41 protein-coding genes, 1 rRNA gene and 2 riboswitches are annotated in these 51,920 nt (G+C 47.6%); of the genes, 8 read left to right on the top strand and 34 right to left on the bottom strand.

Annotated features, from left to right (window positions below):
* From C558_RS0129420 to C558_RS32195, 17 genes are all read right to left on the bottom strand, one after another.
* Positions 1-84, bottom strand: a 16S ribosomal RNA gene (locus tag C558_RS0129420); the annotation flags it as partial.
* Between the two features lie 558 nt (positions 85-642).
* On the bottom strand, positions 643-834 hold the full coding sequence (locus tag C558_RS34510; RefSeq protein WP_018759881.1) for a hypothetical protein: 192 nt from the start codon (positions 832-834) through the stop codon (positions 643-645).
* Positions 835-881: 47 nt separating this feature from the next.
* Positions 882-1,562, bottom strand: a complete 681-nt coding sequence (locus tag C558_RS0129410; RefSeq protein WP_018759880.1) for a DUF4166 domain-containing protein — start codon at positions 1,560-1,562, stop codon at positions 882-884.
* A gap of 14 nt (positions 1,563-1,576) precedes the next feature.
* Complete coding sequence (locus tag C558_RS0129405) at positions 1,577-2,503, bottom strand: DoxX-like family protein (RefSeq protein ID WP_018759879.1); 927 nt, start codon at positions 2,501-2,503, stop codon at positions 1,577-1,579.
* A 139-nt stretch (positions 2,504-2,642) separates the two neighbouring features.
* Positions 2,643-2,873 carry a DUF896 domain-containing protein gene (locus tag C558_RS0129400; protein WP_018759878.1) on the bottom strand — a complete coding sequence of 77 codons (231 nt, stop codon included), beginning with the start codon at positions 2,871-2,873 and terminating at the stop codon, positions 2,643-2,645.
* A gap of 108 nt (positions 2,874-2,981) precedes the next feature.
* The gene (locus tag C558_RS32200) at positions 2,982-3,953 is read right to left on the bottom strand and encodes a DMT family transporter (protein WP_018759877.1); all 972 of its coding nucleotides are present in this window, start codon (positions 3,951-3,953) and stop codon (positions 2,982-2,984) included.
* A 196-nt stretch (positions 3,954-4,149) separates the two neighbouring features.
* Positions 4,150-4,298: riboswitch (FMN riboswitch) on the bottom strand.
* 62 nt (positions 4,299-4,360) lie between these two features.
* Positions 4,361-5,251 (bottom strand): DMT family transporter, encoded by an 891-nt coding sequence (locus C558_RS0129390; RefSeq protein ID WP_018759876.1) that lies wholly within the window; start codon positions 5,249-5,251, stop codon positions 4,361-4,363.
* Between the two features lie 75 nt (positions 5,252-5,326).
* Complete coding sequence (locus C558_RS0129385; protein ID WP_018759875.1) at positions 5,327-5,542, bottom strand: hypothetical protein; 216 nt, start codon at positions 5,540-5,542, stop codon at positions 5,327-5,329.
* A 26-nt stretch (positions 5,543-5,568) separates the two neighbouring features.
* Complete coding sequence (fsa, locus tag C558_RS0129380; protein WP_018759874.1) at positions 5,569-6,237, bottom strand: fructose-6-phosphate aldolase; 669 nt, start codon at positions 6,235-6,237, stop codon at positions 5,569-5,571.
* Positions 6,238-6,299: 62 nt separating this feature from the next.
* A complete protein-coding gene (gene gnd, locus C558_RS0129375; RefSeq protein ID WP_018759873.1) occupies positions 6,300-7,193 on the bottom strand; it encodes a phosphogluconate dehydrogenase (NAD(+)-dependent, decarboxylating) in 894 nt (297 codons plus the stop codon).
* A gap of 57 nt (positions 7,194-7,250) precedes the next feature.
* Positions 7,251-8,741, bottom strand: coding sequence for a glucose-6-phosphate dehydrogenase (zwf, locus tag C558_RS0129370; RefSeq protein ID WP_018759872.1), 1,491 nt, complete (start codon positions 8,739-8,741; stop codon positions 7,251-7,253).
* A 135-nt stretch (positions 8,742-8,876) separates the two neighbouring features.
* Positions 8,877-9,347 (bottom strand): MarR family winged helix-turn-helix transcriptional regulator, encoded by a 471-nt coding sequence (locus C558_RS0129365; RefSeq protein ID WP_018759871.1) that lies wholly within the window; start codon positions 9,345-9,347, stop codon positions 8,877-8,879.
* 156 nt (positions 9,348-9,503) lie between these two features.
* A complete protein-coding gene (locus C558_RS0129360; RefSeq protein WP_018759870.1) occupies positions 9,504-10,595 on the bottom strand; it encodes a hypothetical protein in 1,092 nt (363 codons plus the stop codon).
* A 130-nt stretch (positions 10,596-10,725) separates the two neighbouring features.
* Positions 10,726-10,968 (bottom strand): glutaredoxin family protein, encoded by a 243-nt coding sequence (locus C558_RS0129355; RefSeq protein ID WP_018759869.1) that lies wholly within the window; start codon positions 10,966-10,968, stop codon positions 10,726-10,728.
* Positions 10,969-10,992: 24 nt separating this feature from the next.
* On the bottom strand, positions 10,993-11,613 hold the full coding sequence (locus C558_RS0129350; RefSeq protein ID WP_018759868.1) for an NAD(P)/FAD-dependent oxidoreductase: 621 nt from the start codon (positions 11,611-11,613) through the stop codon (positions 10,993-10,995).
* An 11-nt stretch (positions 11,614-11,624) separates the two neighbouring features.
* Positions 11,625-14,054, bottom strand: a complete 2,430-nt coding sequence (locus C558_RS0129345; protein ID WP_018759867.1) for a heavy metal translocating P-type ATPase — start codon at positions 14,052-14,054, stop codon at positions 11,625-11,627.
* A gap of 152 nt (positions 14,055-14,206) precedes the next feature.
* Entirely contained in the window at positions 14,207-14,446 is a 240-nt protein-coding gene (locus C558_RS32195; RefSeq protein ID WP_051106943.1) for a metal-sensitive transcriptional regulator, read from the bottom strand.
* Between the two features lie 127 nt (positions 14,447-14,573).
* Between C558_RS32195 and C558_RS0129335 the strand changes: the two genes are divergently transcribed.
* The 8 genes from C558_RS0129335 to C558_RS0129300 all read left to right on the top strand — a co-directional run bounded on the left by C558_RS0129335 (position 14,574) and on the right by C558_RS0129300 (position 25,555).
* Entirely contained in the window at positions 14,574-16,874 is a 2,301-nt protein-coding gene (locus tag C558_RS0129335; protein WP_018759865.1) for a helix-turn-helix domain-containing protein, read from the top strand.
* Positions 16,875-17,087: 213 nt separating this feature from the next.
* Entirely contained in the window at positions 17,088-17,942 is an 855-nt protein-coding gene (locus tag C558_RS0129330; protein ID WP_018759864.1) for an ABC transporter permease, read from the top strand.
* Positions 17,943-17,957: 15 nt separating this feature from the next.
* Complete coding sequence (locus tag C558_RS0129325) at positions 17,958-18,857, top strand: carbohydrate ABC transporter permease (protein WP_018759863.1); 900 nt, start codon at positions 17,958-17,960, stop codon at positions 18,855-18,857.
* A 34-nt stretch (positions 18,858-18,891) separates the two neighbouring features.
* A complete protein-coding gene (locus tag C558_RS0129320; RefSeq protein ID WP_018759862.1) occupies positions 18,892-20,571 on the top strand; it encodes an ABC transporter substrate-binding protein in 1,680 nt (559 codons plus the stop codon).
* Positions 20,572-20,651: 80 nt separating this feature from the next.
* On the top strand, positions 20,652-21,737 hold the full coding sequence (locus C558_RS0129315; RefSeq protein WP_018759861.1) for an asparaginase: 1,086 nt from the start codon (positions 20,652-20,654) through the stop codon (positions 21,735-21,737).
* Between the two features lie 4 nt (positions 21,738-21,741).
* A complete protein-coding gene (gene pepV / locus C558_RS0129310) occupies positions 21,742-23,265 on the top strand; it encodes a dipeptidase PepV (RefSeq protein WP_018759860.1) in 1,524 nt (507 codons plus the stop codon).
* The gene (locus tag C558_RS0129305; protein WP_018759859.1) at positions 23,262-24,719 is read left to right on the top strand and encodes a leucyl aminopeptidase family protein; all 1,458 of its coding nucleotides are present in this window, start codon (positions 23,262-23,264) and stop codon (positions 24,717-24,719) included. Before pepV ends, C558_RS0129305 begins: the two co-directional genes overlap by 4 nt.
* Before the next feature lie 26 nt (positions 24,720-24,745).
* Positions 24,746-25,555 carry a 4'-phosphopantetheinyl transferase family protein gene (locus C558_RS0129300; protein WP_083927313.1) on the top strand — a complete coding sequence of 270 codons (810 nt, stop codon included), beginning with the start codon at positions 24,746-24,748 and terminating at the stop codon, positions 25,553-25,555.
* A 247-nt stretch (positions 25,556-25,802) separates the two neighbouring features.
* On the opposite strand, the gene C558_RS0129295 is transcribed toward C558_RS0129300, so the two are convergent.
* The 17 genes from C558_RS0129295 to C558_RS32185 all read right to left on the bottom strand — a co-directional run.
* Complete coding sequence (locus tag C558_RS0129295) at positions 25,803-27,077, bottom strand: methyl-accepting chemotaxis protein (protein ID WP_083927312.1); 1,275 nt, start codon at positions 27,075-27,077, stop codon at positions 25,803-25,805.
* 96 nt (positions 27,078-27,173) lie between these two features.
* Positions 27,174-27,518: a hypothetical protein gene (locus tag C558_RS0129290; RefSeq protein WP_018759856.1), complete on the bottom strand. Its 345-nt coding sequence runs from the start codon at positions 27,516-27,518 to the stop codon at positions 27,174-27,176.
* Positions 27,519-27,665: 147 nt separating this feature from the next.
* Positions 27,666-34,460, bottom strand: a complete 6,795-nt coding sequence (locus C558_RS0129285) for a non-ribosomal peptide synthetase (protein WP_245583904.1) — start codon at positions 34,458-34,460, stop codon at positions 27,666-27,668.
* 114 nt (positions 34,461-34,574) lie between these two features.
* A riboswitch (cyclic di-GMP riboswitch) is annotated at positions 34,575-34,667 on the bottom strand.
* A gap of 91 nt (positions 34,668-34,758) precedes the next feature.
* Entirely contained in the window at positions 34,759-35,040 is a 282-nt protein-coding gene (locus tag C558_RS32190; protein WP_211220816.1) for a hypothetical protein, read from the bottom strand.
* A gap of 76 nt (positions 35,041-35,116) precedes the next feature.
* Positions 35,117-35,590: a GNAT family N-acetyltransferase gene (locus C558_RS0129275; protein WP_018759853.1), complete on the bottom strand. Its 474-nt coding sequence runs from the start codon at positions 35,588-35,590 to the stop codon at positions 35,117-35,119.
* Between the two features lie 21 nt (positions 35,591-35,611).
* Positions 35,612-36,604: a sensor histidine kinase gene (locus C558_RS0129270; protein WP_018759852.1), complete on the bottom strand. Its 993-nt coding sequence runs from the start codon at positions 36,602-36,604 to the stop codon at positions 35,612-35,614.
* Positions 36,601-37,272 carry a response regulator transcription factor gene (locus tag C558_RS0129265; RefSeq protein WP_026264196.1) on the bottom strand — a complete coding sequence of 224 codons (672 nt, stop codon included), beginning with the start codon at positions 37,270-37,272 and terminating at the stop codon, positions 36,601-36,603. The genes C558_RS0129270 and C558_RS0129265 overlap by 4 nt, the downstream gene beginning before the upstream one ends.
* Positions 37,269-38,264, bottom strand: a complete 996-nt coding sequence (locus C558_RS0129260; protein WP_018759850.1) for an alpha/beta fold hydrolase — start codon at positions 38,262-38,264, stop codon at positions 37,269-37,271. The genes C558_RS0129265 and C558_RS0129260 overlap by 4 nt, the downstream gene beginning before the upstream one ends.
* Positions 38,265-38,575: 311 nt before the next feature.
* Positions 38,576-39,928: a glycoside-pentoside-hexuronide (GPH):cation symporter gene (locus C558_RS0129255; protein WP_018759849.1), complete on the bottom strand. Its 1,353-nt coding sequence runs from the start codon at positions 39,926-39,928 to the stop codon at positions 38,576-38,578.
* 520 nt (positions 39,929-40,448) lie between these two features.
* Positions 40,449-42,278 carry a glutamine--fructose-6-phosphate transaminase (isomerizing) gene (gene glmS / locus C558_RS0129250; RefSeq protein ID WP_018759848.1) on the bottom strand — a complete coding sequence of 610 codons (1,830 nt, stop codon included), beginning with the start codon at positions 42,276-42,278 and terminating at the stop codon, positions 40,449-40,451.
* A 589-nt stretch (positions 42,279-42,867) separates the two neighbouring features.
* Positions 42,868-44,208 (bottom strand): phosphoglucosamine mutase, encoded by a 1,341-nt coding sequence (glmM, locus tag C558_RS0129245; protein WP_018759847.1) that lies wholly within the window; start codon positions 44,206-44,208, stop codon positions 42,868-42,870.
* Between the two features lie 49 nt (positions 44,209-44,257).
* Complete coding sequence (locus C558_RS0129240; RefSeq protein WP_018759846.1) at positions 44,258-45,625, bottom strand: CdaR family protein; 1,368 nt, start codon at positions 45,623-45,625, stop codon at positions 44,258-44,260.
* The gene (cdaA, locus tag C558_RS0129235; RefSeq protein ID WP_018759845.1) at positions 45,618-46,442 is read right to left on the bottom strand and encodes a diadenylate cyclase CdaA; all 825 of its coding nucleotides are present in this window, start codon (positions 46,440-46,442) and stop codon (positions 45,618-45,620) included. Before cdaA ends, C558_RS0129240 begins: the two co-directional genes overlap by 8 nt.
* Before the next feature lie 141 nt (positions 46,443-46,583).
* Complete coding sequence (locus tag C558_RS0129230; RefSeq protein WP_018759844.1) at positions 46,584-47,201, bottom strand: zf-HC2 domain-containing protein; 618 nt, start codon at positions 47,199-47,201, stop codon at positions 46,584-46,586.
* A gap of 169 nt (positions 47,202-47,370) precedes the next feature.
* A complete protein-coding gene (sigW, locus tag C558_RS0129225; RefSeq protein ID WP_018759843.1) occupies positions 47,371-47,964 on the bottom strand; it encodes an RNA polymerase sigma factor SigW in 594 nt (197 codons plus the stop codon).
* A 118-nt stretch (positions 47,965-48,082) separates the two neighbouring features.
* Entirely contained in the window at positions 48,083-50,875 is a 2,793-nt protein-coding gene (gene ppc / locus C558_RS0129220) for a phosphoenolpyruvate carboxylase (RefSeq protein WP_018759842.1), read from the bottom strand.
* Between the two features lie 809 nt (positions 50,876-51,684).
* On the bottom strand, positions 51,685-51,920 hold a 236-nt coding region (locus C558_RS32185; RefSeq protein ID WP_018759841.1), incomplete at its 5' end, for an IS3 family transposase.

Genomic DNA, 51,920 nt, shown 5'->3' with positions numbered 1-51,920 from the left:
CCCGAAGGAATAACTCCGCTCGACTTGCATGTATTAGGCACGCCGCCAGCGTTCGTCCTGAGCCAGGATCAAACTCTCCAATAAAGTGTTTGACTTGCTCATTTTGAAACTGACTTGCTTGCGAGAACCGAAGTTCTCTTTATTCTTTCAATCATTCGTTGTTCAGTTTTCAAAGATCAATGTCTTTCTCGTGATCACCGCGTCGTTCTCTCGGCGACAACTTTTATAATATATCACATTCGATTTCATAATGCAAGATATTTTTTTATGTTTTTTTCGAGAAGTTCTTTTCTCTTGCGTCCCGTCTGCTACTCTCGTAGCGGCCGGAATAAGAATATACCATGCATTTCACGTTTATAGCAAGAGGTAAAATATTACATCAAAGTCCGCGCTATTCTAGTAGAATCTATTGGACATATAATAGAGCTAACTCTACGCAAGGAGACGATTCATGAGTCAACTCACATTCATCGCATCCCGTCATCCGATACCCGAATAAGGAACAAACCTAACTTTCCAGCTTCACTCGCCCATTTGAGTGATGATATAGAAATATTGTATGGCGTAGATGGGCATACTCTAAGTGGGCTTCGTATTTCCCCGTGCACCAATCCACCCTATGATCTAGAACATTACATACGGTTAGACTTCATCTATTGGCTTGAAGGGGCATTTGACTCCTCCACGAGTGTCCCGCAGCTCATCGATTATTTGCAGACATTCAAGACTCCCGTTGAGATCTGGTCCATTGCCTTCGGACAAGGGCGACTCCCTGTACATGATCGAGCCATTCGACGCGTCGACCTTCACAGCAATGACTTGAACATACTCCATCAACGACAGTCGACTTATTGCCTGACTCTTCTATAGAAGAGTCATTGTTAATCACGTCGCTCCTCGCGACGAGGCTTCACATCTTGCGGAATCTCTGAAGGGCTGACTTGAATATAGTCTACATCAAACACACCCTCATACCCGAACAACCGCCCGAACACCGGATTCGTTACGTGTACCCGAATACGAAAACGTTCAATTTCATCATCGAACCATTCGCACACATCAGCATAACCAGAGAACAGCATCGGGAACTTAAAACCAATCCACTTCTCATAGAAGAACTGGTTACCCGATCGCAAGTGCATTCCACCATTCTTCGCTGCGGACATTTCAAGCTCGACCGCAAGATGCTGGTGTGTACCGAGATAATCGACAATTTTATGTTTGGACTGGCTATAGATCATCGTCGCATCGAACCGTCTTAACCGGTTCGTGAAATGATATTTGCGTGCCCACGTCACGGTCTCTCGACCAAACTGATCCACATAAGCATAATTTTCAATGGTAAAAGAGATCTGCTCCCCTTGCTGCGGAAACATAATATTGCGAACAGTGCCTAGATAAAGAAAAGGTACTGTAAAAGCTCGCCCATACCATACTTTCTCCATTACACCGCGTCCTATTGAGGCACGATGATCTCTACTACTAAACCCGAACCGTTCTTGAATCCGGGGATGTAGGTTCTCAAAATCACGCCCTAGTGCACGCTGATAGATTGAAGTCATTTATGCTTCCTCCTCTATTCTGCTTCTATTCTGCTTCTATTCGGCCGCCTCAAACAATTCGAAGCACGAGGTAAATCTGGAAGACTAAACAAACCCACAACAGACAACGCAATCATTCCGAGGTTTAACGTTACCGGGTTAAATGGCGCAACGTAGAGCTGTGGTTGAAGGACACTGCTCATACCAAGTAATATCAAGAGCCCTATATTCCAAATGTACATGATTCTCCGGCGATTCAGTCCCATAATCAAAATTAACAACCCGAATATCACCTCAAGAATACCCACGGTCATTAACGCAAGGCTCTCATATCCCTGAAATAATAACGTCCCTTGAAGAATCGCAAGCTCACCGGTCTCAGGGTACAAAATCTTGGGAAATACCCCTTGGTAGATCCATATCACGCATAACACCAGGATACAGACCAAATCCGTCAGACTTCTCAGCAACGATATTCGTGGGTGTATTCCTTTCTCGATCCATAGCCGTAGCGCATCAAAGCTCCAGGCAGTAGCCCAGCCCATCAATGGCCGGAACAATAAATGATCCAGTAACTTGCCTATCACGCCGAATCGTGTTCGATAATCATAACGCGTGAAGAATCGCACTCCATCCGTCGTCGGGACATATTTCCAGAACCCCGCTCCTTCCCGAATGAGAGAAATCCATTGATCCGATGCAAAACGTAGGATAGATGTCCTCGATCCGTCCTTCTCTTGCACACCCGATGTCTCTCCTTCGCCAGCGATCGAAACACCGAACCCAATATTCGTTCGATAAAGGAACCGTTGAAGGTCTGATTCTTTGTGCTTAGGGAGGTATTCGATTTCTGTAAACCGTAGATCCCATTGTTGGTGAACATCAGGTGTCTGCGTATAATACCACAGCGTATCCATGTCAGTACGAATTATTCGTTCCACATAGATTGGTTTGTTCGTCATATCCATCGCCTCCCATATATTAGAAGTGTATATGATAAAGAGCGCAACAGAAAGAAAATTATTCAACGATCTCTATACTTTCTAAAAATCAAAAAAGCCCGTGCACTGCACGGGCTTCCATTCTTGTATCTTGAATGAGCTATGAAATATGATAGCGATCTTGTAGCGCTTTGACTTTATTCGGCGTGACATCATTCCCCAACGGGTCCATCACCGTCGTGCTAACGACGATCTTCTCCATGGAGCCGCGAATCTCGCTCAAGTAGGATTGACGAAGACGTTGTTGTTCTTCCTTCTCCTCTGGTGTCAACGCGAATTGTTTCTCTTTTCTAGCGAGTTCATTGATTCTGGATAGGCTCTGAATAACCATGGGTACTTCCCTCACTTCCATATACACAATTAAAGTTATTTACTAACTTAATTGAAGTATAGTGGTAATGCTCTCCATTGTCAACATCCCAGAATGCCCCTTAATAAATTAGGCCTGCGCGGATTGCAACGTCTGACCTGGAGTCGCTACTTCTTGCTTCTGGCGAGAAATATAGAACAGCGTGAACCAAATGAACACAAATCCAAGCAGCTGCGTCCAAGTCACGACTTGTTTGAACACGATCCAGTTGATCAATACCCCTACCATCGGGAAGCTAAGCTCCGCGAGTGTTGCATAGGAAGCTTTCGTCGTACCCAATCCTTTATAATAGAGCAGCAAACTTAGCAAACCAGGCAATAAGGCCTGCAATAATAGATTAATGAAGACGAGTGATGCATCAAGCGTTCCGATCGACAGGTTCCAGCTCTGTCCCTCAGATAGCGTAACGATAATGAGCAGCGGTAGTGCTAATGCGAAACGAAGCGAGGTAACCGTCTCATATTTCATTGTTCGTAGCAGATAGCTCCCCATCACCGTGGAACCTCCCCATAACGCAGCAGCCCCAAGCGACAATAGACTTCCAACCTGAACGAAATCATTCACATGTCCGAAAGGCAAGGTCCATCCGAACGTCAATAAATACGTACCTAACAAAGCAAGAATGAATAGGAATCCAAAGTATTTCGGCAATACTTCCTTCAGAATCACTCTAGCCAAAACAATCGCGAACAATGGCTGCAGCTTCTGCAGTAATAGCACGGCATTCAGGTCTCCATGCATAAGCCCCTGGGTGAACAGGATCGTCGCAATCGCGGACCCGCCCCAAGACACGAATAAGAGAGCGAAGACACGACGCCATCCAATCCCCTGCAGTTCCGTCCGATGCCGCCATAAGACTGGCGCAGCAACGAAGAACAGAATAATATGCTCGAGCAGTACGATTTGTGTGGATGTCAGCCACTTGAGCAGAATAACGCGGAAGAGTGGATCAACACCCCATAACGCAGCGCCGAGCACAACGAGCCAGAAGCCCGCATTGAATCTTGAAGCACGTGGAACAGTTAATTCTGTAGCATTCATAGTGAACTCCTCTTCTGAATACAGGAACGAAGCGGTAAGGAAACCCCACAAAGTGTTGACTTGACTTGAAGCTGATTCAGGTACTTTGCGGAGACCCCGAAAATCATTAAAGCCCCGCAAGCGCACAACTATGTACGCAAACGGGGCTGATCAAATAAACATGCAGGAATATAGCGCTACCCCAGCACGCTTCTTTGATGATCTTCTACCATCCGGACTTTACCGTCGGCCTTGGATTCTCACCAAGTCAGTCCCCACGCCAAGTTCAGCATGAGGAGTCGCGGGCTGCGTTCTACGAAGAACATCACCGCCGGTTGGGAATTGCACCCTACCCCGAAGATCCTTATTCATTTAAATTTTAGTATTTGAAAACTTATAATTAAGATTATACACGTTCACGAAATATTTCAAGTGATTTTCATCACGCTCTGCCGCGGTCTATTCACGAAATAAATACTGACGAGAATGAGCACAAGCCCAACAAGCAGTGATAGGGTAAAGGGTTCATTCAAGAATACCGTTCCAATCAGAATCGCCACTAGCGGGATTAGAAAAGTAAACGACGCCACTTTCCCTGCCTCACCCGTATCGATCAGATAATAGAATACGATCCACCCTACCGCAATGACGAAGATCGCTATAAATAACAAACATAAAACAAAGGTCCAGTTCCAGTCGATATCCGCCCAGCTCTCGAACTGTGATCCGCCCACTGTCATCACGAAACCGCCAATGATGAGCTGCAGTGTGACAAGCCATATCGAATCGACGATCGGCGCTACTTTCTTCACGAAGATCGTACCTAGCGCCCAACTCAATGCCGAGCCAAGGGCTAACAAGATCCCCGTAACAGAAAGATCACCGCTGAACCCGCCCATACTAATCACGCCGACCCCTGCGAATCCAAGAATAAGACCTATGAGCTTCAACCCATACATCGATTCACCTAACCATAACCAGGAGAATACGCCGACAAGAACGGGTTGGAGGAACACGATCGCCGAGAACAGCCCTGCCGGCAGATAATTCAGTCCAATCGTCTGTAGTCCGTAGTACAGAATGACATTCACCAACGCGGCGAACAAATAAATCTTCCACGTCTCGCGGAATTTGAGCTTGCGGTATCTTGGCAATGCGACAATCAGCAAGAAAATCCCGCCGAGCAATGTTCGCAGTCCGGAGAATAACACAGGCGGTGTATGCTCAAGGGCGATCTTCGTAAGGGGCCAATTAATCCCCCATACCGTAATTAAAAATATTAGCAATAATGCCGACTGTAGCCTTGTTGACTTCCCCATGGTGCCATTTCCCCCTCTCGCTACCATGCCAAAACGAACGGAATCCGCCATAAGCAGCGGATCCCTCGTCTTTGTCTATAGTACAGTGATGTCAGCGATGCGGAAGGAAATCTTAGTCATTTGAACCGGATGTCCGGTAAGACGTAGCGCTCTAGCTTGCGCCTCCATGAGATCGAAATATTTGAAATAGATCTCTGCCTCGTCCAGATTCGGCGTGACATAAGGCTCCACTTCGATATAATATTGACCATCCTCGAACTTCAGAACATGGCCGGTCTTCTTATTCGACATAGTTTCCCCTCTCTTACCTCAAACCCTTAATTCTTCGGTGCTTTTGCCCAGTCTGCTGCGAATTTCTCCATCCCTTGATCCGTTAATGGATGCTTCGTCAACTGCTCAATTACCCCATAAGGAATTGTTGCAATGTGCGCCCCTGCCATCGCTACGCGAGTTACGTGATCCGGATGACGTACCGAAGCAGCAATGATTTGCGCATCCAGGTTATGAATACGGAACAACTCCGCAATTTTCGAGACAAGCAGCACGCCATCTTCCGAGATATCATCCAGACGGCCTAAGAACGGCGACACATACGTCGCACCTGCACGAGCTGCAAGAAGCGCTTGGTTGACTGTGAAAATCAACGTAACGTTCGTCTTCACGCCTTTTTTTGTTAGGTAACGGCAAGCTTCTAGACCTGCAAGGGTCATTGGAAGCTTAATCGTAATGTTTTTATCGCCACCATTGATCTTAATCAGTTCATTCGCTTCAGCGATCATCTCTTCCGCAGTTACAGCATCAGGCGATACTTCTGCTGATACAGATTCAACTTCAGGTACGAGCTTAAGAATTTCTTCAATACGATCTTCGAATTTAACGCCTTCTTTGGCAACCAGAGATGGATTCGTTGTAACACCAGAGAGAACACCGAGTTTGTACGCCTTCTGAATATCCACTACATTCGCTGTATCGATAAAAAATTTCATGCCACTTACCTCCGTTTATGATTTGATAAGATTGGTGCATTGCCCTTACTATTATAAACCAATTACTTCTTCTCGACAGCATGTCCTCCGAATTCGTTGCGAAGCGCTGCGACAACCTTGCCTGTGAACGTATCCTGATCTAACGAGCGATAACGCATAAGCAGGGACATGGCAATGACAGGCGTAGCCGTCTGTAGTTCGAATGCTGTCTCGACCGTCCACTTGCCTTCCCCGGAAGAGTGCATAATGCCCTTGATCTCATCCAGATTCGCATCCTTCGAGAAAGCACGCTCCATCAGTTCGATCAACCACGAACGAATAACGGATCCGTTATTCCATACGCGGGCAACCTGCTCATAATCAAAATCAAAATCAGACTTCTCAAGCACTTCGAACCCTTCGCCAATGGCAGCCATCATCCCGTATTCGATGCCGTTATGCACCATTTTCAGAAAATGTCCGCTGCCTGACTTACCTGCATACAGATATCCTTTATCCACGGCAGTATCACGGAAAATCGGTTCAACAACGGCCCATGCCTCTGCGTCGCCGCCAACCATATAACATGCCCCGTGACGAGCGCCTTCCATTCCGCCTGAGGTACCTACATCCATAAAGCTCACGCCAAATGGCTGCAACTGATTGTAACGGCGAATCGATTCTTTGTAATGCGAATTCCCCGCTTCAATGACAATATCCCCTTGCGATAACAACGGCGTGATCTCCTCAATGACGGAATCAACAACCTGATGCGGAACCATAATCCATACAATGCGCGGTGTATCAAGCGACTGAACCATCTCTTGCAGCGACGAGACACCCGATGCTCCGTAGGATTTCATCTCTTCTACCGCTTGTGTATTCAAATCAAATGCAACGACCTCGTGCTGGTGATCCAATAAATTTTGCCCTAGGTTCAACCCCATTTTCCCAAGACCTACTAATCCGACTTTCATATGCTACCCCTCCAATGGTGTGTATATTAATTCTAGATGTCCGGCGAGTTATGAAAATTATACCTCAGTAAGCACTCGTTCTCTGAGCGGCTTATCGAGCCACCACTGGTCTTCACCCAGCAGTTGATGTGCTGCTTCTGGCCCATTCGAACCCGCTTCATACGTATGAAGTGGAACCTCATTCGCTGCGAATGCATTGAGGATTGGCTGCACCCAAGCCCAAGATAATTCAACCTCATCCCAATGGGCGAAGAATGTTCCGTCCCCGCGCATCGTGTCATGGATCAAGTTCTCATAAGCCTCCGGCATATCTTGCGCATTCGAGAAGCAGTTCACATGGACAGGCTCGAACTTGCTCGCATGCACAGGATCTTTACTATTCAACTGCAGCGTAAGCCCCTCATGCGGACCGATATCGATCACGAGCAGGTTCGGACCAGCTGTCTCATCTTGCGGTTTGTTGAATGGTTGTAGTGGATCTTTGAATTCGATGACGATCCGTGTAGACTTCTCTTGCATTCTTTTACCTGTACGGATATAGAATGGTACGCCTTCCCACAAGCTGTTATCGATCCACAATTTAGCTGCGAAGAACGTATCATTCTTCGAGCTGGACATAATGCCCGGTTCATCCAAGTAACCAGGTACCGATTTCCCAGCCATTTCCCCTGCTGCATATTGTCCGCGAACGATGTTGCGCGTCAAATCTTCCTTGGCGAGTGGCCGAAGCGCCTCCATTACCATTTTCTTCTTACGGCGAACTTCGTCCGGCGTACTCTGCTGCGGCAGCTGCATCGCGGTCATCATGAGCAATTGCAGCATATGATTCTGGAACATATCCCGAATCGCACCCGCTTTGTCGTAATAGCCTGCACGCTCTTCAACACCAACGGTCTCTGCCGCTGTGATCTGAACGTTCTTAATGAAACGGTTCGACCATAGCGCATGAATGACCGGGTTCGCGAATTCGAGGACTTCTAAGTTCTGAACCATCGGCTTGCCAAGATAGTGGTCAATACGATAAATTTCATTCTCGTCGAACGAACGAGATAGCTGTTCGTTCAGCGCGCGAGCAGATTCCAGATCATGACCGAATGGCTTCTCAATGACGAGTCGTTTCCAGCCCTTCGTGGAACCTAGGCCGCTTGCTTTGATATTCGATGCGATCACATCGAAGAACTCTGGAGCTACCGACAAGTAGAATAGACGGTTGCTTGGAATATGCAATTCTTCCTCACGCGCTTCAACCAGCTTCAGAAGTTTCTCATAATCTTCGATTCGGCCCACATCAAGCACGCTGTAGCGAAGTGAGCTAAGGAAAGCTTGAAGCTGCTCAGGCGTACCTACATCACGTCTAGAGAAGGTATGAAGGGAATCTTCCACTTGCGAGCGGAATTTCTCATCAGACCATTCTCTTCTTCCAAGCCCGATAATGGAGAATGAAGCAGGCATTTTCTGGTCCAAGAACAGATTATACAAAGCCGGATATATTTTTCTTTTGGCTAAATCGCCTGTTGCACCAAATAATACGAGTGTTGTTGATTCCATATATGTGTTCCTCCTGTTGAAAAAACAATGGTTGAATCGAGGAAAGCATGCTGCCTTTATTCCTGTGAATTCAGTCCGTCATTTATTAATTATAGTATATTACAAAAAGTAAGATAAGTAAATAAATAAATCGATTCAATCGGATGAATCTGATGTACTTTGGCATAAAGCTTGAAGTACACCTTCATTGATCCGAAGCAGCTGGTCAATTTCTTCTGCGGTCAAACGATTCAGCACATTTAATATTGCTTGGCTCGACGTCGATTTCACGATCGATTGCTTTGAGATTTCCTTGCCCTGCTCGGTTAACCGCAGCTTCACTTCTCTTCGGTTATGCATCGGAATTTCTCTTACAACCAGCCCCGCCTTTACGAGTCCATCAATATTGACGCTTAACGTGCTTTTGGAAGACACCAGACGTTCGGTCAAATCCTTCAATTTCATTTCGGGCGTTGCATGCAATGTATTTAGAATCGCCATTTGCTGTAATGATAAGCCTAATGAGGCGGCATTCTGCTGCTCCATCTTGACAGTCACCCGACTAATATTCCAATATGAGTCCAATACACGCGCTGCAAGTTTGCTCTGCTCATCCAGAGAATGCAATCGAGATATACCTCCAATCCTGATGAAAACGCTTCATTAGTGAATTGTTCATAATTGAACTATCCAACTGTGATTTAGATCATATTCCTATTCATTTTCCTTGTCAATACAAAGACCACCCCTTCGTAAGAGGTGGTCTTTGCCATAAATTCAATATTATTTCAATCGTGAGAGAACATTGGTGCACAATCTGGAACCAATCCCCTCCACGGCCGCATAGTCCGTCGCTTCCACATAGATGGCACGCAGCCGATCGTGCAGCTGCTTCACTTCCGCCAAAATCGCTAGAGAGGCCTTCATCGATGCAGCGTATTGGTCCTTCACTTGGGCAATCCCATCCGCATACCGTTCATCGGTTCCTTCATCAATCGTACGCACGTACATATCTAGAATTTCGTCCCCTTCACGGCTTGGAAAATGCTCATGCGGTGCCGTGGAATCGAATATCGCCAGGCTCAGCGCCGGGAAGATGACCATATCCAAGCTGTTCGGATCGAATCCACAATGATAGACCTCGACGCTCTGCCCGCGTTCCTCCCCTGCGGTCACCAGCTTCTTCAGCATCGTTGATTTTCCGGATCCCGGGCGGCCTTTGACGAAAATACGACGGTCAAGCTGCTCCGTCAAGTTCATCACGTAATCGACGGCACCTACGCTCGTCGCCGCCCCTAGATACAAATGACGCGTCGATTGCACAGGCCGTTCCGACGATGCATCGGGAATGAGTGACTTCAGTTCTTCCGTCACCTGATCCGCCGCATCGAAACGAATATGGTCGATATAATATTTCTCCCAATCATCGTGAATACGTAGCGTATGCAGGAATGAATCCGTCGCGCTCGCATAGCGCTCCTCGATCTGCTCCTGGATCTGCTGCAATTCCTGTCGATGCGGGTTGAGGATATCACGGCTAACGGCACCATGCAGAGATACCGTAATGATCTTGGTATCGGTAAAGCCTGCGAAAGCATCCAGGCATGCCGCCGCGTCAACAACGCCAATCGCTGCGCTTGGAATCCACAGACCATCGAGCGTCTCATGATTCAACGGATTATGGAACCACCACGCATGAGCCCCTTGGTCACGCACGCCATCCGCGATCTTCTGAATCATCGTTGATTTTCCCGTTCCAGGACCGCCTTCTAATAGAAACAACGCATAAGCTCCTTGAAATGCCGATGCAAATGAATTCGTTCTTCCTAACGCCGTATTCCCGCTCGCAAAAGCATGTTTAACCGTACCTGCCATCGCTATCCCACTCCCTGTCATCCATCGCTTATAAGATACGATATGCAAATACCTGGCACTGTGTGTTCGCCCATAGCAAAAGAGAACCCTGCCTTCATATGGAAGGAGGGTTCTTCGAACATCGTCCGTCTTATTTACCAAGCAAATCCTTAATGGCGCTCATATTCTCTGCAAAGCCGACGAACACCTTGTCATGAATGACAAGCGTCGGAACGACTTGCTTGCTCGTAAGCTCCCAGACTTCCTTCGGATATTTCTCATCCACTTCACAGTTGAATTCTTGATAAGGAATGCCATTCTCCTTGAAATACCGTTTGGCATGATTGCAATCGCTGCAGGTTGGAATCGTATAAATTTTGAGAGGTTCTGTCATCTTCATCCACTCCTTCAAATTCATTTATGCAACAATTTCTTGTAGCTTCATCAGCGTCATTAGGTTCACGAACTTGCTGAATTTCTCCTTGCCCTTCGCCTCTGCTCTATAGAAATCGATAATTCGCGTAATGGCCGGCACGAGTTGCTGTTCCTGCAATCCCGATAACAATAATTGTGCTGCGGCAACTTTGATCCCTTTCGGCTCGCCACCGACATAGATATCGAACGTATCGCGCATCTTCACGACGCCAATATCTTTGAATAACGGCTCACTCGTTCCGAGAGCACAACCTGCGTATCCGATTTTGAGCGGTGTCGGTGTATCGATCCCTGCAATGGCACGATTTAACTTACGTGCTGTTTCGAGTCCCGCATCTTCTGCACCTTTGCAGAAGTTACAGGCAATTAGACTTTTGCTAACAAAACCTGCGGGGTAGACCTCGAGCCCTGCCTGCTCTAATGCCGCTTGGATCGCATCACGCCGCTCCACTGGAATCTGCACATACATTTGCTTGAACGGCGTCATCTCAATCTTCGCATCCGGACCTACAATCGTGCCAATAGCGCTCAGCTGCTCTGGGGTAAACAAGGTGCCTCCCACCTGAAGAGGTGGGGCCACCGCAATATTCATCTTCTCTCCCATGATCATTCTCCTTAGTGACGAATTTTCACACGTTGTAGACGAAGCGCATTCAGCACAACCGACACGGAGCTGAGTGCCATCGCTGCTCCCGCTACCCATGGTGCAAGCAAACCGATTGCTGCAATTGGAATCCCCAAGGTATTGTATCCAAGCGCCCAGAACAAGTTCTGTTTAATGTTACTCATCGTCTTCCGGCTCATGTAGATCGCATCCGGGATGCTCGAGAGATCGCCGCGCATTAGGGTGACATCAGCTGCTTCCATCGCAACGTCCGTGCCTGTGCCGATCGCCATTCCGATATCCGCCGTTGCAAGTGCAGGCGCATCATTAATGCCGTCCCCAACCATTGCCACGGTCTTACCTTGCGATTGTAATTTCTTCACTTCTTCCGCCTTGCCCTCTGGAAGGACTTCAGCGAGCACATGTTCAATACCTACCTCCGCTGCAATCGCCTTCGCTGTCCGCTCATTATCGCCAGTGATCATAATCACTTGAATGCCCATATCTTTGAGACGGGCTACTGCTTCCTTAGAGGTTTCTTTGATGGTATCGGCTACTGCGACAAGACCTGCATAGTCGCCGTTCATCGCAACGATCATCGCTGTCTTACCCGCTTCTTCAAGTCGATTCATCACATCATAAGCATGCTGTGCATTCACATCGAATTTCTCCATCAATCGACGAGTACCGATCAAGAGCTCATTCCCTTCCACAACAGCCTTAATTCCATACCCCGGAATCGCTTCGAAGGACTCGGTTGCTGGCATTTCAATATTTTTCGCTTTGATCCCTTCAACGATCGCTTCTGCAAGCGGATGCTCTGAGTTCTTCTCCGCCGCACCAACCAAGCGAAGGAATTCGGTCTCATTATTTTCCGTCAATACGTCGGTTAATTCCGGTTTACCTTTGGTTACGGTACCTGTTTTATCCAGGATGATCGCGTCAATCTTATGGGTCTGCTCCAGGTGTTCGCCACCTTTGAACAAGATTCCGAACTCTGCTGCACGACCCGACCCTGCCATAATGGATGTTGGTGTCGCTAGACCAAGGGCACAAGGGCATGCAATGACGAGGATGGCAATGGCTTTCTCAAGCGCCTCAGCGAAGTTACCTGGGGTGACAAAGAAATACCATACGAGAAAGGCAACAATGGCAATCCCAATGACAATCGGTACGAAAATACCGGAGATGACGTCTGCCACCCGTTGAATCGGCGCCTTAGAGCCTTGCGCTTCTTCAACGACCTTAATAATTTGCGCAAGTGCTGTTTCTTTCCCTACCTTTGTTGCTTGAATACGTAACATGCCGTTTTTATTCATCGTTGCCCCGATGACTTCATCGCCGGCTTTCTTCTCTACCGGAAGGCTCTCACCGGTTAACATCGACTCATCCACGGACGATACCCCTTCGAGTACAAGTCCATCGACAGGAATTTTCTCACCTGGTTTGACGAGGACAACATCTCCCGTCAACACTTCTTCGACTGGAATGGATTGCTCAACGCCGTCACGAATGACAAGCGCCGCCTTTGCTTGCAGCCCCATCAACGATTTGATCGCTTCGGATGTCCGTCCTTTCGCCAAAGACTCGAATAATTTGCCCATAAGAACGAGCGTAATCAACACGGCACTTGTCTCGTAGTACATTGCGGGCCCGTGGTGGGCGTTCGCACCTGCTAAGAACCAATCGATGGTGAGATACAGACTGTAGAAGTAAGCAGCGGATGTACCGAGCGATACCAATACGTCCATGTTCGCACTGCCGTTACGAAGCGCTTTGTAAGCCCCGACATAGAACTGTCTTCCGATATAGAATTGAACCGGCGTGGAGAGAAGCAACTGTATCCACGGATTCATGAATAGATCCGGCACGTAAATCCACGACGTAAATGAAAAGTGTCCCACCATGCTCCACAGGAGTGGAAGCGAGAGAATCGCCGAGATCAGCAGGTTCCGTTTCTGGTGCCGAATTTCCTTAGCACGATGATCGCCCGTGGATTCACTTTCTTGCTTCGTGATCGCTTGGTAACCAAGCTGCTTCACCTTGTTCTGCATATCTGTAACCGATATATCGCCTGGCGAATATTCGACGCGGGCTGTCTCCATTGCGAAGTTAACCGTTGCGCTTGTCACCCCAGCCATCTTGCTGAGCCCTTTCTCGATTCGGTTCGCACATGCTGCGCAAGTCATGCCCTCCAGCTTGAAATCAACCGTTTCTTTGGCTACTCCATAACCTAATTTCTTAATGGTCTCTTCCATACGATCAACGTCCAGCTTGGATGAATCATAAGATAGGCTCGCTTTCTCCAGTGCAAAGTTCACATTGACGTTCGATACGCCTTCTAATTTATTGAGACCCTTCTCGATCCGGTTTGCGCAAGCTGCACAAGTCATGCCCGTAATGGAAAGGGTGGTCTGTTTCTCATTCGTCGCCGTAGACATCCTTATTCACTCCTCTTGTTCAACCTCTTCTTGATCTTAGTATACCCCTCTACCCTATATTAAGTCAACATTTTTTTACAATACCCCTCTACCCTACATAAAAGATCATAATAAATTCCGGAAATCCCCTATAATTGATGTTGGTTTTCCCGTTATTTTATAAGCTTATTCATCGTCACCAGGAGCTCTGATAACACATTTGTGCCGCCTTCCTTCATGCGATCCATGACACAGCTCTTCATATGACATTCGAGCAGCAGCTTACCTACTCCATTCAAGGCCGACTGTACAGTTGCAATCTGATTCAGCACATCATCACAGTAGGTATCCTTCTCGATCATGCCTTTCAAGCCACGAATTTGATTCAGTCTGCTGATAACATACCCCTCTATAGTATATAAATAGGTTCATAACACTTCAATTTTTAAGCTTTACGCATTTCATTCTTATTGTTATCTTGGTAAAAAGTAATCTATCGTCTATGGTACCTACCAATCAATGGACAAGGAGAGGTTGTTCATGTTCAAACAAGACCGCGGGAACCTGAAAGTATGGATTCATTTCTTCGTTCCTTATGCCCTTCTACTTACCGGGTTCCTCGGCGTCGGCTTATACGCATATGACCGGACCACATCATTAATTGAGAGCAATACCAAAGAAACGGCCTATGCCGTCCTCGAACAGACGAAGGAAATTTTAGATCGTCGCTTCAATGAACTTGAGACGATGGCCGAGCAGGCTGCGAGCAGCACGAAGGTGCAGTCTTTTCAATATGTCGATCGACCCTTCGCCGGTACGAATCCCATTCGAATCCTCGAGCTCAAAAAAGATTTATTTGATTATTCCCTATTCAATCATTTCCTGTTGAATTATTACATGGTCTACCCGCACAGCGAAGTCGTGGTGTCGCCTCGATCTTCTTATTCCCTGCGCCAATTCTACGACCTAGAGTTCCGATACGAGAACCAATCCTACGAGGCCTGGCTGAAAGAATTAAAGTCTCGCACCAGTGCCAAGACCTTCATCCCGGGACGTACGGCAACATATCAGAACAAAAAGGCCTCTGTCGTCACGTACATGCAATCCTTTGGCTCCCAAGAACGATCCGGCGTCGTCCTCATGCTCATCGACAATACGCAAATCCAGAGCATGCTGCACAAGCTGGATTCCAGTAATGGCGGTTTCGTCCTCATTACAGACGCAAAAGGCGAGATCATCAGTCGTACTGGTTCGAAAACAGACAGCAGCTGGGCCTCAGAGCTGAAGGATGGATTCAACCCGATCGATATCGACGGGCAACGGATGCTCGTTACGAAGACCACCTCTCGTTACAATGGCTGGACATATCTGACGGCGCAGCCTGAGTCCTATGTTCTCGAGAAGGTACATTCCATTAAACAATTGATCTTATCCATTATGCTGATCGGCCTCATCTTCGGTCTGATCGCAGCGCTGCTCTTCTCCTATCGCAACAGTCGTCCGCTCTGGTTACTGCTTCGCGTACTCCCATCGGGTCGCATGGCGGGAGGACATTCGCCGAATCGCAATGTCTGGGATTTCGTAAGGACCTCGGTGACGAATCTGATGCTAAGCAATGACTACTTGTCCGAAAAAATGGATCAGCAGGTCCCACTTATCCGCAGTGGATTCTATGATCGTCTGCTGCGTGGCCACTATCTGTCCAACAAAGACATTGCCGCAGCGATGGAGCATTCCCGCCAAACCTGGGATGGTGAATACTTCGCCGTCAGTATTTTGATGATCGCAGGTTATGAAGGGACCTATAATGAAGCGATGCTCACCGAGCTGGATTTCCGCAAAATCGCAATCCGCGACATTATCGTCACTGGCTATGGGCGTATCATCGCAACACATGACCTGGGGGAGAATCAGATCGGCTTACTGCTGAATGACGACGCTGTCTCGCCAGCTGCATTCATGGAGGATGTTCGGAACCATCTCAAAGCACTGCATCATCGCATTGCTGCCGCACTGCATGTTCAGGTCTATATGACCGTCGGTGGATGTTATATGCAAATGACGGAGATCAGCCGATCTTATGAAGAAGCTCGTCTACTTCGAGAACGGGAGCATTTATCCGAACAACGTCCTATCGTGTTCCATGACGAGGAGAGCCCTGCATTGCCAACGTATTATTATCCGCCCGATGTTGAGCTCAGGCTCATTAACCTTGTGAAATCAGGCAACTTGCCCGAGACAGAGGCACTACTCGAGCAGATCCGTCAGAACAACCTGGAGCAACAGCATCTCCCTGCCGCCGTCACAAGGGTTCTCATTCATGAGTTAACAGGTACACTCCTGAAATGCTGTGAGCAAGAGGCTGGAGACACTGATCGCCAGCAGGAAGAAGTGAAGTCCGCGCTAGCCGCTTCCGAAGCGAGTCGTTCGCCGAAGGCTGCATTCGAGCCGTTGGTTATCGCGTTCCTCTATCTATGCCGCCAGCAGCATGACCGGAAGAAAAGCCATAACAATCAATTGAAACAAGATTTGATCCAACATCTCGAAGAGCATTATATGCGAACGGAGCTGAGTTTGTCGGAGCTTGCAGAGCGCTTCAATTACGCTGAAGCGTATATATCGTATTTTTTCAAAGAACAGACGGGTGTCAATTTCTCCGATTATCTGGAATCGATTCGCATGAACCATGCCAGACGGCTCCTCAAGGAGAGCGACATGTCCGTGAACGAGATCGCAGCTTGGGTCGGCTACTATTCCCTCAACTCCTTCAGCCGCGCCTTCAAAAGAGCCAACGGCGTAAGCGCCACGGAGTTCCGCAAGCACGCACGGAGCGGAATCTAAAGGATTGCACAGCACTTGATTAGGGAATAAACGAGCATTTATTCCTTTTCTAAAAACCTGCATAGCCCTTGAATTTAACGCATTTACGAAAGCGCTTACTCACTCTATACTTCAAATCACCGGCCGGTTAACCAATGGACATTCAAGGGGGAATCACAGCTGAAATCTTGGATATCGTTAAAAAAGGGGTGGCAGCTGTACGCGTTATTTGCCTTGCCGCTTCTCTACATCATCGTGTTCAAATATGCCCCGATGCTCGGCAACATTATCGCATTCAAACAGTATTCGATCACCAAAGGCATGTTCGGCAGCCCATGGGCAGGATTCACGCATTTCGAACGGTTCTTCAACTCTCACGAATTTTGGCGCTTGCTGACCAACACGCTATCCATCAGCTTCTACACGCTTCTCGCGAGTTTCCCGTTCCCGATCCTGCTCGCTTTAGGACTTAATTATGTGAAAAATGAACGCTTCAAGAAAACAGTCCAAATGGTTACGTATGCGCCCTACTTCATCTCACTCGTCGTCGTTGTCGGCTTGCTGTTCCAATTCCTTGACCCCCGCACGGGGATCGTCAATCACATCTTGGGATGGTTCGGTGTGGATCCGATCAACTTCATGGGTGAAGCATCGATGTATCAGACCATCTATGTCGGTTCCTATGTCTGGCAGAACGTCGGGTTTGCTTGCATCATTTATTTGGCAGCGCTCGCGGGGATTGATCCCTCTCTGCACGAAGCGGCTGTCATGGATGGCGCCAACAAAGTCCAGCGGATGCGTCACATCGATATCCCTGGTATTATGCCGATTGCCGTCATTCTGTTAATCCTGAATACAGGGCAGATGATGGAGACGGGCTTCGAGAAGATCCTGCTCATGCAAAATTCACTGAACTTGCGAACTTCGGAGGTCATTGATACGTACGTGTACAAAGTTGGGCTCGTCTCGCAAGCAATGAATTTCTCATACGCGACCGCAATTGGCCTATTCAAAGCCGCGATTGGTTTTGTCCTGCTGATCGTCGTTAACCAGACGGCGAAAAAGGTCGGGCAAGAAAGTCTATGGTAGGAGGGGGAGACAACGATGCAACAACATTCCACCATTCGCGAGTCGGGCAGCGACAAGGCATTCACCATCGTTAACTATGTGATTCTCTCGATCGTGCTCCTCATCATCTTGTATCCGCTCATCTATGTTGTAAGCGCTTCATTTAGTTCGAGCTATGCCGTTCTATCCGGCAAAGTATGGCTATGGCCCGTCGAACCGTCGCTGGATGGCTATAAGGCCGTTTTCAAGAACAAAAATATACTCACGGGATTCCAAAATACGGTGTTCTATACGATCGCGGGAACTTTGATCAATGTCATCATGACGATCTTAGCTGCCTATCCGCTATCCAGACGGGATTTCAACGGTCGAAATGTCTTCATGCTAATCTTCGTGTTCACCATGATGTTCAGCGGCGGACTGATTCCAACGTATTTCGTCGTCAAAGAGCTGCATATGATCGACACGGTCTGGGCCATGCTCATTCCGACTGCGCTATCCGTATGGAATGTGATCATTATGCGAACGTATTTTCAGACGACGATTCCACATGAACTGCTCGAAGCATCACAAATGGACGGATGCAATGATTTTCGCTTCCTGCGGAGCATCGTGCTTCCGTTGTCCGGACCGATTCTGGCCGTCATCGCTTTGTTCTACGCCGTCGGGCATTGGAATCAATATTTTAACGCGATGATCTATTTGAAAGACCCTGAGTTGTATCCATTACAGCTCATTCTTCGGGACATCTTGGTTCAGAACGAAGTGAAGATCGATATGCTGGGGGATGTCAAAACGGCGGCGGCCCGCCAAGGCTTGCGCGAACTATTGAAGTATTCGCTCATTGTCGTATCCTCTGTCCCGTTGCTTATCGTCTATCCGTTCGTGCAGAAGTTTTTCGTGAAAGGCGTCATGATTGGCTCTATTAAGGGCTAAGGTTGGTTACTAGAACCATTATGGGAGGGTCTCTATGAGAAAAACATGGGTTACGCTTATCGCAATCTTGCTTCTACTTACTACTGTTCTATCCGCTTGCTCCGGTTCGAATGAAGGGAAAGGCACGACAACGGATACGCCAAAAGAAGGTACAGCGACGACAGACAGCTTGTTGACGCCGCCAGGCACTTACCCGATTACCAAAGAGAAAGTTACGCTGAAGGTTATGGTGCGCGGCAATCCGCTCGTCGAGAATTTCTCGACGAATGAATTCACCAAATGGTATGAAGAGAAAACCAATGTCCACATTGAATGGGAAGTCGTTCCCGAGCAGAGCATGCAGGAGAAACTGAACCTCGTGCTTGCCAGTGAAGACTATCCGGATGTCATCTTCGGAATGAACGTGTCGCCTGCACAAGAAATGATCTATGGCACGCAGGGCGTATTCCTGCCATTGAATGATCTGATTGAGAAGCAAGGCACGCAGACGAAGAAGATGTTCGCCGATCGCCCTGATATTAAAGCAGCGATTACCGCACCAGGCGGCAACATCTACTCTCTGCCTGAAGTGAATGAATGCTACCACTGCTCGATGAGTCAGAAGATGTGGATCTACAAGCCGTGGCTCGATAAATTAGGTCTCAGTATGCCGACGACGACCGAGGAGCTGTACAACGTGCTCAAAGCGTTCAAGACGAAGGACCCGAATGGCAACGGCAAAGCCGATGAGATTCCACTATCCATCTCACCAAAATCGTGGAGATCTTCCATTGATGGGTTCCTGATGAACTCCTTCGTCTACAACCCGATGTATGGATCGACGAAGCATCTATTCGTGCAGGACGGCAAGCTCGATGTCTCCTACACGAAGCCGGAATGGAAAGAAGGCTTGAAGTATCTGCACAAGCTCTATGCGGAAGGTTTGATTGCTCCTGAATCATTCACCCAAGACGATAATCAGCTTATTCAGATCGGGGAAAATCCGAAGGAAGTCCTGCTCGGCGCTTCAACCGGCGGACACCAAGGGGTATTCACGCAGCTGCTCGGCGAGAGCGGTCGCTGGAGCGAGTATACTACCGTTCCGGTCTTGAAAGGCCCTGGTGGCGTGCAATATGCGCCAAACGATGCAACAAGCTTAACGACAGGGGCTTTCCTCATTACGAATAAAGCGAAAAATCCTGAAATCGCGCTCCGTTGGGCCGATGGATTATACGAATACGAGCATACGCTGCGCAGCAATTATGGTCGTCCAGACATAGAATGGCGTGATGCCAAAGAAGGCGAGATCGGTATCGACGGCAAGCCAGCGAAATGGTCCGAATTGAAATCGTTCGGGGAAGTACAGAACGTGAACTGGGCACAGACGGGTCCTGCTCTTCGCTCCAATGAATTCCGCCTTAGCGCGGTGAGCAAAGGTGAGAAAGATCTCGAGGTGATTCTCTACAACGAGACGAAGAATAATTATGAGCCTTACAAACCAACGAATATTGCAACGGTTCCTCCGCTCTTCATGACGAATGAGCAAGCAACAGAGATTGCTGATCTCTCGAAGACCGTCAATGATTATGTGGATGAAATGTTAGCCCGCTTCGTCATCGGAGATGCCGACGTTGATAAGGAATGGAATACCTATATCAGCACGCTCGATGGCATGAATCTGAAACGCCTCATCGAGATCTATCAGGAAGCTTATGATGCGCAGACGAAAAAATAATTGATGTGATAAGGATCCGTTCTGTTCTATGGACGGGTCCTTTCGATTGTTGCATAATGTAGACATGGGAGGGACTATACATGACAACTGAGCTAAATCATAATCACGAATCATTACCAAGTAAACCAGCGGTTGAAACCGCTGCCATGGAAATGACGCGCAATGCCGAGCCACTCGTGCTCGAATTCCGCGGCGGGCACCTTGAGAATGTCCATTATGGACATGTCTGCGGCGTCGATGAAACCGGACACACGACGTATCGTTCAGGGGATCCGGAATGGGTTACCTTCATGCGTTCCGCAGCAAAACCGATTCAAGCGATTCCATTTTTCCTCGAAGGATTTGACGAGAAATTCGGGTTCACCCCGGAAGAACAAGCCATTATGATGGCTTCACATCGTGCGCTTCCTTATCATGTTGAGGCGTTGGAAGGCATGATGACCAAGCTGGGGCTAGACGAGAATGTCCTCGTCTGCAAGCCGACCTATCCGTTAGATGCAGACGCACGGGACACGCTTGTAGGGGATCATAAACCGCAGCGCCGCATCTATCATAACTGCTCTGGTAAACACCTCGGCGTTCTCGCATACTGCAAAGGTATGGGCTATTCGCTTGATGAATATTATGCTGCTGACCATCCCGCACAAGTGCGTATTCTACAGATTGCATCGGAGTTATCCGAATGCCCTGTTCAAGATATTCAGATCGGAACCGACGGCTGCGGCTTCCCTGTATTCGGCATGCCGCTTCGGAATATGGCAATCGCCTTCCTCAAGCTCGCTTGCCCGGATTTGATCGAAGATGCGAAGCTGCGTGAAGCGGTCGTGAAAGTCACAACACTTATGAATGCCTATCCACGCATGATCTCGGCGGAGTATCTGATCTGTCCGAATCTGCTCATGGACGATAATATCGTAGCGAAAGGTGGAGCAAAAGGCATCTATTGCTTCGCTCTGAAGAAAGAGCGTCTTGCGTTTGCACTCAAAGTAACCGATGGCTCCGAAGATGAATGGCCGATCGCGGTCGCTTCGATCCTGGAGCAAATCGGATATAAGAATCAAGCAACGATTGATCGGATGTACCACATTGGTCCACCGGCGATTCGCAACGACAACGGACTCGTTATCGGCGAGAACCGCAGCGTCTTCACGCTGCATCAGGAGTAGTATCATGCCGAACATCGACTGGAATTACGAAGTTCAGCGGCGGCAAGAAGCGCTTATGCGCGACTTGTCGTCGCTCCTTGCCATTCCTAGCGTGAAGAACTTAAGCACCGCAGGTCCTGGCGCACCGCTCGGAGTCGAATCCGCACGGGCGCTGCGCTATGTACTGGACCTCGCTGCACAGCATGGGCTTCAGGTCGTGAATCACGAAGGCATCGTTGGCTATGCAGCTTACGGCGGCGAGGTAGATCATGAGGTTGTTGAGGTGCATACTGAGGGGGCGCCAAATTATATCGCGGTACTCAGTCACGTCGACGTCGTTCCGGCGACAGGTGAATGGACCTCTCCTCCCTTCGCGCCCGAAATTCGCGATGGCCGCTTGTACGCGCGGGGCGCGATTGATGATAAAGGACCTACGATAGCCGCTCTCTATGGATTGCTCATCGTCAAGGAGCTTGGACTACCGCTTCTTCATCAAGTTCGCCTCATTATCGGCACGGATGAAGAGACGGGGATGAACTGCATGGAGGTATACAACCGTTATGAACGGCCACCACTTGCCGGCTTTACGCCGGATGCGGATTTCCCGATCGTACACGCGGAGAAAGGGCAAGTGAATACCCGAATGACGCTGCGATTTGATGGGGAATCCAGGGAGCATTCGGTTCCCGCTTCCGTAGGTGCGCCTCCGTTGCAGCTGTGTGCGTTCCGTTCGGGAACGGCAGCCAATATGGTGCCGGACGCTGCTGAAGCGGTGGTGAGCGGATCGGCGGCGGATCTCGATTCGTTAGCGCTCGCGTTGCAGGCCTTTTGTGCTGAAAGAGGCCTGGAAGGCGGGCTTGTTGGCGGATCTGGAGAAATCAAGCTACATATGAAAGGGAAGTCTGCCCACGGCATGGTTCCTGAACTGGGTAACAATGCGGGACTTCGGCTTCTCGACTTCCTAAATTCTCAATCATTCGTAGGCCACGACGCCCGCTTCATTCGCGGCGCGGCTGACCTGCTCGCAGGCGATACGGCAGGCGAAGCGCTGGGAATTGCCAGCCGTGACGATGCGATGGGCGCTCTTACGGTCAATGTTGGATTGCTTCAGTACCACCCGGCCGCATCTGAAGGCTATTTCCACCTGAATATTCGCTTCCCATCCTGTATCCGAGGCGAACAGATCATCGATACATTACGTGCGCGCATCGCGCCATATGGCTTCGAGCTGTCTCCGCCGATCATCAAGCCGTCGCATCTCGTGCCGGCCGACCATCCGATGATTCGGACGCTACAGACCGTCTATACGGAGCAGACGGGTGAAGAGGCAACGCTCTTATCGACCGGAGGCGGAACGTATGCTTGCAAGCTTCCAAACTGCGTAGCATTCGGACCGCTCTTCCCAGGCGAGCTCGATACGGCGCATCAGCCCGATGAGTCGATCAGCATCGACAGCTTGATGAATGCGGTGGCGATCTATGCGAGAGCGATCTATGAATTAGCGAATTTGGATTATTCCGCACCTGGCGAAGGGAGAGCACAACGATGAACATTCGCGTATTAGAATCGTCTGCAATCTGCAGCGAAGCAGACATCAAGGTCTATCTGGCAGCCGAAGGCGCCGAACGGCAGGAGCTCGATTATGACGTGAAGCCTGCAATGACGGCGCACGGCAAAGTGACGATATTCTACGGCACGCGCGGCAGCCAGCATACGGCAGTCATCGGGCTGGGGCATGCAAAACGCCTAAGCACGGAGATGGTTCGCCGCGCGGCAGGCTGCGCTATACGTGCATTCGAGCAGGAGGGCTTCCGTTCAGCCGCCGTCCTGCTGGATGCCGTACAGGCGGAGACGTTAGCATTCGATGCGGTCTTGGGGGCATGGGTGGAAGGCTGGATTTTAGGCCGTTATACCTTTGACGCCTATAAGAAAGACCCTCATCAAGGCACCCTCGAGGAGCTGATCTTGCTGCATGCGGGCGGCGATAGCGGTGCTGCGCAGCGCGCGATTGAGAAGTCGCGCCGACGTGCGGAGAGCACGATGCTGGCACGCTATTGGTGCAACGAGCCTGCGAATGTAATGACGCCGGAGCAGCTGACGGAGCGGATCGTTCAACGGTTCGACGGACGAGCGCATACCCGCGTGAAGGTGTATCAGGGCGAAGCATTGGCGGAGCACGGCATGAACGGATTATTGGCCGTAGCGCAAGGAAGCCGTCAGCTGCCGGCCCTCGTCGAAGTGGCCTATGCTTCGGATCCTTCCCAGCCCCTACTCGCCTTGGTCGGTAAAGGCATGACGTTCGATATGGGCGGCATGAACGTGAAGACGGGACGCGACCTCAGCGAAGCCCGCTTCGACATGGGTGGCGCTTGCGCCGTCATCGGTGCACTGGATCTCTTGATCGCGAGTGGTGCGGCAGCGAACGTCGTCGCCCTGATCGCGATCGCGGATAATGTCCCGGGAGCCGGAGCGCTGCTTCCTTCCTCCATCGTCCGTTACCCCAATGGATTGACGGTGCAGGTCGGCAATACGGATGCGGAAGGTCGGCTTATTCTCGCCGATGGTCTGCTTCACGCAGGACGGCTCGGCGCAGCGGAGATCATCGATATCGCGACATTGACGGGCGCGATCGGACACGCGCTCGGCCTGCGCGTCGCAGGTGTCTGGGGCGACCCGAACAGCACGAAGTCGCTTCATGAGCTCGGCGCCGTCAGCGGCGACCGGGTATGGCCGATGCCGCTCATCGACGATGACGATGCGCTGCTTGGCAGCGACTATGCGGACCTGAACAATATCAGCTCCAGCGCGTACGGCGGCGCGAACGCCGCGGCGCTGTTCCTGCGCCGATTCGTCGAGCCGGATACCCGCTGGGTCCATATCGACATGGCCAACACTGTGCAGTCGCCGTCCGATCGAGGCTATGAACGTACAGGGGCAACAGGCTTCGGCGTACGTCTGTTAGCAGACTACGTCATGCAGCGAGCGGAGCAAAGCGAACAATAATAGATACAGTAAAGGGTCAACGTGACATGACGTTGACCCTTTGCTTCACGCTATCCGACTTCTCCCGAGGGATAGGTCACTTCTATATTATGATTCAAATTACGCCATATCGAGGTGTTTATCGGATGGAGATTACCTCTCCCTGTCTAATCGCTATTAATAGAGCCGAAAACATAGACGAGGAAATGTTTAACCATGCCCTTCAATGGATTCCTGAGGATCATCGGCATCCAATTATGCGGCTTAGAAGAAAAGAAGACCGCGACCTAGCTTTGCTAGGCGCACTATTAATTCGATACGCGATAAGTAAAACATGTTCCATCCCCTTCAAGGATATTGTGATTCTCAAAAATGAATACGGCAAACCCTACTTATCAGGTTCTCATCACATTCATTTTAATATATCCCATTCCGGTCAATGGGTTGTCCTCATACTGAGTGAATACCCTGTCGGTGTAGATATCGAGCAAATAAAAAGCATCGACTTGACTGCATTTGACTTATTCTTCGCAAGAAATGAAATAAATCGATTGTCCTCCTATACGGGACGGCAGAAGTTATCATGTTTCTACGATTTGTGGACGCTCAAAGAAAGCTATATGAAGGCGATCGGGGTAGGCCTGTCGATGCCGCCGGATTCTTTCTGGATCGAATTTGAGCCGCGCATTGCTGTTTATCCTCATCAAGCTGAGAAGGACTGGCATTTTAGACAATATGCATTTTCCCCAGAGTACAAGCTCTCGGTGTGCAGTTCTAATCCGTCGTTCCCTGAAGAAGTTCGCCGTCTGGCATCCGATCATTTTATGAACCTGGTGTCACTTCAAGTCTTCTCATAAGAAAGGCATAGCCGAATCAACGATAACGTTGATTCAGCTATGCCTTTTAATTGCTATTAGAGGTTATTCAAAAAGTCATCATTTGATCACGAAGTCATTCAAGAAGCATATCGACATCGAATCTTGCGTTCACCTTCGAAGTCCGGTACTCATTTAGGTTTCGCCTAAACTACGTTCCTCCTTCTTCAGGTTCTCGCAACCTTCTCGGTGCTGAAATGCCGACTTTTTGAACACGCACTATTAGGATTTAAGATTGCACGTTAGAGCGGGTATCGCTGATTCTTTGCTTCAGCGCATCAGTCAGGGAAGACAACGTATTCGCTGCTTCCAATGTCTGACCCATGGATTCGAAATGTTCCTCCGAAGCCATACGAATATTGTCCATTTCCGATCTGGCTTTCTCGAAAATTTGCTCCGTCTGACTTAGCGATCCTGACACTTCATCCGTATGTGCCGAAATTTCCTCCACTGCCGCAGATACTTCTTGAATTTGCGTACTAACCTCTTCAATCGAAGATTGGATGTGAACAAATGTCGTACCGGCTTGATTCAATGAATCGATCCCTTTCTTCATATCCTCTGCCACATGGATGGAGGAAGTAACGGCATCACCAGCTTCCTGTTGAATCATGCCGTTAAGCCGGCTTACCTGCTTAGCTGATTCCGCTGACTGTTCAGCAAGCTTGCGGACCTCGGTGGCAATGACGGAGAAGCCGCTGCCGTATTCGCCGGCTCTTGCCGCCTCGATCGCAGCATTTAATGCAAGCAGATGCGTCTGGTTGGACAATTCCGTAATCACCGAAACGAATGTCTCAACTTCCTTGGAACGAACGCCTAGACGATTCACTTGCTCAAGCAAACTCTCAAGCGCTTCGTCGGTCTTGCTCATTTGTTCCATCGCTTCTTGGATCGATTCGCCTCCCATTGCTGCCTTCATTGAAGTTTCACCCGAGGTGGTCGCAACTTCATCGGAACTGCTCGCAATTTGCTGGATCGCGGAAGAAATCTCCGACATCGTCCTTACGGTGGTCTGTAGAACTTCCATTTGCATACTCGATTCTTCGCTCACATTACGAGTAGACTCACTGATGAGATCGGCAACAAAGTGCCCTACTTCGGAAGTCGATTTTACCATGTCTACGGCAACGTTGACATCCTTCACGAAATGCTCCGTTCTTCCCGCTACGTCTTGGAGCGATTCAGCAATCCGATGGAAATCGCGTACAGCCTCCTGTACCTCCGGTCTGCTTAGGTTCAACGTGTTCTGCGACAAATCGCCGTTCGCTACGCGCTTGATTTCCTCGCTGAGTAGAATCAGATCACTTTCCGCACTGCTCTTGAGACGATTTATGACAAAAATAGCCGCACCAAAGCTTACAATGGCTATAACAACAGAACCGATTATGAACGATGTCCATCCCCGTCCCGGAATGAAAAATAGGAATAGCAGAATAACAGTCAGCAACGGTATCGGCAATGCCGAGATCATAAGCCGATTGTCTTTATTAAAATTTAACATCATATACCACCTAATTATCTTTTTTTCAAATCGAACTTTCTAGCAATCTGCAAAAACTTCAAAAAAAGCCTGGAAACCAGGCTTTTCAAATACTGCTATTTAGCTGTTCAAGAATGCTTCCGCTTCATCTAGTTTTTCAAATGATACGACAATATCTCCAAACATGCGTTTCATTTGCATTTTCGATACAGCAGAACCTGTGTAATAGGCCCATTTGGTTAAGCCCTTTTGAACGGAAAGTTCTCCAAGCGGCGCCAATGCCGTTGCTACATCCTGGGTAAACAATTTGCCTTCGCTCAAGTCCGTTAATCCTGTATAGCCAGGCTTTACCTGATTAAGCACTTTAGTGTATTCCTGTATGTATGCCTCTACTTCCTCCATGGAGATGCTTTGTACTTTGACCGTAATACGGTTTTTTGATTCGTCGTAAGACATTTGAAACATGGTTAATTCCTCCTAAAATGGTTAATCTAAGATATATCAATATATTGATTCTATCAAAATAAACAATGAAGTAAAGAAATATTTGTCGAATTTTGTATTTCCGTGACAAAATAAGTCGAATTATAGAATTTATCTACCCAATTTCGTTCACAAGAAGTTTACTTCTTTGCAGTATTCAATCATCGCTTGGATCTGATTGGCATCCACCGGTTTCCACTCAAAGCCTAGCATATCCAATACCGTTACAGTCTTCATGACAGCAATCTCATACATCGTCGCGTCATGGTGTTGTTCCAGCCATCCGAAATGCAATATGATTTTCTCAATCTCTTCTCTGCAGTCATTCGCCTCATATTTCGCGATCATATAATCGATAAATTGCTCGAACGAACCTGACTGGACTTCCCACTCTAACCGACCGTCCGCCAGCAGATGGCCCATGCTCTCGCGATGCGGATTGAACAAATGGAAGATTTCATTCTGAATGGCCTCTGGTTGCATAAGCAGGACAACAGCCCGGCTGACCGCATCGACATAAGAGAAATCCGTGTCCGGTTCCATTTCGGGCACCATGCCGAGACGAATAAATGAACGCATCATGGTGTAGAACGCATTTTCCTCGATATTTTCTTGGAATTTTCCCGTGTCGGATTGGAAAACGATGTTACCCACTCTGTAAATACTCGATTGAATACCTGTCTCCCTGGCCGCGACAACCTTCTGTTCCGCTTCATATTTCGTTTTGGCATAATAATTCTCGTACTGCTGCCCCAGATCCAGATCGTATTCGGTGAAATAAGCGGCGGATTGGTCAGGTATAATCCCTGATGCGACGCCTAATGTCGAAATATGATGCATGGATTTGATTCGGTTCAGCTTCGCAAATGCAAGTACCCGCTCCGTCGCAATCACATTCTGCTGTTCAAAATCATGATAATTGCCGTAATGCTTGACGGTTGCCGCCGAATGCACGATTCCATCTACAATCCGGGATAACTCCATATAGTTCTCTTCCGATAAGCCAAGCCGCTCTTGGGTCAGATCTCCCTTATACACGCGAATTCTAGCCCTCATCATCTCATCTATTTGGTCACCGAAATAGAACGCTAATTTGCTGTGTAAACGTCCGATTGCCTGCTCATCGGTATCCCCGCGGATGATCACATGGACCGTCCAAGTCGTATGGGACAACATATCGCGCAGTAGATGAATGCCTAAGTATCCGGTTGCCCCCGTCAGCATCACATGGCTGTACGGTACCTTCTTTGCCATATCCAATTGACCATATCGTTCGTTCTTTAAGCGGTATTGCTCTTCGCGATCATCAAAACGAACAGATGAAGGGGCGATATGCTCTTTCTTCAATTCTGCGAGCTTCTCCATCAAGTGATTCGATGAAGTCTCTCTCACTTTCGTGGATAGCTCCGCAATCGTCTGATGCTCGAACACGTCATTGATGCCGATTTCGAACTGCTGCTGCAGCCTTGCTACCATAACGGCCGCTTTTAGCGAATGTCCGCCCAGCTCGAAGAAATTGTCATGAATCCCGATGTTCGTTAAGCCCAGAAGATCCTGCCATACCTCGGCGATCCGGCGTTCCGCATCTGTACGAGGCGCCACGTATTCATGACCTCCAACCGGTATGTTCCCGATCTCATGGTCAGGAAGGGCCCTTCGGTCTATTTTGCCGTTCGGCGTGATCGGCAAGGCCGGAAGCTGTACGAAGTAAGAAGGAATCATATAATCCGGCAAACTCTTCGCAAGATGGCTCCGCAGCTCCGTGACCGTCTGCTCTTCTTCCACGGCGATATAGGCGCATAAGTATCGGCCTCCGCTGCCATCTTCTTTGGCAAGGACAATCGTCTCTTTCACAGCAGCATGATTAAGCAGCGTGTTCTCGATTTCCCCAAGCTCGATTCGGAAGCCCCGAATTTTCACCTGATGGTCCAACCTACCTAGAAACTCCAATGTACCGTCTTCATTCCAACGGGCTAGATCTCCGGTTTTGTACATTCGTCCTTCGGCTGCGTACGGGTCTGGCAAGTATCGTTCTGCTGTCAATTGATCCTGACCATAATAACCTCTTCCGACGCAATCACCCGCAATGTAGAGCTCCCCCGGTACGCCCGGCGGCTGAACGTGCAGATGATCATTTAATAGATAAATCCGCGTATTGGTAATCGGCCTACCAATCGGCGGCAGTTCGGGTATCGCCCCGTTCGGATCGATCGTATGGGCCGTAGCCACATGCGTTTCGGAAGGTCCGTAGTGGTTATGCAGGTGCACTTGATAATGCCGCAAATGCTCCCTGAATTTCTCCGGTACGATCAGCTGCTCACCGGCCGTAATAATATGGCGAACTGATGTAGGGAAACGATCCGCGTATTCCTTCTCGTTCAATATGAATTTCAAGAACGATACAGGCATGAACAGAATATTAATGCCTTCCTCTTCAATCACTTGAAGCAATCTGCCTACGTCGCGGCGCGTATCATTCGTGACAAGACATAACGTGCCTCCGGCAAGCAAGGTTGTCCAAATCTCTTGCGAGCATACATCGAAGCTTAGCGTTGTAAATTGCAGCACTTTCCCGCTGTAATCGACATCGGTCTGTGTGTATTCATAATGAATCAGGTTTACCATATTACGGTGCTCAATCATGACACCTTTGGGCTTACCCGTCGTTCCGGATGTATAAATAACATATAACAGATTTTCGGCCCCGCTTCGTGTCAGCGGATTATCCGTCAGCTCGCTATATGCGGTTTCTTGATTCAGGTACAGCTCTTCGCCTTCAAAGGTCGTTTTTCCAGCTAAATGCGTTTGTGTCAGCAGAAGCTTCGCTCCGCTGCTGGCTAACATATAATTCACGCGATCTTGCGGATACTCGGGATCGATCGGTACGTAAGCTCCCCCAGCTTTTAGAATGCCGAGGAGTCCGATAATCATCTCTAGCGATCTATCAGCCATCAATCCTATGACTTCATCGGCTTGAACGCCTCTTGCCATCAATGTACCGGCCAGACGATTCGCCTTCTCGTTCAGCTCTGCATAGGTGAGATGCTCATTTCCGAATACCAATGCTGTATGATCCGGGGTCCGCAGCGCCTGCTGCTCGAACAATTGCTGAATCGTTGCTTCCTTGTGATATGGAGCCGCCGTATTGTTCCGGCCATCAATCTGTTCATGAATTTCCTTCTCATCCATCAATGCTATTTCTGACAGCTTGATGTCACCTGACACAACAGCCGCTTCCAGAATGCGCGCGAAATGTCTGCTCCAGCGTTCCATGGTCTCCTGCTTGAACAGATCCGTACGATACTGGAAATCGATATGGACCGTCGTGTCCAATTCCGTCACATCCACCATCAAATCGTATTTGGCAATCGGATCCACGTATGGCGCAGCCGTCACTTCCGCCCCCACCATCGAAGGGATGGTACGGCCCGTATTCTGCATGACGAATAAGGTATCGAACAGCGGATTCCGGCCTGGAACACGAGGATTGTTCAAGTCGCGAAGCATCAGTTCCAGCTCATACTCCTGATGCTCGATGGCGCCGATCACGCATGCCTTCACTTCCTGTAAAAATGCCACAAAAGACTTCTGCTTGTCCGGGTAACACCGGAGTGGCAGCGTATTAACGAACATACCCATCATTGTCTGCATTTCACTCTCGGTCCGGCAGGCGAACGGCGCGCCCACAACAATGTCCTCTTGACCGCTGTAGCGGAAGAGCAATACATGATAGGCAGCAAGCAATATCATATACAATGTTGTATCGGAGTCCGCAGCTAATTTTTTTAATTTCTCCGTCATTGATGCATCCAATTGTACCGAAAGCGTGTTTCCTTTGAAGCTCTGAATGTCCGGCCGCTTCATATCGGTGGGCAGCTGTAGAATCGGAATTTCGCCCGCCAATGCAGAGCTCCAATAATCCCTCAACGTATGACGCAACGGGGTTTTGTCCTGCTGTCCGTACCACACCGCGAAATCTTTAAATTGAACGGCTTGCGTAGGCAGTTCTTCCCCGCTGTACAGCTTGCTCCAATCTTCGAAGAACACGTGCAGCGACACGCCATCAACAGCAATATGATGGAAATCGAGCATCACATAGTGCAAATCGTCTGCACAGGCGACGAACGCCGCACGCATCAACGGGGCCTCGCCCAGCTTGAACGGCTTCACGAACGCGCGCATCATTCCCGTGACTTCCTTCTCATCGGCGGTCAACATCGACAATCGGAATGGAACATGCTCCCGAATGGTCTGCACAATCTCTTCGCCTGCCCACTCAAAAGAAGTCCGCAGCATTTCATGGCGATGAATCAGCTTTTGGAACGTTTGCTCAAGCCTTTCTACATCAACCTTTCCTTCAATACGGAGCAGCATTGGCGTATTATACGCTGTCCCGACCCTTTCCAGTTGTTCGATCAAGTACATTCGTCTTTGCGCCGGGTAAACAGTGTAATGGGAAGATACAGGCGCCGGCCCGATAGCGGAACGAGTCGCATTGCCACCGGTTTGTTCCCCTATTCTTAGCGCCTGCTCGCGGATCGTCGTATATTGGAATAAATCAGTCATGAGCAGACGCACACCGAACCGTCGCTCGATCTGTCCGCGAAGCGAAGCCGCTTGTAGCGAATGGCCGCCGATTTCAAAGAATCGTTCTTCTGGGCCAATATTTGCAATACCTAAAACCTCATTCCATATCTCTGCAAGCTGTCTTTCCGTTTCGTTCTCCATCACCGCCTGCTCAGCGCGTACGCTCTCACGCTCCGGCTCTGGAAGCGCACGCCGATCTACTTTGCCATTGGCATTGACCGGAAGGCTAGGAAGGGTCACAAACCGCGGTGGAATCATGTATTCCGGCAGCCTTACAGACAGGAAGTCCGTTAACTCCCGGGGTGTGCATGCTGCCAATGCAACAACATACGCACATAGATAGCTGGCTCCGTTCTGATCCTCACGCGCGATGACAATACAATCTTTAACAGAATTATGCTGCAGAAGCTGCTGCTCGATTTCTCCGACTTCGATTCGAAAACCGCGAATTTTGACTTGATGATCGATGCGACCCAGAAACTCAATGGTTCCGTCGGATAGCCATCTGGCCAAATCCCCGGTCCGGTACATACGTTCTCCAGCATGGAATGGATGTGGGACGAACTTCTCTGCAGTCAACTCCGGCCGGTTCAAGTAGCCCCGAGCGAGCCCTGCGCCGCTAATGCATAGCTCACCTGCTATACCGATCGGCTGAAGCTTGCCTGCCTCATCGATAATGAGGACTTCGGTGTTATAGATCGGCTTGCCAATTGAGATGTTATCCGTCCATTCCGTCACCTTGTGCGAAGTTGTGACGACAGCATTTTCTGTTGGACCATAGCAATTGTGAAGTTCATAGCCCATTGGGCGGTATGTCTTTAACTTATCGCCGCCCGTTACAAGCACGCGCAGGGACGTGTTCTCAAGCTCCATGAACTGCTCGCATAACTGAGTCGGCAGGAATCCAATCGTGATACCCTGTTGATGGAAATAGGCATTCAGTTCCTCGGCATCTAGCCGAATCTCTTCAGGAACGATGTGAAGCGACGCTCCGGATAGAATATAAGGGAATATTTCCCACACAGAAGCATCAAAACCAAAACCTGCATATTTAGTCGCGCGGTCATGTTCCGTAACACGGAAATGCTTCTGGTGCCAATACGTCAAATTGATGAGAGAACGGTGCTCAATCATGACGCCCTTCGGCGTTCCGGTTGACCCGGACGTATAAATGATATATGCCAGGTCCTTCGGATCAGACAACACTTGGACAGGCGCAACCTCTCCACGCGAGAGCAGTTCGTCACTGACTTCGAGCACTTCGCCATGAAAAGTCATTTCCGATCCAACGCCGGGTGTCGTTAAGAGCAACTGTGTCCCGCTGTCTTCCAGCATAAATCTCGTGCGCTCCGTAGGGTAATTCGGGTCGATTGGCAGATAGGCCGCCCCTGCCTTCAGAATGCCGAGGATCGAGACGATCATCTGCTTGGAGGCGCCGGACATGATCCCAATGATGTCCCCCCTCTTGATCCCTTTTCCCATGAGAATCCGAGCTAATCGGTTGGATTGTTCGTCAAGTTCCCTATAAGTAAGCGTCTCTTCACCGCATACCACAGCCGCATGTTCAGGCGTTCGATTCACCTGTGCTTCAAATAATCGATGAATCGTGGTGTCTTTCGGAAAATCATGTCCTGTACGGTTAGACGCCTTCAACATATGTTCTATTTCGTCGGCGTCCATCAAATCAATGGATTCAACCGCAACTTGAGGCTCATTACACCACGATAACAAAATATTCTCCAAATGGCTGAGTAAACGCTCGACCGTCGCTGAGCCAAATGCGCATTCCCGATAGAGCGCCTCCGCTTCAATCGATTCGGCTGCGATGGTAAAGCGAAGGAGCAGGTCACTTTCTTGCAACAAAGAATTACGCGAGAGTTCGATCGACTTCCCTATGCATACTACCGAGTTAGAAGGCAGTACATATCCCGTCTCCTCTTGCATCTCCTGCAGCTGTCCAAGCGACATTGAAAACGGCCGTTCTTGATTCATGACGGCCTGGGTTTGCTTAACCAGCGCATCCAATAAATGCGAGGAAGCCATATTCATATGAACTACAATAAGCTTATCCTCATCAGGCAAAAATGCAGCGTATGTGATCTCTTCGGTACGCATATAGCGATGAAGGAGTATAGACCATGACGTGTACAGTACAGTGGATAAATCTACGCCCGCCAAATCACAAGCTTGATGAATGGAGCGCAATGACTGTTTCCGGAATGAGCGTCTGATGGTAGACACTTTCACGCGGTCTATCGATTTTGAGTCCGGGACAAGAAATGTTTTATTATCCACACCTTTCCATTTGTTATGCCAATGTTCCTTTACGGTGTCCATATTGGCTAGAATCAAAGACATCATTTCACTCCTTCGGCGTTGAACCCTATTTGAGCACAAAAAAACAACTCTACCGAAATAAGGTGAGTTGTTTGATGAAATAACAAGTACACTTTCGGCAACTGGCTGGCTGATCAACGATAACCGTTCATGTAAGCCCCTATAGCTTTGCGTCTCCGACTTTCGACGGATTTGCCCGTTATTCATTTGTGTTCAAGAGGTTTGAGTTTAGTACATTTTACCTATTCTATTGTACTATGATATTTTCATTTTTCAACATGTTTCATTTCTTTACATTTCATTTACAAGAATTATTAATTTCATCGCTCAATCTGGCCCTTCTCATTGAGCACCCATCTTGCCCCTTCCAATCCACACTTGAGAAGCGAGTGATTAAGGCTTGATGCGTCGAAACATAAAGCTCGCAATCCAACTCATAATACGTTTCTCGAGCCAGCGGTTCTTCCCCTTCCTCCTGTACAAGCCGTCCTTGACGGATCCAGTAGGTATGTCCCTCTAACTGTCTACCCAGATGAGGTTCATGTACCGCAGTGACGATCGCTTTTCCTTGATCTATCAAATGCTTCAGTGCAGACATCAAATGGTCCATCGATTCCACATCAAGGCCCGAAAGAGGCTCGACCAATACGAGAAGATCAGAGGCTTTTGTGCATCTTGAAATTGACGAGCTGTACGCCCTTCCGCTCCACAATCTGCGATGCAATGACTACATATCCTCTACGCTCGAAAAAGGACTTTGCTGTAACACTCGCATCCGTGTTTATTCCCCTGATCCGCAATCTTGCAGCCTCCGACTCTAACGTGTTCACCAAAGCTGTCGCAACGCCCTGCCCTTGCGCATCCTTATGAACATAAAGTCGATCGAGGTACCCTTCCAGCGTCAAATCTGCAAACCCAACGATGCTATCACCCATGACAGCAACGTATGTCATATGGCGACGAAGTGAGCTTCTCCAAGCCGCAATCCTCGTCTCTTGATCATCGCGTGATGCCCATACATCAAGTTGTTCGGGCGAATAATCGCGCGCATTGATCGTATGCACCGTTTCATAGAAGAGGGTGACGATCTCCTCGATGTCCGAATCCTCATATTTTCTAAGTGCGATCATCCTATCCATCCCTCTTTATCTTCATTTAATCTGATGTGCACTAAATAACGTCCCGCCATCACTCGATTGCAGTGTATATTGGATCTGGAGCATGCGAGCGATATCTTCGATGATTTTTAACCCCAGCCCCTCTCGGCTGCGATTTCTATCAAAACCAATCCCATTGTCTCGGATCGTAACGACGTCATTCTCGATGCTCACCTCGAGTTTCGTCGCTTTTGAATGTTTTAGCGCGTTCTGCAAAATGTTATCAAACAACCTTTGAACCCATAAAGCATTACAGTTCCATATCAAATCTTGATCTACCGGATGAAAGAGAAGCTCGATCTCATGCATGCTATATAGATAGCCCCACTTCTGAACCATTGTCTCCAGTACATCATGTATATTTACTTCTTCTTGTAAAATATAGGAACTCTCTAACGTATCCGTAGACTGCAAATGAATTTCATGGGTCAATTCCGATATATATTGGATTTGTTGATATATCGACTCAAGGATCGGTGCTTGTTCTTGCAATTGGCCTTCCAGATAAAATAGCTGCAAGCGCACTGCCGTTAATGGCGTATTAATATCATGCCTTAATTTATTGAGCAGCTCCTTCTTCATTGCCTCTTGCTGTTTCAGTTCTAATTCACGATAGGTGGTTCGCTCAATTAATAAATTGACCGATCGAATGAGCTCACCCACCTCATCATCGCTATGAACCTCTATTTTGTTCGGAATCTTGTTATTGCTAGCCAAATTCCGGATGGTTCGGTTCAATATATTTATTTTGCTCAGCAACGAACTAATCGATTTCGAGAATAGAACGGCTAACACCACCAGCGATACAACAAAGACAGCCAACATAACAGGATAGGCAAAAGAAGCATGAAAAGGAATATGCTCATTTTTCGTTTTAAAAACGGAATTATAAATAACGCTCATCAAAACACCAATCGATAACAACAGCAAAGGCACGCTAACAATGGCGGACAATAATAGCAGCTGGTATTTCTTCTTTAATTTCATGGCTTTCTGTAGGTATTGAGCCGATACCCTTCCCCGTATATATTTTGAATGATTTCACCCGCGTGATCATTGATCTTGGCTCTTATTTTTTTGATATGCACATTGACGATGTTCGGGTTTCTATCTTCCAGCTGCCACAGATATGCCATGAAATGCTCTTTCGTTAATATCCGATCCCGATTCTCATAAAGATAGAAAAATATTTTCCTCTCAATGGCTGTCAAATCAACTTCATGCTGCATACTCATCAGGAAAACTCTGCGACGCTCTGCGTCAATATAAACGTGCTGGATTTGGGTAAACATGCCATAGTGTTTCTCCAGCATCTTCTTCATGCGCAGCAGCAGCTCCCGCGGATCAAAGGGCTTCACCATGTAATCCTCTCCAATGGTTAGACCTTGAAGCTTGCTATCCATATCACTTCTGGCAGATAGAAAAATAATCGGGATATTTAATCCGAGATGTTTGATTTTCTTCGAGAGTTGATACCCATCTTCACCCGGCAGCATCACATCCATAATGACCATATCCATCTCGCGGATGACATGAAGCACGTCACTTCCATCCGTCTTCCAGCATACGTTGTACCCTTCCCGCTGCAAAATTTTCTGCATGACATCGCCAATGACCACATCATCTTCAACCATTAAAATGTTATATCCTCTCATTCCTTCAGCCTTTCCAAATTCACTTTCTCGATAAATGCCGTCGCTAGCTTGTAGATCTCATCCGGGACATAGAGGTAAATGCTGTGCGTTCCCCGTAGTGTAATCACGTCGGATAAGCGTAGTTGTGCTGCGAACGACTTATAGTCTTTGTTTTTTTGAACCGTGTAGATCGAATCTTTGTATTGATCCGCAATCGCATCCAAGAATAATATCGGCGTATCTTGGGGATACGGCAAGTTAACGGACTTCACACTATTATTGTAGCTCTGCAGAAGCTCCCGCTCCATATCTCGATTGAAAAATTGTTTGTAGGACAGCGCCTTATACACATCTTTCTCAGGCTCCGTCAGAAAAGATTGCCGAATCACCTCAGGATTATACACCGACGAAGGCGCAAGGCGATGGAACCCTAACGTCGTTAATAGACTCGTTCCTCTAACCATGATTGAATCCATGAACCCCATCGGATGGGCGACATACTGCTGAGGTAATCCAATATCCAGCGCAATGATCGCCTTTATTTCACTTGGATACTTCTGCGCCCAGTAAATCGCTTCTATCCCAGATATCGAATGCGGGACGAGAATATACGGCGGCTTATTTCCGCTCTGAACGAGTGCTTCTCTTGTCTGTTCCAAGATCGTATCCACATCTCGATCATCGCCAAAAACATCGCTATACCCATACCCTGCTCGTTCGACGACAGCAATCTTGTCCTCCAGTGAAAACTTGCGATACATTCCCTTCAATTCATACACTGGAGCAACGATCCCCGAGCCAGCCATAAAGACATACGTGTCCTCGCCGCTCCCTTCATTGTACACATTTATTTTCTTGTTGTTAAAATGAGCCAGCACGCCCTCCCCCTTAAGAAGCGCCGATTCCTTGCTGAGTTGGACCTTGTGATTGATGAATACTGCGAGTGCTGCCAATAGCACAATGACTACCACTGCAATTCCAATTTTCTTTAAGACATTTACTATTTTCCGCATAGATATCTTCTCCCTTCAACTTCTTATTGAAAGGATAAATTAGAATAATAAATTTCTAGTGAATCTCGATTACGAGATTCTGAACAAACCGACGCTCCTTCAATTCCCCCAATATCATTTTCAACGTTTTCACCTCCATCCTATCGTTACGAACAAAACTCCATTAAAAAAACCACTCAGCCGCAATATCCGACTAAGTGGTTCATTCGATCCTGCCGTATCCATACGGGTTGGCATGATATGGGAGATGCCAACCCCTTGGTAGCGGGGGCTCTTGGCGAATGCGCCGATGAGCGCTACGGACTGCTTATTTAGGCTTCAAACCCAGATATTTCTCTACGAGTTTTCAAGTCACTAATCATTTGGGGCTCATCTTTATCTAGCTTATAGAACATGAATAATAGAATAACAACGGCATTTGCAATTAATGGTAACCATACAAAATTGAATTCAATTGCTAGCAAAGCAGATGGCGCTTGCGCTTGATTCGGTACATATTTCCCTAACGCTAGAACCCAAGCTGCAATCGCTCCCCCGAGCCCCATTCCGAACTTAGCACCAAAACTACTTGCTGCAGATAGTAAGCCTGGTGCCCTCACTCCTGATTTCCATTCTCCATAATCAATTGTGTCAGCAATCATCGCGAACAGAAGACCAAATGCAAAGCCCCCACCAAAATTACTGATTATGATACCCGTTAATGCAACAGGAACAGACATCATCTGTGCACCTAGATAGATAATACCTTGCCCCACAATACCAATGGCCATCCCCGTAAAGACCGCATTGCGTTTACCTAATTTTTCACTTACAAAAGGAACTAGTATAATCGCAAGCAACATTAGGATATTAAGGCCATTAACAAGCGGAATTAAGTCTTCTCTACCCAGGTTATATTTAAAATAATAAACAGTAGCAGGACCCTTTGCCGTAACTCCGATAAATACGAACAGGCCAGTAGCCAAAAGGATCCACCAAGGTGTGTTCCCTTTAATTGCCTTTATTCCTTCTTTAAAAGGAACTGGGCGATTGCCGTCAACTTGAACACGTTCTCTTACATTTTTAAATGTAACCAGGAAAAATACGACCGCTACACCAGCATAGATCATCATCGTTAACATAAAACCTTGTTTTTGATCGCCTTTTCCTAACGCATCAACAAGAGGTAGTGTCGCAATACTAACGAATATAGCACCTACTTGCGCCAGAATCATTCGAACCGATGCCACTATCGTTCTTTCCTGTGAATCACTTGACAAGCTTGGCAAAATCGAAGTGAGTGGCAAGTTAATACCTGCGTATAAAATATTCAGTAGAATATAGGTAATATACGCGTAAACCAATTTTCCTGTATCCCCGAAATCTGGCGACATGAACGCAAGAATTGAAATTGCCGCGAACGGAATCGATAACCAGAGGAACCAGGGTCTGGATTTCCCATATTTCGAAGTCGTGCGGTCAATCAAAACTCCAAATATCGGTCCGTCGAACGCATCAATAATTCTCGCTAGGAGGAATAACGTACCTACTGCTGCGACATTCAGTCCATATACATCCGTGTAGTAAAACATTAAATACAAGGTAACTGTCTGGAAAATAAGATTTGAAGCTGTATCTCCTAGACCATAACTAATTCTTTCTTTCCAGGAAACTTGTTTATTCATACATATACCCCCTGTGAATGTCAAAGTAAGGAAGATTCGACGAGCCGTAATGTAACCCCTTACATGTATGATTATAGAAACTTTTTGTCCATTCAACTTTCCGTTTCTTATTCAAAAATAGACCAAATTTCATGATTTTTATTATCAACAAATTAAGCGCTTCCAATAAAATCATAAAAAATGACTTAATATTAAAAACTCAACTTTCGTCAGAGCCAAAGCCGGCTTAAACCAATGTAACTACAGGCTTTTCAAGCAATCAGATAGACATCTTGCAAAATAAAAAAACACCGCTTTGTTTCAGTCTTTTCGAGACACACCCTTTGTTTTCCTAGTTCCTACCTTAAGTTCCTTTCCTCTCACGCAAAAAAAAGCCGAGCAAATTTCAGGAAATAATCCTGGATTCGCTCGACTCTGAAATGACTTTTAATTGCTAAATACGAGTTTAACTTCCTTGTGCTTTATTTGCCTTACACAAGTCAAGTTTTTATCACTGGACGCTCATATATATGACAATCCCCTACTCCACCGTAACACTCTTCGCCAAGTTCCGCGGCTTATCGACATCATTGCCACGCGCCAATGACGCGTAGTATGAGATCATTTGCAGCGGGACAACCGATAATGCCGGTGTAAGCAGTGGATGTGTCGCAGGAATCGCATATACTTCATCTACCGCTTTACCAAGCGCGGTCGCTTCGTTCACATCGGAAATACCGAAGATTACACCACCGCGCGCTTTCACTTCTTTAATGTTGCTAACCGTCTTCTCGAGCAGCGCATTCTGCGTCGCAAGCGCGATGACCGGAATGCCGTCCTCGATCAATGCCAGCGTACCATGCTTCAATTCACCCGCCGCATAGGCTTCGGAATGAATGTACGAGATTTCCTTCAGTTTCAAGGAGCCTTCTTGTGCAACCGCGTAATCGACACCGCGTCCAATGAAGAACAGGTGCTCATGTACCGCAATGGACTCAGCATACTCGCGTAGTGCATCCGTATTGTCTAGTATCTGCTCCACTTGTTCTGGCAAGGCGAGCATCGCTGCAACAATCCCTCTTACCCACGCCGTCTCTTGTGTCGAGAGCGTCTGAGCAAGGTACATGCCGAGCAAGAAGAACGCAATCAACTGCGACGAATACGCCTTCGTCGATGCGACCGCAATCTCAGGTCCTGCCATCGTCAGCATAACGCTGTCTGCTTCACGCGCTACAGAGCTGCCGACAACATTCGTGATCGCCAGCACATGCGCACCATTCGCCTTAGCTTCACGAAGGGCTGCAAGTGTATCTGCTGTCTCACCGGATTGACTTACGACAATGACCAAAGTCTCTGGCGTAATCAATGGGCAGCGATAGCGATATTCGGATGCCACTTCAACCTCGACCGGTATCCGCGCACTCGTCTCAATCACCGTCTTACCGACAAGACCTGCATGATAAGCCGTACCGCAGGCCACGATGTGAACCTTGCGAATGTTTGCAAGCTCAGCAGGCGACAGCTTAAGTTCAGGCAATGACACCGTTAGATCCGAATCGACACGTCCACGCATCGTATCGCGGTAAGCCTTCGGCTGCTCGTAAATTTCTTTGAGCATGAAATGATCAAATCCGGCTTTTTCCGCTGTCACTGCGTCCCAATCGACATGGATCATTTCCCGAGAAATAAAGTTCCCCTCGATTGTCATCAATTCGACAGTGTCTTTTGTCAGCACAGCCATTTCGCCGTCGTTCAAGATGAACACATTGCGCGTATGCTCGAGAATCGCCGGAATATCTGATCCGATGAAATGCTCCCCTTCCCCGATCCCAATGATCAGCGGACTTGCATTCCGAACCGCAACCAATCGATCGGGTTCAAATTCCGTCAATACGCCTAGTGCATAGGCACCACGTAAATGCGTTATCGCCTTCTGGACTGCACGAACAATATCTCCGTCATACTCCCGTGCTACGAGATGAGATATCACCTCGGTATCCGTCTCCGATACGAATGTCACGCCGCTCGCGATCAGCTCTTCTTTTAAATCCGTGTAATTCTCGATAATGCCGTTGTGCACGACCGAGAATTTCATCGTCATATCGGTATGTGGATGCGAGTTCTCATCTGATGGTTTACCATGCGTCGCCCAACGCGTATGTCCGATTCCTACCGTTCCAACCAAGGGCGCTCCGTCCAGATGTGATTCGAGCACTGCTAACCGACCTTTGGCTTTCTTCACTTGCAGACCCGCTTCTGTATACATGGCAATCCCTGCCGAATCATATCCACGGTACTCCAGCTTCTTGAGGCCTTCCACCAAGATCGATTGCGCATCGCGCTTTCCAATATATCCAACAATTCCACACATAATTCGTAACCTCCGTTTAGTGGGACGTGCATCACATCCGTTAGGAAGCTACCTATAACGCGTCTAACCGCAGCCTATTCAATTGTCCAAAGAACCATAATTCTCTTTCCGCCTTCCACCTGCATGACGCATGTGACATGAATGTTAGCTGCGGTCTATCCGACCGGCACTTCCCAAAGTGCAATACACATCCATGATTTTAAATAAATAATCAAAATATAATAGCCCTACCGCCACGCGGATCAGGATAAGTTCAATTGCTATGAAGCATCTTGCTGAAATCGTTGTCCGAGCCGTTACCAACTCGTTTTCCGTTTCAACTCTACGGTATGATGCGATACCGGAAGGTCCCCGCCGAATGTTTCGAACACCTTCACCTCGTCAGCTCACCTAGCACATATTTTCTCCGATCTGTGCGGTTAAGCTCTGGCGCTTTAAGTAACCATACAACCTCTATCCTGCCTTTCCTTCTGAAATCATACTTGCTATTATATACAGCCCTAGAGCATTTAGCAACTCGTCAGCGACATAACGCTACAAAAAGAACCCTTCCAGCATCCTACCGCATGCCAAAAGGGTCCTTCAGAGATTAGCTGAGCGCTTCTCTCACCGTATCTGCTATATGTGCGACATACAACTCCAGTTGGTCCTTATCCGGGCCCTCAGCCATGACACGGATCAAAGATTCCGTACCGGATGGACGTACCAAGACACGACCGTTGTCGCCGAGCTCATTTTCCACTTTTTCAATCGCCGCTTCAATCGCCTTGTTCCCTGGGTACTTGCTCTTGTCTGCGACACGAACATTGACGAGAACCTGAGGAAACTTGCGCATCATCGACTTCAATTCACTAAGCGACTTACCGGATTGGATCAATGTCTCCACCAGCTGCACACCAGTAAGAATGCCATCACCTGTCGTATTATAGTCGAGGAAAATAACATGTCCAGATTGCTCTCCACCAAGGTTAAATCCGCCGCGACGCATTTCTTCCATCACATAACGGTCACCTACGGCTGTACGAGCTGTCTTAAGTCCGAGTTTATCCGTTGCTTTGAAGAATCCGATATTACTCATGACCGTCGTAACGACCGTACCTTCGTTCAGCTTGCCCTCACGATTCATACGATCGCCGCAGATGCATAGAATGTAGTCGCCGTCGACTTCTTCACCCTTCTCGTCAATGGCAATCAATCGATCCGCATCACCGTCAAAAGCCAACCCGAGATGTGCACCATGTTTCACCACTTCAGCCTTCAACTGCTCTGGATGTGTCGAACCGCAGTGATCGTTAATATTAAGCCCATTCGGCTCTGCACCGATCGTAATCACTTCTGCACCCAACTCACGGAACAGCTTTGGCGCAAGCTCATACGCAGCACCATGAGCGCAGTCGAGTACGATTTTAACCCCATTAAACGAAGTTTTCACAGTGGAAGCAAGGAACGCAATATATTTGAATTTCGCTTCATCATCGACTTGAACGGATCCAAGATCCTTCCCTACCGGACGAGGCAATTCATCCACTTCTGCATCCATCAGACGCTCGATTTCGAGTTCCGTCTCATCGAACAGTTTGTACCCGTCGCCGCCAAAGAATTTAATGCCGTTATCTTCTACCGGATTATGCGATGCGGAGATCATCACCCCTGCATCTGCATCGAGAATACGCGTCAGATACGCAACAGCTGGCGTCGACACGACACCAATACGTACAACATGTGCACCGATGGATAACAATCCAGCAACAAGCGCAGATTCGAGCATTTGCCCGGATATCCGTGTATCCATTCCGATAATTACTGTCGGCTTCTCAGCTTGACGCGTTAAGACATACCCGCCACATCGACCGATTTTATAAGCTAATTCAGCCGTTAACTCTTGATTTGCAACGCCTCTAACCCCATCTGTACCAAAATATTTCCCCATTCTTGCGACCTCTCTCTAACGTTATTATCCCATTGTACGCTCATTCTCTCTACTCGGTTCCGCTCACATCCCCTGGCGTCTCTTGTGTTCCAGGTTCAATCGTTCCCTCTGCTGGCGTATCGGTTGGTTTTCCATCCACCGGTTGATCTTTATTGATATCTGGTTCTGTCTTCGTAGCCGGGTTTGCCTTCTTCTCTTCGATAAGCACCTTCACGTAGATCGTCCCCTGATCAACACGACGAATGAAATTTGGTAAATTCACTTGCAGCGCGACCTGGTGAGTACCTGGTGGTAGATCACTCAGATTCGCTATAAGCTGCACGTCCCCCGCTTTAAGACTATTCACAACCTCTGGAGCTCCCTCAACGGTAATCGACATGGTTCGGCTTGCTGGCTCCTCAATCGATGCTTTCAGTTGGTCGTTCGCTCCTGTTAACGTAATCGGCAGCTTATCCAGCACACGCTGAACGGTAGGCACGATCGTTATATCAAAGTTTACACTGTTTGGTTCGATTTTTTCAACCTTTCCAAGAACTGGAAGAGGCATCGTTAATTTTGTAGACTCTTTGATCTGGCTAAGGTCAATTTGAATCGAATCATAAAATTCAATGCTGTCGAGCACCTCTTGCGGCCCGTAAATGGCAACCTGGTTGGTACTTGGTGTGAAGGATGAGATAGCAAGTCCATCCGGCAGTTGACCTACAAAATTTATCTGCAATGGCACCAGCTTGAACGGCTTCGTAATCGGCAATTCCACTTCAACAACTGGCGGCGTGATGATGGCATCCTTCATCTCATGGCCCGTCTTGTCATAGGCCGTTAATTTCACCCGTTTCTGCTTCACCGACTTCTGTTCCCCATCAATCGGCAGCGTTGCTGACACCGAATGAATATCCTTCATTTGGCTTGCTGGAAGCGTCACGTGAACGCGATTCGATGGCGAGATAATCGGCTGTCCTACCGTATATCCCCTCGCAGGCGTGCCTGTCGTTTTAATGCTGACATCCATTTCCTTCGTCTGCATTTCCTCAATTTCCACGGTTACCCGAGATGGCACCATAGAGACAAGCTGGATCCCTTTTGGCATCACGTAGGTCAGATCGATATCATGTTTCCCTTCGCCAAGACCGGTTAAATCCAGACTTACACGGTAATCCTCAGGCATCGCTGATGTAAGCGCAGATGACTGACCACGCACCTGTATGCGTACAACCTCCGGTACCATTTGCTTCAGAATATACCGGCTTTGATCCAGCCCAACCGTCTGAATTCGAACGTCATCAATCACCTTGACATCGACAAGCGAAGACACCTGATTTGGTGTTCGATCATCCATATGTACAATCGCCCATAATAAAATCCCTAAAAACAACGCAATGACTTTCGAGATATTCGCATTATTTAGCCACTTATCCATTGGTGCCTCCTTTCCGCTTCCAGAAAGGGGTCTTCTCCGAAATCTTCTGCTTAGGTGTTAGCTCCGAATGGAGTTTGGAGATCAGCGATTCCTCTTTAATATCGCGCACGACAAGCCCATTGATGGCCAGTGAGACCTGTCCGGTCTCCTCGGATACAACAACAGAGATCGCATCTGTAACTTCACTGACGCCGATAGCCGCCCGATGACGCGTACCGAGCTCCTTGCTGATAAAAGGGTTCTCGGACAATGGCAAATAACATGCCGCCGCAGCAATCTGACTTCCTTGCAGAATAACTGCCCCATCGTGCAGCGGTGTGTTCGGGATGAATATATTTATGAGCAGCTCCGAGCTAATGCGCGAATCCATCTTGATCCCCGATTCCGTATATTCATTCAACCCCGTATCACGTTCGAAGACAATAAGTGCACCGATCTTCCGCTTAGCTAGATAGTTCACGGCCTTAATCACTTCGTTAACGGATATGCTCACATCCATCTCCTGAAAGGACGAGCTTCGGAACAGCTTACCTCGCCCGAGTTGTTCGAGCGCACGACGAAGCTCCGGTTGGAAAATGATCAGCACTGACACAACCCCGAATGTGAACATTTGATTCATTAACCATTTGAGCGTATAGAGATTGAACCATGTGCTAAGCCCCCATGTAATAACAAGAACAAATATCCCTTTAAGCAGCTGCACCGCCCGCGTCCCACGGACCAATTGCATAAGTTTGTAGATAATATAACTTACGATAAGTATATCGATAATATCTTTAATGGAATCTTTCCACGTAAGGCTCGTAAAATAATCCATGATGTACCCCCGACTATAACCTGTTCTGTACCTATACCTATAGGTTATAACTATATCCTTGTCGATGCAAGTTTGATTCATTCCAATCCTTTGTCAAAATAAAAAAAACCTCTCTTCAGAACAAAGAGAGGTTGGCTGCAATTACCTATACGAAACTTCCGAGAATAGATGGGTAATCCTGTACCACAACCAACTCATGGCCTCGTCGATTTTCGTTACTTGACCTGAAATATGGGCAGTTGAAGCCAAATTCATCGATCCATCGATTACGGTAAGATTGCCGTTCACCTCGCCATAGACTTCCGCCTGGCCATTCTGTACGGTCAAATCTCCCGCTACGCTAAGACCTCTAGGCACAATCACCTTATCTCCTTCGATAATCAACTTATCGAGATCTGGTCCCTTCACCATCAAGTCACGATCTTGATTCCAGAAACTTAACGCACTAATGAACATGACCATAAAGAACATCGCCGCCACCGTAACCGCAGGGTGATTCTTCATCCATTGCATCCAAACACGTTGCTTTGCTTTCTTAGGCAGGGATGCCATGATATTTGCTGTAACAAAACCCGATATCGGCTCAAAGTGCTGTGTTTTGGTGCCAAACAGCATCAGTTCTGTACGCTCTAACTGATCATAATGCTCCATACACGCAGGGCATATCGCAAAGTGCTCTTTTAACAGCAGTATTTGATCGGGTGCCAGCTCATTATCCAAATAGTCATGCATTAAAGAGAGGGCATGCTTGCAATCCATAGGAGCCATTCCTTTCACATCATTATGCTCAGTATACCGATACTGTAAAATACGTACTGGCTTTAAATATGTTTCAAAAATTTAATCTGTTTTATATTTCCATTTATGTGAACGATGCACCTATCGCCTCAACTGTTTTCCATGTCCATGGTATTCAACAATAACATTACTATAATTTCCGCTCTAACTTCTTACGTAAATATTCCCGGCCACGATGAACACGTGTCTTAATCGTCGTCACGGGCATGTCCAATACATCACTAATCTCCTGCAGCGATAATTCCTGCAGGTATCGAAGCACCATAACTGTCTTATATTTCGCAGGCAGACTCTCAATCGCTTGACGAATCAACTGCTGTGTCTCCGATAAGAGCAGCTCACTCTCCGGCGTTCGATCATCACTCGGTAGAATAGAATACCCATCCACACCTTCTTGATCATTCATCTCCGCATCCAGAGAATAGGTTGGTTTCCGTTTGCGCAACCGATCGATACATAGATTCGTACCAATCCGGTAGATCCATGTTGAGAATTTCTGGTTCTCATCGTAACGGTCTAAATTTTTGTACACCCTTAAGAACGTATCCTGCACGACATCTTCTGCTTCATGTCGATTACTCAGCATACGATAAGCGAGGTGAAATATTTTGTCTTTATAGAGTTCAACGATTTCAGCAAATGCTCGCTGATCACCTTTCCGTGCCAGCAGAGCGAGTCTTGTTTCCAGAGTAAACCCCTCACTTCCACATACTAACCCAAGCAATATAATAAATGGTAATCGACACCAATCGAAATTGCAAGGTTATTCATTAACCTTCTCTCCATATGAAAACCGAGCGCCATCTGTAGTCGTTGGCGCTCGGCTGTATAAAGAAAGAGGATCAACCTGTGTTCCGCAAGCCCGCTGCAATGCCGTTGATCGTCAACAACACTTCACGCAATAGCTCCGGATCATCTTCCCCTTGATCACGTAGCGTACGCAGCTCAGTAAGTAATTGTACCTGTAAATAGCTGAGCGGATCGACGTAAGGGTTACGCAAGCGAATGGACTCTTGAATAACTCGAGAATTATCTAGAATCTCTTGCTGTCCTGTGATCTTCAAGATCAGCGACGATGTCAGATGGAACTCTTCTTCAATAGAGGAGAAGATGCGATTCCGAATCACGTCATCATTAATCATGCCTGCGTATTCTTTCGCAATAATTAAATCGGCTTTGGCTAACGCCATCTGCAACCCGTCAATTAAGGAGCGGAAGAATGGGAAATGCTCATACATTTGACGTAATGTATCCAAGTTCTCTTCCTTGTCCTGATAGAAGCTCTGTATACCTGTACCTGCTGCATACCATGCAGGCATCAAATATCGGCTCTGCGTCCATGCGAATACCCAAGGGATGGCACGGAGATCTTCGAACCGGTCGCTGTTCTTCCGTTTGGAAGGACGGGAACCAATATTAAGCTCACCAACCTCTGGAAGTGGCGTTGATTCCTTGAAGAACGTTAAGAAGTCTGCGTCACGGAAGATTAGATCCTGATATTTTGTAAGCGATCGTTCCGACATATTCCTTACAATGTCTTCCCACTCACTCTCGTGCTCTTTCTTCTCTTCGCGACGAGCGCATAGCGCTGCTGTGATGAGTGCTGAAGTCGCCTGTTCTAGACTGCGGTAAGCGATTCCCTTCATAGAATAACGGGAAGATAGCACTTCACCTTGCTCCGTAATCTTAATCCCTGCCCCAATCGTATGCGGCGGTTGTGCCATAATACTGCGGTTCAGCGGCATGCCTCCGCGGCCAAGCGATCCTCCGCGCCCATGAAAGAACTTCAGCTTGACGCCGTATTCACTCGCTGCTGCTGTAATTTCATTCAGTGCAACGCGCAATTCCCAGTTCGCTGTGACTACGCCACCGTCTTTATTACTATCCGAATACCCGAGCATAATCTCGTGTTGGTTATTCATCGATCTAACCGCTTCACGATAAATCGGCAAGTTGAATAATGTCTTCATAATATCTGGTGCTGCATGCAAGTCTTCGATCGTCTCGAACAATGGGACCGCCTGAATCGTACAACGCAGGTCACCGTTCTTAAATTTCTTGAACAAACCTACTTCCTTCGCGAATACCATCACTTCAAGCATATCACTTGCACCTTGCGTCATACTGATCAGATAACTCGAAATACAGTTCACACCGAATTCGTCCTGTGCTCTGTAAATCGTACGATAGACATCGAGGCATTCGTTTGTAGATTCACTGTACTTAATATGAATCGATGTAAGTGGACGCGGATCATTCAATACACGGTTTAGAAGATCAATCTTCTCTTCTTCTGTTAAGGCGCTGTAGTCCTCCACAATCTGCATATGAGATAGGATCTCGGTCATCGCATTCTCATGCTCTTGGCTATGTTGGCGAATATCAAGCGTCGACATATGGAAACCGAACAGCTCGATTTGACGTATTAACTTACGGATATGGGTATCAGCTACGAAATCCGCATAGTGATAACGTAGACTGCGGTCAATAATCATCAGCTCTTGAATGAACTCCTGTGGTGAATTGTAACGAAGCGGTGTTCCCTTCGTCGTTTCATCCAGAATATTCGATAGCTTCTCGAGCATGAAGGATATCTTCACACGGTAAGGCTCTTTCTCGTTATGCCAGAACTCAAGACGTTTCACTTCAATAAGCTCACGATCTACTTCAATGGAAGCTTTGAGTTCTTCGGACACTTCGATCACACCCACACTAAATGACATCGTGCGGAGCAATTCCTTCAGAACCTGTTCATATTTAAATAATGCCATTTGGCGATGCATTTTCAGTGTCTCCCACGTGACATCGGAAGTAACCGAAGGGTTACCGTCACGATCGCCGCCGATCCATGAGCCAAATCGCAAATATGTCGGTACATGCCACTGATGGGCAGGATAATATTTCGTTAAGCAGCGTTCCAGCTCTTGATACACTTCTGGCAACACATCGAACAATGTCTCGTGGAAATAATAAAGACCGTTACGAACTTCATCGAGCACGGTTGGTTTACGGTCACGTAGCTCATCCGTCTGCCATAACGTCAGCACTTCATTCAGAAGCTTCTCACGTAATTGCTCACGCTCACGGAACGTAAGATTCGGATTATCGAGCTCCATGACATCTTCAGAGATCCGTTTGTGGATATCGAGGATCGCACGTCGCATCGCTTCCGTTGGATGCGCCGTCATGACAAGCTCTAATGAAATCCCAGCAATAATATCTTGAACCTCTTCATAGGAGATTTTATCTTCCTTCAGCGCAAGAACTACATTTTCAATAGAACCTGGTTGAATGGCTTCTCCGGCGGAACGCTCGTAATCACGTTTTCGGCGAATTCGATGATTCTGTTCAGCAATGTTCACCAGCTGGAAATAAATCGCAAACGCACGAATGACCTGATGCCGAATCTCCGGATCAAGTGACATAATGACTCGTTTGAATTCATCATACAATTCTGGGATAAATCCCGCACGTAATGATTTGCTCAATTCCCGGACTTTCTCTACTATATCAAGAAGTTCGTTACCACCTTGGTGGACGAGCACTTCACCCAGTATGTTCCCAAGAAAACGCACATCACGACGAAGCAAGTTATTTGAGTTTGCTTTCCCCACGATCAATGTAGACTCTGTCATCGTTATCCCCCTATCCATCTCTATATTCCCATACAAAAAAATTGCTTTCTAAACATAATACTATAAATCGACACGAAAATCTTTACTTTTATTATAAAATACAGGATTAATATTCATGTATTTATGCAAGCCATAAATTCGGTTCATCACACTTCATAATGATTGCTCAGCACAGGTTGCCCTCATGTCAGATATAAAATGTACATGGATATCCTTGTAAACCGATATCTATTTATTATTCTTCATAAAATCCAATGAGGACAACTGATCCGAATCCACTAAATCCGTTTGTGGCTTGTACGTCAGCAATATTATATAGGATTGAAACTCTTACAAAATGAGCACTTACCTATAACTATTCAGACTCATCTTGATGTCATATGGCAGATCTCCACGCACAAATAAAATACGCAAAAAGGAATATATATACACAATTATTCCGAATTTCAAATCATTTCCTTACAAATATTTTCAAGTAAATTTCAAATACTCCGCTAATATTCGGAAAAAAATTGGACCACTTATCTCGGTTCATCATTAATATAAAGTACAAATGCAGCACATGGATGGAGGGCGTCAATAGCAATTAAAAATCTCGATGAGGAAGAAATCTCTGCAGATGACTAGCCCTGAACGGCGTAGGGATAACCGGTCTCGGTGATTTTATGGTTGTCCTATCACTGCTGAAAGCTCGCACGGAGATAAAACAGCAACAATCTTCTGCAAATGATTGATGTTCTGTAGGAAAACTAATAAAAGCCACCTAATTGGTCTTACCCCCGTCAAGTAGACAGTGAAAAAAAGTCAGATTATGCAACGGCCGTTTCCCGGTACTCAACCGGGGGACGGTTATTTAGTTTTTTCTGAAATCTGTTGTGGTTGTAAAACTCTATGTATTCTTCAATCGCTGTGTAAAGCGAGTCAGCTGTTTTGGGGCGAGTAAGATAGATCTTTTCTGTCTTCAGATGTGAAAAGAAAGACTCTATACATGCGTTATCATGACAGTTTCCACGTCTAGAATGGCTTGCTATCATCCCATACTCCT

It is taken from the genome of Paenibacillus terrigena DSM 21567, from assembly GCF_000374845.1.
Taxonomy (GTDB): domain Bacteria; phylum Bacillota; class Bacilli; order Paenibacillales; family Paenibacillaceae; genus Paenibacillus_K; species Paenibacillus_K terrigena.
Note: the sequence above shows the minus strand (reverse complement) of the source record. Positions and strands in the feature narration are given on the sequence as shown.

Excerpts from the sequence above, each read along its gene's own strand:
- C558_RS34510 (WP_018759881.1), bottom strand. The coding sequence starts at position 834 with ATGGAGTATGTTCAAGTCATTGCTGTGAAGGTCGACGCGTCGAATGGC.
- C558_RS0129410 (WP_018759880.1), bottom strand. The coding sequence starts at position 1,562 with ATGACTTCAATCTATCAGCGTGCACTAGGGCGTGATTTTGAGAACCTA.
- C558_RS0129405 (WP_018759879.1), bottom strand. The coding sequence starts at position 2,503 with ATGACGAACAAACCAATCTATGTGGAACGAATAATTCGTACTGACATG.
- C558_RS0129400 (WP_018759878.1), bottom strand. The coding sequence starts at position 2,873 with ATGGTTATTCAGAGCCTATCCAGAATCAATGAACTCGCTAGAAAAGAG.
- C558_RS32200 (WP_018759877.1), bottom strand. The coding sequence starts at position 3,953 with ATGAATGCTACAGAATTAACTGTTCCACGTGCTTCAAGATTCAATGCG.
- C558_RS0129390 (WP_018759876.1), bottom strand. The coding sequence starts at position 5,251 with ATGGGGAAGTCAACAAGGCTACAGTCGGCATTATTGCTAATATTTTTA.
- C558_RS0129385 (WP_018759875.1), bottom strand. The coding sequence starts at position 5,542 with ATGTCGAATAAGAAGACCGGCCATGTTCTGAAGTTCGAGGATGGTCAA.
- fsa (WP_018759874.1), bottom strand. The coding sequence starts at position 6,237 with ATGAAATTTTTTATCGATACAGCGAATGTAGTGGATATTCAGAAGGCG.
- gnd (WP_018759873.1), bottom strand. The coding sequence starts at position 7,193 with ATGAAAGTCGGATTAGTAGGTCTTGGGAAAATGGGGTTGAACCTAGGG.
- zwf (WP_018759872.1), bottom strand. The coding sequence starts at position 8,741 with ATGGAATCAACAACACTCGTATTATTTGGTGCAACAGGCGATTTAGCC.
- C558_RS0129360 (WP_018759870.1), bottom strand. The coding sequence starts at position 10,595 with ATGGCAGGTACGGTTAAACATGCTTTTGCGAGCGGGAATACGGCGTTA.
- C558_RS0129355 (WP_018759869.1), bottom strand. The coding sequence starts at position 10,968 with ATGACAGAACCTCTCAAAATTTATACGATTCCAACCTGCAGCGATTGC.
- C558_RS0129350 (WP_018759868.1), bottom strand. The coding sequence starts at position 11,613 with ATGGGAGAGAAGATGAATATTGCGGTGGCCCCACCTCTTCAGGTGGGA.
- C558_RS0129345 (WP_018759867.1), bottom strand. The coding sequence starts at position 14,054 with ATGTCTACGGCGACGAATGAGAAACAGACCACCCTTTCCATTACGGGC.
- C558_RS0129335 (WP_018759865.1), top strand. The coding sequence starts at position 14,574 with ATGTTCAAACAAGACCGCGGGAACCTGAAAGTATGGATTCATTTCTTC.
- C558_RS0129325 (WP_018759863.1), top strand. The coding sequence starts at position 17,958 with ATGCAACAACATTCCACCATTCGCGAGTCGGGCAGCGACAAGGCATTC.
- C558_RS0129320 (WP_018759862.1), top strand. The coding sequence starts at position 18,892 with ATGAGAAAAACATGGGTTACGCTTATCGCAATCTTGCTTCTACTTACT.
- C558_RS0129315 (WP_018759861.1), top strand. The coding sequence starts at position 20,652 with ATGACAACTGAGCTAAATCATAATCACGAATCATTACCAAGTAAACCA.
- pepV (WP_018759860.1), top strand. The coding sequence starts at position 21,742 with ATGCCGAACATCGACTGGAATTACGAAGTTCAGCGGCGGCAAGAAGCG.
- C558_RS0129305 (WP_018759859.1), top strand. The coding sequence starts at position 23,262 with ATGAACATTCGCGTATTAGAATCGTCTGCAATCTGCAGCGAAGCAGAC.
- C558_RS0129300 (WP_083927313.1), top strand. The coding sequence starts at position 24,746 with ATGACGTTGACCCTTTGCTTCACGCTATCCGACTTCTCCCGAGGGATA.
- C558_RS0129295 (WP_083927312.1), bottom strand. The coding sequence starts at position 27,077 with ATGATGTTAAATTTTAATAAAGACAATCGGCTTATGATCTCGGCATTG.
- C558_RS0129290 (WP_018759856.1), bottom strand. The coding sequence starts at position 27,518 with ATGTTTCAAATGTCTTACGACGAATCAAAAAACCGTATTACGGTCAAA.
- C558_RS0129285 (WP_245583904.1), bottom strand. The coding sequence starts at position 34,460 with ATGGACACCGTAAAGGAACATTGGCATAACAAATGGAAAGGTGTGGAT.
- C558_RS0129275 (WP_018759853.1), bottom strand. The coding sequence starts at position 35,590 with ATGATCGCACTTAGAAAATATGAGGATTCGGACATCGAGGAGATCGTC.
- C558_RS0129270 (WP_018759852.1), bottom strand. The coding sequence starts at position 36,604 with ATGAAATTAAAGAAGAAATACCAGCTGCTATTATTGTCCGCCATTGTT.
- C558_RS0129265 (WP_026264196.1), bottom strand. The coding sequence starts at position 37,272 with ATGAGAGGATATAACATTTTAATGGTTGAAGATGATGTGGTCATTGGC.
- C558_RS0129260 (WP_018759850.1), bottom strand. The coding sequence starts at position 38,264 with ATGCGGAAAATAGTAAATGTCTTAAAGAAAATTGGAATTGCAGTGGTA.
- C558_RS0129255 (WP_018759849.1), bottom strand. The coding sequence starts at position 39,928 with ATGAATAAACAAGTTTCCTGGAAAGAAAGAATTAGTTATGGTCTAGGA.
- glmS (WP_018759848.1), bottom strand. The coding sequence starts at position 42,278 with ATGTGTGGAATTGTTGGATATATTGGAAAGCGCGATGCGCAATCGATC.
- glmM (WP_018759847.1), bottom strand. The coding sequence starts at position 44,208 with ATGGGGAAATATTTTGGTACAGATGGGGTTAGAGGCGTTGCAAATCAA.
- C558_RS0129240 (WP_018759846.1), bottom strand. The coding sequence starts at position 45,625 with ATGGATAAGTGGCTAAATAATGCGAATATCTCGAAAGTCATTGCGTTG.
- cdaA (WP_018759845.1), bottom strand. The coding sequence starts at position 46,442 with ATGGATTATTTTACGAGCCTTACGTGGAAAGATTCCATTAAAGATATT.
- C558_RS0129230 (WP_018759844.1), bottom strand. The coding sequence starts at position 47,201 with ATGGATTGCAAGCATGCCCTCTCTTTAATGCATGACTATTTGGATAAT.
- ppc (WP_018759842.1), bottom strand. The coding sequence starts at position 50,875 with ATGACAGAGTCTACATTGATCGTGGGGAAAGCAAACTCAAATAACTTG.